51 protein-coding genes and 4 pseudogenes (2 of these 55 only partly in view) are annotated in these 56,159 nt (G+C 70.9%); 22 read left to right on the top strand and 33 right to left on the bottom strand.

What is annotated here, in order from left to right; genetic code table 11:
• Together ACIRD8_RS25610 and ACIRD8_RS25605 are read left to right on the top strand one after the other, a co-directional pair.
• Window positions 1-60 (top strand): annotated as a pseudogene (locus tag ACIRD8_RS25610) (LysR family transcriptional regulator); its annotated part reaches 168 nt to the left of the window's first position; the annotation flags it as partial.
• Window positions 61-103: 43 nt separating this feature from the next.
• Window positions 104-832, top strand: a complete 729-nt coding sequence (locus ACIRD8_RS25605; protein ID WP_403995956.1) for a LysR family substrate-binding domain-containing protein — start codon at window positions 104-106, stop codon at window positions 830-832.
• A 55-nt stretch (window positions 833-887) separates the two neighbouring features.
• On the opposite strand, the gene ACIRD8_RS25600 is transcribed toward ACIRD8_RS25605, so the two are convergent.
• From ACIRD8_RS25600 to ACIRD8_RS25580, 5 genes are all read right to left on the bottom strand, one after another.
• Window positions 888-1,007 carry an RICIN domain-containing protein gene (locus ACIRD8_RS25600; protein ID WP_403995952.1) on the bottom strand — a complete coding sequence of 40 codons (120 nt, stop codon included), beginning with the start codon at window positions 1,005-1,007 and terminating at the stop codon, window positions 888-890.
• 89 nt (window positions 1,008-1,096) lie between these two features.
• On the bottom strand, window positions 1,097-1,564 hold the full coding sequence (locus ACIRD8_RS25595; protein ID WP_403995898.1) for a hypothetical protein: 468 nt from the start codon (window positions 1,562-1,564) through the stop codon (window positions 1,097-1,099).
• A 135-nt stretch (window positions 1,565-1,699) separates the two neighbouring features.
• Window positions 1,700-2,272: a VOC family protein gene (locus tag ACIRD8_RS25590; protein ID WP_403995896.1), complete on the bottom strand. Its 573-nt coding sequence runs from the start codon at window positions 2,270-2,272 to the stop codon at window positions 1,700-1,702.
• A 189-nt stretch (window positions 2,273-2,461) separates the two neighbouring features.
• Window positions 2,462-3,310, bottom strand: a complete 849-nt coding sequence (locus ACIRD8_RS25585) for a fumarylacetoacetate hydrolase family protein (RefSeq protein ID WP_403995893.1) — start codon at window positions 3,308-3,310, stop codon at window positions 2,462-2,464.
• A gap of 245 nt (window positions 3,311-3,555) precedes the next feature.
• Window positions 3,556-4,035 carry an Lrp/AsnC family transcriptional regulator gene (locus ACIRD8_RS25580; RefSeq protein ID WP_403995890.1) on the bottom strand — a complete coding sequence of 160 codons (480 nt, stop codon included), beginning with the start codon at window positions 4,033-4,035 and terminating at the stop codon, window positions 3,556-3,558.
• A gap of 272 nt (window positions 4,036-4,307) precedes the next feature.
• Between ACIRD8_RS25580 and ACIRD8_RS25575 the strand changes: the two genes are divergently transcribed.
• Entirely contained in the window at window positions 4,308-6,635 is a 2,328-nt protein-coding gene (locus ACIRD8_RS25575) for a transketolase-like TK C-terminal-containing protein (protein WP_403995888.1), read from the top strand.
• Between the two features lie 101 nt (window positions 6,636-6,736).
• Here the strand turns inward: ACIRD8_RS25575 and ACIRD8_RS25570 are convergent, their stop codons facing one another.
• Window positions 6,737-7,927: an amidohydrolase family protein gene (locus ACIRD8_RS25570; protein ID WP_403995885.1), complete on the bottom strand. Its 1,191-nt coding sequence runs from the start codon at window positions 7,925-7,927 to the stop codon at window positions 6,737-6,739.
• A gap of 682 nt (window positions 7,928-8,609) precedes the next feature.
• Between ACIRD8_RS25570 and ACIRD8_RS25565 the strand changes: the two genes are divergently transcribed.
• The gene (locus ACIRD8_RS25565; protein ID WP_403995882.1) at window positions 8,610-9,923 is read left to right on the top strand and encodes an MFS transporter; all 1,314 of its coding nucleotides are present in this window, start codon (window positions 8,610-8,612) and stop codon (window positions 9,921-9,923) included.
• 19 nt (window positions 9,924-9,942) lie between these two features.
• Here ACIRD8_RS25565 and ACIRD8_RS25560 read toward each other — a convergent pair whose 3' ends face one another.
• From ACIRD8_RS25560 to ACIRD8_RS25535, 6 genes are all read right to left on the bottom strand, one after another.
• Complete coding sequence (locus tag ACIRD8_RS25560; RefSeq protein ID WP_403995879.1) at window positions 9,943-10,617, bottom strand: GntR family transcriptional regulator; 675 nt, start codon at window positions 10,615-10,617, stop codon at window positions 9,943-9,945.
• 176 nt (window positions 10,618-10,793) lie between these two features.
• Window positions 10,794-11,891 carry an amidohydrolase family protein gene (locus ACIRD8_RS25555; protein WP_403995876.1) on the bottom strand — a complete coding sequence of 366 codons (1,098 nt, stop codon included), beginning with the start codon at window positions 11,889-11,891 and terminating at the stop codon, window positions 10,794-10,796.
• A 90-nt stretch (window positions 11,892-11,981) separates the two neighbouring features.
• Window positions 11,982-13,622 carry an FAD-dependent monooxygenase gene (locus tag ACIRD8_RS25550; RefSeq protein ID WP_403995873.1) on the bottom strand — a complete coding sequence of 547 codons (1,641 nt, stop codon included), beginning with the start codon at window positions 13,620-13,622 and terminating at the stop codon, window positions 11,982-11,984.
• Window positions 13,622-14,530 carry an alpha/beta hydrolase gene (locus tag ACIRD8_RS25545; protein ID WP_403995871.1) on the bottom strand — a complete coding sequence of 303 codons (909 nt, stop codon included), beginning with the start codon at window positions 14,528-14,530 and terminating at the stop codon, window positions 13,622-13,624. Before ACIRD8_RS25545 ends, ACIRD8_RS25550 begins: the two co-directional genes overlap by 1 nt.
• A 314-nt stretch (window positions 14,531-14,844) precedes the next feature.
• The gene (locus tag ACIRD8_RS25540; protein WP_403995868.1) at window positions 14,845-16,305 is read right to left on the bottom strand and encodes an aldehyde dehydrogenase family protein; all 1,461 of its coding nucleotides are present in this window, start codon (window positions 16,303-16,305) and stop codon (window positions 14,845-14,847) included.
• A 73-nt stretch (window positions 16,306-16,378) separates the two neighbouring features.
• Complete coding sequence (locus ACIRD8_RS25535) at window positions 16,379-17,338, bottom strand: amidohydrolase family protein (protein ID WP_403995866.1); 960 nt, start codon at window positions 17,336-17,338, stop codon at window positions 16,379-16,381.
• A gap of 106 nt (window positions 17,339-17,444) precedes the next feature.
• Here ACIRD8_RS25535 and ACIRD8_RS25530 point away from each other — a divergent pair, with 106 nt between their 5' ends.
• Together ACIRD8_RS25530 and ACIRD8_RS25525 are read left to right on the top strand one after the other, a co-directional pair.
• Complete coding sequence (locus ACIRD8_RS25530) at window positions 17,445-19,064, top strand: bifunctional 3-(3-hydroxy-phenyl)propionate/3-hydroxycinnamic acid hydroxylase (RefSeq protein ID WP_403995863.1); 1,620 nt, start codon at window positions 17,445-17,447, stop codon at window positions 19,062-19,064.
• Between the two features lie 58 nt (window positions 19,065-19,122).
• Complete coding sequence (locus ACIRD8_RS25525) at window positions 19,123-19,941, top strand: IclR family transcriptional regulator (RefSeq protein ID WP_403995860.1); 819 nt, start codon at window positions 19,123-19,125, stop codon at window positions 19,939-19,941.
• Window positions 19,942-20,293: 352 nt separating this feature from the next.
• On the opposite strand, the gene ACIRD8_RS25520 is transcribed toward ACIRD8_RS25525, so the two are convergent.
• Together ACIRD8_RS25520 and ACIRD8_RS25515 are read right to left on the bottom strand one after the other, a co-directional pair.
• Window positions 20,294-20,779: a DedA family protein gene (locus tag ACIRD8_RS25520; protein ID WP_403995857.1), complete on the bottom strand. Its 486-nt coding sequence runs from the start codon at window positions 20,777-20,779 to the stop codon at window positions 20,294-20,296.
• A gap of 348 nt (window positions 20,780-21,127) precedes the next feature.
• Window positions 21,128-21,511: a hypothetical protein gene (locus tag ACIRD8_RS25515; RefSeq protein ID WP_403995854.1), complete on the bottom strand. Its 384-nt coding sequence runs from the start codon at window positions 21,509-21,511 to the stop codon at window positions 21,128-21,130.
• A 63-nt stretch (window positions 21,512-21,574) separates the two neighbouring features.
• Here ACIRD8_RS25515 and ACIRD8_RS25510 point away from each other — a divergent pair, with 63 nt between their 5' ends.
• Window positions 21,575-22,132: a TetR/AcrR family transcriptional regulator gene (locus tag ACIRD8_RS25510; RefSeq protein ID WP_403995851.1), complete on the top strand. Its 558-nt coding sequence runs from the start codon at window positions 21,575-21,577 to the stop codon at window positions 22,130-22,132.
• 177 nt (window positions 22,133-22,309) lie between these two features.
• Here the strand turns inward: ACIRD8_RS25510 and ACIRD8_RS25505 are convergent, their stop codons facing one another.
• Both ACIRD8_RS25505 and ACIRD8_RS25500 read right to left on the bottom strand, forming a co-directional pair.
• Window positions 22,310-24,340, bottom strand: coding sequence for a glycoside hydrolase family 3 N-terminal domain-containing protein (locus tag ACIRD8_RS25505; RefSeq protein ID WP_403995848.1), 2,031 nt, complete (start codon window positions 24,338-24,340; stop codon window positions 22,310-22,312).
• Window positions 24,341-24,495: 155 nt separating this feature from the next.
• The gene (locus ACIRD8_RS25500; protein ID WP_403995845.1) at window positions 24,496-25,476 is read right to left on the bottom strand and encodes a LacI family DNA-binding transcriptional regulator; all 981 of its coding nucleotides are present in this window, start codon (window positions 25,474-25,476) and stop codon (window positions 24,496-24,498) included.
• Window positions 25,477-25,842: 366 nt separating this feature from the next.
• On the opposite strand from ACIRD8_RS25500, the gene ACIRD8_RS25495 reads away from it, so the two are divergent.
• The 3 genes from ACIRD8_RS25495 (at window position 25,843) to ACIRD8_RS25485 (ending at window position 29,747) form a co-directional block, all read left to right on the top strand.
• Entirely contained in the window at window positions 25,843-26,301 is a 459-nt protein-coding gene (locus tag ACIRD8_RS25495; RefSeq protein ID WP_403995842.1) for a hypothetical protein, read from the top strand.
• A complete protein-coding gene (locus tag ACIRD8_RS25490; RefSeq protein WP_403995839.1) occupies window positions 26,288-28,180 on the top strand; it encodes a PQQ-binding-like beta-propeller repeat protein in 1,893 nt (630 codons plus the stop codon). The genes ACIRD8_RS25495 and ACIRD8_RS25490 overlap by 14 nt, the downstream gene beginning before the upstream one ends.
• 163 nt (window positions 28,181-28,343) lie before the next feature.
• Entirely contained in the window at window positions 28,344-29,747 is a 1,404-nt protein-coding gene (locus ACIRD8_RS25485; RefSeq protein ID WP_403995836.1) for a purine-cytosine permease family protein, read from the top strand.
• A gap of 66 nt (window positions 29,748-29,813) precedes the next feature.
• On the opposite strand, the gene ACIRD8_RS25480 is transcribed toward ACIRD8_RS25485, so the two are convergent.
• Window positions 29,814-31,079: a PucR family transcriptional regulator gene (locus ACIRD8_RS25480; RefSeq protein ID WP_403995833.1), complete on the bottom strand. Its 1,266-nt coding sequence runs from the start codon at window positions 31,077-31,079 to the stop codon at window positions 29,814-29,816.
• 95 nt (window positions 31,080-31,174) lie between these two features.
• On the opposite strand from ACIRD8_RS25480, the gene ACIRD8_RS25475 reads away from it, so the two are divergent.
• From ACIRD8_RS25475 to ACIRD8_RS25465, 3 genes are all read left to right on the top strand, one after another.
• Window positions 31,175-31,660, top strand: a complete 486-nt coding sequence (locus tag ACIRD8_RS25475) for a nucleoside deaminase (protein ID WP_403995830.1) — start codon at window positions 31,175-31,177, stop codon at window positions 31,658-31,660.
• The gene (locus tag ACIRD8_RS25470) at window positions 31,653-32,666 is read left to right on the top strand and encodes an isopenicillin N synthase family dioxygenase (RefSeq protein ID WP_403995827.1); all 1,014 of its coding nucleotides are present in this window, start codon (window positions 31,653-31,655) and stop codon (window positions 32,664-32,666) included. The genes ACIRD8_RS25475 and ACIRD8_RS25470 overlap by 8 nt, the downstream gene beginning before the upstream one ends.
• Before the next feature lie 181 nt (window positions 32,667-32,847).
• On the top strand, window positions 32,848-33,600 hold the full coding sequence (locus tag ACIRD8_RS25465) for an esterase/lipase family protein (RefSeq protein WP_403995824.1): 753 nt from the start codon (window positions 32,848-32,850) through the stop codon (window positions 33,598-33,600).
• A 46-nt stretch (window positions 33,601-33,646) separates the two neighbouring features.
• On the opposite strand, the gene sigJ is transcribed toward ACIRD8_RS25465, so the two are convergent.
• A complete protein-coding gene (gene sigJ / locus ACIRD8_RS25460; RefSeq protein WP_403995821.1) occupies window positions 33,647-34,546 on the bottom strand; it encodes an RNA polymerase sigma factor SigJ in 900 nt (299 codons plus the stop codon).
• A gap of 103 nt (window positions 34,547-34,649) precedes the next feature.
• Here sigJ and ACIRD8_RS25455 point away from each other — a divergent pair, with 103 nt between their 5' ends.
• The 3 genes from ACIRD8_RS25455 to ACIRD8_RS25445 all read left to right on the top strand — a co-directional run bounded on the left by ACIRD8_RS25455 (window position 34,650) and on the right by ACIRD8_RS25445 (window position 36,312).
• Window positions 34,650-35,015 (top strand): hypothetical protein, encoded by a 366-nt coding sequence (locus ACIRD8_RS25455; RefSeq protein WP_403995819.1) that lies wholly within the window; start codon window positions 34,650-34,652, stop codon window positions 35,013-35,015.
• A gap of 109 nt (window positions 35,016-35,124) precedes the next feature.
• Window positions 35,125-35,481, top strand: a complete 357-nt coding sequence (locus tag ACIRD8_RS25450; RefSeq protein ID WP_403995816.1) for a hypothetical protein — start codon at window positions 35,125-35,127, stop codon at window positions 35,479-35,481.
• Window positions 35,482-35,514: 33 nt separating this feature from the next.
• On the top strand, window positions 35,515-36,312 hold the full coding sequence (locus ACIRD8_RS25445) for an inositol monophosphatase family protein (protein ID WP_403995814.1): 798 nt from the start codon (window positions 35,515-35,517) through the stop codon (window positions 36,310-36,312).
• Between the two features lie 82 nt (window positions 36,313-36,394).
• Here ACIRD8_RS25445 and ACIRD8_RS25440 read toward each other — a convergent pair.
• Window positions 36,395-37,135 (bottom strand): annotated as a pseudogene (locus ACIRD8_RS25440) (class I SAM-dependent methyltransferase).
• An 89-nt stretch (window positions 37,136-37,224) separates the two neighbouring features.
• Window positions 37,225-37,512, bottom strand: a pseudogene (locus tag ACIRD8_RS25435) (hydrolase); the annotation flags it as partial.
• 237 nt (window positions 37,513-37,749) lie between these two features.
• Here ACIRD8_RS25435 and ACIRD8_RS25430 point away from each other — a divergent pair.
• Window positions 37,750-38,859, top strand: a complete 1,110-nt coding sequence (locus tag ACIRD8_RS25430; protein ID WP_403995811.1) for an AI-2E family transporter — start codon at window positions 37,750-37,752, stop codon at window positions 38,857-38,859.
• 51 nt (window positions 38,860-38,910) lie between these two features.
• On the opposite strand, the gene ACIRD8_RS25425 is transcribed toward ACIRD8_RS25430, so the two are convergent.
• From ACIRD8_RS25425 to ACIRD8_RS25390, 8 genes and pseudogenes are all read right to left on the bottom strand, one after another.
• Entirely contained in the window at window positions 38,911-39,738 is an 828-nt protein-coding gene (locus ACIRD8_RS25425; RefSeq protein ID WP_403995808.1) for a DUF1684 domain-containing protein, read from the bottom strand.
• A gap of 52 nt (window positions 39,739-39,790) precedes the next feature.
• A complete protein-coding gene (locus ACIRD8_RS25420; protein WP_403995805.1) occupies window positions 39,791-40,336 on the bottom strand; it encodes a GNAT family N-acetyltransferase in 546 nt (181 codons plus the stop codon).
• A 65-nt stretch (window positions 40,337-40,401) separates the two neighbouring features.
• Window positions 40,402-41,394 (bottom strand): annotated as a pseudogene (locus tag ACIRD8_RS25415) (PLP-dependent cysteine synthase family protein); the annotation flags it as partial.
• A gap of 63 nt (window positions 41,395-41,457) precedes the next feature.
• Window positions 41,458-43,152 carry a dipeptide ABC transporter ATP-binding protein gene (locus tag ACIRD8_RS25410; protein ID WP_403995802.1) on the bottom strand — a complete coding sequence of 565 codons (1,695 nt, stop codon included), beginning with the start codon at window positions 43,150-43,152 and terminating at the stop codon, window positions 41,458-41,460.
• Window positions 43,149-44,072 (bottom strand): ABC transporter permease, encoded by a 924-nt coding sequence (locus ACIRD8_RS25405; protein WP_403995799.1) that lies wholly within the window; start codon window positions 44,070-44,072, stop codon window positions 43,149-43,151. Before ACIRD8_RS25405 ends, ACIRD8_RS25410 begins: the two co-directional genes overlap by 4 nt.
• Complete coding sequence (locus tag ACIRD8_RS25400) at window positions 44,069-45,019, bottom strand: ABC transporter permease (RefSeq protein WP_403995796.1); 951 nt, start codon at window positions 45,017-45,019, stop codon at window positions 44,069-44,071. The genes ACIRD8_RS25405 and ACIRD8_RS25400 overlap by 4 nt, the downstream gene beginning before the upstream one ends.
• Window positions 45,016-46,632: an ABC transporter substrate-binding protein gene (locus ACIRD8_RS25395; protein ID WP_403995793.1), complete on the bottom strand. Its 1,617-nt coding sequence runs from the start codon at window positions 46,630-46,632 to the stop codon at window positions 45,016-45,018. The genes ACIRD8_RS25400 and ACIRD8_RS25395 overlap by 4 nt, the downstream gene beginning before the upstream one ends.
• Before the next feature lie 115 nt (window positions 46,633-46,747).
• A complete protein-coding gene (locus ACIRD8_RS25390) occupies window positions 46,748-46,837 on the bottom strand; it encodes a putative leader peptide (RefSeq protein WP_403995949.1) in 90 nt (29 codons plus the stop codon).
• A 267-nt stretch (window positions 46,838-47,104) separates the two neighbouring features.
• On the opposite strand from ACIRD8_RS25390, the gene ACIRD8_RS25385 reads away from it, so the two are divergent.
• From ACIRD8_RS25385 to ACIRD8_RS25365, 5 genes are all read left to right on the top strand, one after another.
• Window positions 47,105-47,245, top strand: a complete 141-nt coding sequence (locus ACIRD8_RS25385) for a putative leader peptide (RefSeq protein ID WP_403995790.1) — start codon at window positions 47,105-47,107, stop codon at window positions 47,243-47,245.
• A 146-nt stretch (window positions 47,246-47,391) separates the two neighbouring features.
• Entirely contained in the window at window positions 47,392-48,765 is a 1,374-nt protein-coding gene (locus tag ACIRD8_RS25380) for an MFS transporter (RefSeq protein WP_403995787.1), read from the top strand.
• Window positions 48,762-49,874: an LLM class flavin-dependent oxidoreductase gene (locus tag ACIRD8_RS25375; protein WP_403995784.1), complete on the top strand. Its 1,113-nt coding sequence runs from the start codon at window positions 48,762-48,764 to the stop codon at window positions 49,872-49,874. Before ACIRD8_RS25380 ends, ACIRD8_RS25375 begins: the two co-directional genes overlap by 4 nt.
• Before the next feature lie 10 nt (window positions 49,875-49,884).
• Complete coding sequence (locus ACIRD8_RS25370; RefSeq protein ID WP_403995781.1) at window positions 49,885-51,240, top strand: NtaA/DmoA family FMN-dependent monooxygenase; 1,356 nt, start codon at window positions 49,885-49,887, stop codon at window positions 51,238-51,240.
• A gap of 7 nt (window positions 51,241-51,247) precedes the next feature.
• Entirely contained in the window at window positions 51,248-51,493 is a 246-nt protein-coding gene (locus ACIRD8_RS25365) for a DUF6059 family protein (RefSeq protein ID WP_403995778.1), read from the top strand.
• A 99-nt stretch (window positions 51,494-51,592) separates the two neighbouring features.
• Here ACIRD8_RS25365 and ACIRD8_RS25360 read toward each other — a convergent pair whose 3' ends face one another.
• The 5 genes from ACIRD8_RS25360 to ACIRD8_RS25340 all read right to left on the bottom strand — a co-directional run.
• Window positions 51,593-53,023, bottom strand: coding sequence for an MFS transporter (locus ACIRD8_RS25360; protein ID WP_403995775.1), 1,431 nt, complete (start codon window positions 53,021-53,023; stop codon window positions 51,593-51,595).
• 11 nt (window positions 53,024-53,034) lie between these two features.
• Window positions 53,035-54,186: an LLM class flavin-dependent oxidoreductase gene (locus ACIRD8_RS25355; protein WP_403995772.1), complete on the bottom strand. Its 1,152-nt coding sequence runs from the start codon at window positions 54,184-54,186 to the stop codon at window positions 53,035-53,037.
• 204 nt (window positions 54,187-54,390) lie between these two features.
• Window positions 54,391-54,471 carry a putative leader peptide gene (locus ACIRD8_RS25350; protein ID WP_403995946.1) on the bottom strand — a complete coding sequence of 27 codons (81 nt, stop codon included), beginning with the start codon at window positions 54,469-54,471 and terminating at the stop codon, window positions 54,391-54,393.
• A gap of 125 nt (window positions 54,472-54,596) precedes the next feature.
• Entirely contained in the window at window positions 54,597-55,382 is a 786-nt protein-coding gene (locus ACIRD8_RS25345; RefSeq protein ID WP_403995769.1) for an integrase, read from the bottom strand.
• A 30-nt stretch (window positions 55,383-55,412) separates the two neighbouring features.
• Window positions 55,413-56,159 carry the 3' end of a CocE/NonD family hydrolase gene (locus ACIRD8_RS25340; RefSeq protein WP_403995766.1) on the bottom strand. It continues 1,131 nt past the right edge of the window, so 747 of the gene's 1,878 nt are visible here — the last part of the coding sequence; its start codon lies off the right edge, out of view; it ends in the stop codon at window positions 55,413-55,415.

Below are 56,159 nucleotides of genomic sequence, written 5' to 3'. Positions count from 1 at the left end.
GCACGGCTGCACGTCACCCAGTCGACGCTCAGCACACAGGTGAAGGCACTCGAACGCGAGGTGGGGGGGCCCTGTCTTCGTCCGCACCAGCCGCCGGGTCGAACTGACAGAAGCGGGAAATCTGCTGCTGATCGAGGCGCGACGGACACTGGCGCAGGCCGGCCGAGCCCTGGACGTCGCCCGGCAGTCGGTCAGAGGCGAGACCGGGGCAGTGCGGATCGGCTTCTCCGGAATCGCCGTACTGGAAGGCATCCTCTCCGGCGACCTGCGGCGCTTTCACCGAGCTCACCCCGCGGTCGAGCTCCACCTGACCGAGCTCCCGCCCTCCGCACAGGTTCAAGGCATCCAGGACGGCACACTCGACATCGGGTACAGCCCCGACAACGGTCTCCATGACACCGACGGCCTCGCGGTGACGCGTGGAGCCCGGACGAACCTCTCGGTCGCTGTCCGCCACGACCACGCACTCGCCTCCGAGGCCTCGGTCACCCCTGCAGACCTGGAGGGCGAGAACCTCATCGTGTACGCAACCGACATGGGTGACCAGAGCGTGCTCGACCGATTGGGGGCCGCCCGGGCGGAGCACAGGACCCACGTCCATCTCGTGACCAGCACCCTCGGCGCCCTTGCACTCGCCTCTGCCGGCGTCGGTGTGGCTCTGGTTCCGGCCGCTGCGGAGCGCATCGCACTGCCGGAACTCATCTACCGACCCCTGCTGGGCATGGCGACGGACGTGGAGGTGATGAGGCTCAGTCGCCCCGACGAACTCTCCGGATCGGTACGCGCATTCGTCAGATCGTGTGCGGAGCCGCTCCCCGATCCGGATCGATGACCCGGAGTCAGGGAGCGTCCGACCCGTCAGCTTCCCCCGCCCCTGTCCGTCCAGGTCAGCCGAGGTTCCAGATCTGGTTGGTGCCGCCTGTGGCAGCCCACTGCTGGAGCGCCGTGCCGGGCGTTGCGGACTCCTTGGGTACGTCGATCACCCATCCACTGCTGAGGCTGACCAGGGTGTAGGAGGCGTTGAGGACCAGGACCAGGACCCGGAGAGCGAGGTGGCGGTCGCGTGGACGTTGTCGTCCGACCCGCTGCTCGGTGGTCAGGCCGAGAGCGGATACGTGCCGTGGCCGGCGAGGCGCTCGTAGGCACGACGCACCGCCGGCACCAAGCGGGCGGCGGACTCCGGGTCGGCGCTTTCGGCGCGGAGCCGCAGTATGTTCCCGTTGCGCCGGTCCGCGGGGATGTCTTCGCCGCGAGCCGTGATGAGCGCGTGGAAGTGCGGATGGTTCTCGCCGAAGACCAGCAGATACGTGGCGGGCGCGCCGGTCGCCTCGGTGACCGCAGCGACCAGGTCGCGTGCACGGCGGGCGAACGTGGCCAGCTCGGCCTCGTCGAGCCCGGTGATGCGCTCGGCGTGCCGACGTACCCGCAGGACGAACCAGCCGGGTACGTCGTAACCGGGGACCACTTCCCCCGACCAGAGTGGGTCACGGAAAACGACGGTGCTGTCTTCGCTCTGTTCCAGGCTGCACATGAAGCAGTCGGCGTGGTGGCTGGAGGTGCTCAAGGATTCCCCTAGACGGTGGGTACGGGCGGACGGCCGGCGGGGCGAGCGGCCTCGGGCCGCCTGGTGGCGGCGCGCCGACGGGGTGCCGGTCTCGTCCCGGCACCCCTGATCCGACGACTTGGCCCCGCTCCTCGTTCAGACCGCCCCGGTGAGGACCAGCATCGGGTCCGGCAGGTCGCTCTTCAGCGCCCATGACCGCGGGACCAGGTCCTCGACGGCCGCCCCGCCGCGACGGGCGGCGAGCATGGCCTCGGGGTCGAAGGCGGGGCCGACGGCGTCGGCGCTGTACTCCGGTCCCTTCATGTAGCCGGTGGCCTCGTCCGGGTCGGCGAAGTTGTCGATCTGCATCTCCACGAAGCTGCCGTCCGGGTCCTGGTAGTACATGGACGTGGTGACGCCGTGGGCGATGCACACCGCCGGAGTGACGCCCTTGTCGCGCAGGAGCTCATAGCGGGCGAGGAGGTCGTCGAGGTGGTCGAAGGTGTAGGCGACGTGGTGGGCCGCGGCCGTCGTGGGCGACTTGCGCTCCAGTGGTACCGGCGGTGTGAGCAGGGCGACCCGGTGGTGCTCCTCGTCGTAGGTGATGAAGCACAGGCTCTCGTTCTGGAACACCACGTGTCCGTCGAGAACGGCGCAGTACCAGTCCCGCATGGCGGTAGGGCTGCTGGTCTGGAACACGACGTGGGCGAACTTCGGTGTGGCAGTCATCCGATCCTCCTCGATCGAATCTGCGGGCGTCCACCCGTGGTGGCCTTTCACCGGCCGGCCCGCCGACAGGCCGTTGGCTCGGGGCCGAGTTGGGGGTGCGCCCACACTTTCGGTATCCGACGGTTCATGCGGGTAGGTGCGTGCGACCTCGTGTTACGCGATCGCCGGAGGTGTCAGGTCTGTGCGGTGTCAGGTCTGTGCGACGAAGCGCTGGCGCAGTTCGCCGATGCCCTCGATGGTGCTGACCAGCTCGTCTCCTGGAGCGAGCCAGCGCTGCGGGTCACGGCCCAGGCCGACACCGGCCGGGGTTCCGGTGAACACGAGGTCACCGGGCAGCAGCGGGATCACCGAGGACAGACGGGCGAGCAGCTCGGGTACGGAGAAGATCAGGTCACTGGTGCGGCTCTTCTGGACCTCCTCGCCGTTCACGGTGCAGCGCAGTCCCAGGTCGTCGGGATCGTCGAACGCGTCGGGTGAGACCACCCACGGTCCGATGGGGGCGAAGCCCGGGAAGGACTTACCGAGGCTGAACTGCGGTGATGGTCCTTCGAGTTGTGTGATGCGCTCGGAGATGTCCTGGCCTACGGTCAGCCCGGCGACGTGGTCCCAGGCGGTCTCCGCGGAGACATGGTGGGCGCGGGTGCCGATGACGGCGACGAGTTCGATCTCCCAGTCGGTGTGACCGCCGGGCGGGAGGGTCACCTGGGTGACGGGGCCGGTGATGCTGGTGGCGAACTTGGTGAAGACCGGAGGCATGGTGTCGGGCACGGCGAACCCGGACTCGGCGGCGTGGTCACGGTAGTTCAGGCCGGCGGCGACGATCTGCCGTGGGGCAGGCACGGGGGCGCCCAGACGGGCGGGGTCCAAGGCGCTGCCTTCGGGTAGGCGCGCCTGCGCCGCCCACTGACGGAACTCCTCCCAACGCTCGTAGACGGCCTGTGGGTCCGCGGTGAAGCGGCCACCGCTGGCCTCCTCGACGTCGACGGCGCGACCGTCGACGACGAGGACCAAGCGGCCGGACAGGTTGGCGATGCGCACGGAACTGCTCCTGTATTCCTCGATGGTGGCCCGCGGCCGGGCCGGTGGCTCCTGCCCGCTGGAGCGGGTCGGCGTCGGCGAGGCAGCCGGCACAGATCGTTCGGTGGATGCTCGATGACTGAGATCCGGAACACACAGTAGGACGCTATATGTGATAACAGCAAGGGGTCGGCTGCTGTCTTTCCAGTTGAACGGTCGGTGGGGGTTCGATGCCCCGTCAGGGCCCGGCGCTGTATGGCCGGCGATCAGCGTGCGGCGGCCCGGCGCAGCAGTGGGTTCAGCCGGTAGCCGACCAGCTGACGCATGACCAGTGCCGTACTGGTGCGTTCCACCCCGGGGATGTCGAGGATCTGGCCGGCCACGCGGTACAGGTCCTCGGCGTCGGTCGCGACCACATGGACCAGAAGATCGGTGTCACCGGTCAGTCCGTGTACCTGGAGAACCTCGGGGATCGCTGCGAGCGCGTGCGCGACCTGGTCCAGCCTGCGCTGTGCCACCTGGGTGGTCACGAACGCGGTGAGTGGGTAGCCGAGGGCCGCGGGGTCGACGCACCGCTCGAAGGCGTCCACGGCACCCGTGCGGTCCAGTGAGGCCAGACGTGCCTGGACGGTGTTGCGGCTCAACCCGCTCGCCTCGGCGAGTGCCACCGTGGTGGCTCGGGGGCGGTCCGCGAGTGCCAGGAGCAGGCGCGCGTCGGTGGGGTCGATCCGCTCGGAGCTGGGCACGATGCGCACCTTCCGGGGCTGAGAGGACGGGTGATTGGGCATTCTGCGTAATTTCCTCGCGGGTTCTTGTGCACCATCCTGACCTGATGGTCTCCTCGTCTGCAACGATCCCGCCCCTGGCAGCACGCCGCCGACCGTGATCCGGTCGTGAGCCGGCCCGACGTGCGCCGGGGCACACCCGGTGCGCTCTTCACGCCGCCGTGGTACGTCCCAAGTCACAGCCGGTCGCACGTCTGCGAACCGGATGTGCCGAGCGAGGAGACCGTTTCGCCATGACCACCGCACCAGCCGCCCCCCGGCGGACCACGGCCGTCGCCCCCGACGTGCTGCACGAGATCGAGGACCGCGTGCTGTGGCTTTCCAGCGCGATCGTCCACCACGCCAACCGGGTGCGCCCCAACCCGTCGGGGCTCAAGGTCGGCGGTCATCAGGCATCGTGCGCCTCGATGGTGTCGATCATGACTGCCCTGTGGTTCCGTCATCTGCGTCCCGAGGACAGGGTCTCGGTCAAGCCGCACGCCTCCCCGGTCCTGCACGCCATCAACCACCTGCTCGGCGAACTGGACGCCTCCTACCTGTCCACGCTGCGCGCCTTCGGCGGTCTCCAGAGTTACCCGAGCCGGTCCAAGGACCCCGACCCGGTCGACTACTCCACCGGGTCGGTGGGCATCGGGGCCACGGCGACGATCTGGGGTGCCATGGCCCGCCGCTACGTGGACGAGAGCGCGGCCGGTGGCTTCGCCGGGCGGCAGTACGCACTGGTGGGAGACGCGGAGCTGGACGAGGGCGCGGTGTGGGAGGCGGTGCTGGACCCGCAGGTCGCCGAACTCGGCGAACTGGTCTGGATCGTCGACCTCAACCGGCAGTCCCTCGACCGCGTCGTGCCGAACATCGCTGCCGGCCGCCTGCACGACATGTTCGCCGCGGCCGGGTGGCAGGTGCTCACCCTCAAGTACGGCATGCTCCTGGAGGACCTGTGCGCGCGCCCCGGCGGCCAGGCACTGCGGGCCCGCATCGATGACATGTCCAACCCGGAGTACCAGCGTCTGCTGCGCTGTTCCGCCGGTGAACTGCGTGACCGGCTGCCCGGTACCGGCCCCGAAGCCCCGGCGATCACCGCACTGCTCGCGGAGACCGACGACGCCACCCTGATGGCGGCGGTTCGCAATCTGGGCGGTCACGACCTGTCCGCCCTCGACACCGCGCTGTCGGAGGTGGACGACCGCCGGCCCACGGTGATCTTCGCGTACACCGTCAAGGGCCACGGACTGCCCACCCAGGGGCACCCGCAGAACCACTCCTCTCTGCTGACGGAAGAGCAGATGCGGCAGTTGGCGGACGAGTTGGGCGCTGATCCCGATCACCCCTGGGAGGGCTTCGCCGCGGATTCGGCGGCGGCCCGTCTCTGCGAGGAGACGGCGGCGAGGCTGCGCCGGGACGCCGTTCCCGAGGCACGGCCACCGGCGATTCCCACGGACATCGGCCGTACCCCGACGGGCGTGGCGACGACCCAGGCCGCCCTGGGCCGGGTGCTGCTCGACCTGACGCGCAGCGCGCCCGAAGCGGCCCGCCGGGTGGTGACGGTCAGCCCAGACGTCAGCTCGTCGACCAACCTGGGCGGTTGGGTCAACAAGGTCGGAGTCTGGTCGCCCACCGAGCGCGTGGACTGGTTCGCCGACGACGCGGAGACCATCCTGCACTGGCGGGAGCGGCCGACCGGCCAGCACATCGAACTGGGTATCGCCGAGACCAACCTGGTCGGCCTCCTCGGAGAGCTCGGAGCGACCTGGAGCCGCTGGGGCGAGCCACTGCTGCCCATCGGCGTGATGTACGACCCCTTCGTGCAACGCGCCCTGGAGCCTTGGTCCTTCGGCATCTACGCGGGCGGCCGGTCGATCCTCGTCGGAACCCCCTCCGGCGTCACCCTCGCGCCCGAAGGCGGTGCCCACCAGTCCATCACCACGCCGTCCCTCGGCATCGAGCAGCCCGGCTGCACGACCTGGGAGCCCGCGTTCGCCCTCGACACCGAATGGGCGCTGCTGGCCGCCCTCTCCCGCCTCGGCAGGCCCGACGGCGGCTCCGCCTACCTGCGGCTGTCCACCCGCCCCGTCGACCAGAGCCTCGCCCGGGTGCCCACCGATCCGGCGGCCCGGGAACGCCGCCGCCGTCAGGTCGTCGCCGGCGCCTACACCCTGCGCCGGCAGGACGGTGCCCAGGTCACCATCGCCGCCATGGGTGGCGTGGTGACCGAGGCCCTGGCCGCGGCGGACCGTCTTCAGAACCTCGGCATCCCGGCCGACGTCATCTGCGTGACGAGCCCGGGACTGCTCTACCGGGCACTCGACGCCCGCGCCGGGCACGGCGAGGCGGCCGACTGGATCCTGGACCAGGTCTTCCCCGCGCAGCGGGCCACGCCTCTGGTCACCGTTCTGGACGGTCACCCGCACACCCTCGCCTTCCTGTCCACCATCCACCGAGTGCCGATCCGAAGGCTGGGCGTCACGCGCTTCGGCCAGTCGGGCTCACTGGACGAGGTCTACCGCTACCACGGGATCGACACCGACAGCATTGTCGGCGCCGTGCTCGACCTCACCCAGTGACGCGAAGTGCCGTACGGGGCCGGTGCCGAGGTTCGACGCCGGCCCCGTACGGCACGCGGTCGGTCCCTAGGGCGTGCCGTACGCGGTGGTCCGGGAGCTGGTCAGGTTGCGGGGGAGTACTCCACGCCACCGACCCAGACGCGCCGGATGGCCCGGGTCGCGGTGATGTCGGCGAGCGGGTCGCCGTCGACGAGGAGGAGGTCGGCGCGGTATCCGGGGCGGATGGCGCCGCGGTCCCGCAGTCCGAAGGACTCGGCGGGCAGGCTGGTGGCCGCCCGCAGCGCCTCACGGGTGGTGAGACCCGCCCGGACCAGCAGCTCCAGTTCATGGTGGAGGCTGGTGCCGAACGGTGGCTGCACCGGTATCCCCGGTGCGGTGTTGGCGTCCGTGCCCACCAGGATCCGTGCGCCGGCGCGGCGCAGTGCGGCGACGCTGCCCTCGGCGGCCGCATAGTCCATGCCGGGTATCCCGAGCCCGGCGAATCCCTCCATCATGGTCAGGGTGGGTACGGCGACGGTGCCCGTGGCGACGTACCGTGCCGCCACTTCGGCGGGCAGGGCGCTGTCGAGGGGTACGTGGTGGATCATGTCGACGTCCGCGTCCAGTGCGCGTTCCGCCATGGCCGTGGTGGTCGCGTGGGCCATGACGAGTCTGCCGGAGGAGTGCGCCGCCGTTGTCACGGCCTTGACGGTCTCCGGACTCAGCCCTGGTTCGTCAACGATGATCTTGATGTAGTCGGACCCTTCGGCGATCCGGGCGCGTACGAACCGGGAGGCCTGGTCCGGGCCGGTCAGGACCGCGTCCGCCGGGAAGGTGGGCAGCTGGCTCTGTGGGCTCCCGGGCGCGACCGCCGGAGTGCCCGCACTGCGGATGTCGGGCAGGCCGGACAGTCTGCGCAGCGAGTTGACGACCGAGGGCGGGAAGCAGGCCATGTCCAGACCGGTGGTCACGCCGGAACCGGCCAGTTGGTGCAGGGTGTTGACGTCCCGCAGGTGGATGTGGGAGTCGATCAGTCCCGGTAGCAGCACCGCGCCCGCACAGTCGATGCGGCGTGCGCCGAGGGCGCTGATCCCGATCCGTCCGTTGTCGACGACCACGGTGCGCGGCGCGGTCACCTGGTCCCCGTCGAAGACCCGGACATCGGTCAACGCGACCTTGTCGCCGAGGCGGGCGGTGTGTTCCCGCGCATGCGCGGCGGCAGGCGTCGCCAGCGCCTGCACCCCTGCGACGGCGATTCCGGCCGCTGCGGCCGTCTTGAGGAAGTCACGCCGGTTCGTGTCGTTGAGGCACATCGTTGTAGGCCTTTCTGCCGGGCGGGTGCGGAAAGTGCGGCGTTCGTGTCTCCGGCTCAGGAGCGGCGACGGTGATCGGCCGTCTGCGCGGCGTTCCGAGGAAGCGGGACTGCCGGCCGTGCCGGCCCGGGTGTTCCGGGTGCGGACGGGCAGTCCGATGGCGGGGCCGGTGCCAGGAGGACGGACCGACCGTAGCCGCTATATGTGATAACAGCAACCCTAGGCGCAGCCCTGCGGCCCCAGCCCTTTTGACCACAGCCGGATATGCCTGGTGCGAGGACAACGTTCGCAGTAGGTCCGGCACAGGCATTGACACGCGCACATGATGGGCTCCAGCATCACTGCCAGTTCCCTGCGGCGTGACAACGACGGGACCAGGCGACCCGCCCCACCCGTGCCCGCGCAGCAGTACGTCCGTGACGCCCGGCGACGCGTCCCGGCGACGTAACGCCCCGGGTGGCGCCCGTCTGTTGGCCACCGGGTGCGCCCTCCCGAGCCGAATTCCCCGCCGCGGCACCCCGTGCCCACGGTGGGGCGGCATCATCCACGGACGAACGCGCCGACCCCGGCCCCGCCGAGCGCGGCGGCGGGCAGCCCCGCGATCGCCCCGATCCTCTGTCACGCCTTATCCGGCATCGCCGTGGCCTTCCCACTCGTGCAGTCCCTCATGAGGAGTACGGACATGAACTCCACTCCCGGCACACCCGCGACCGCGGCCCGCACCGGTCCAGCGGTCGCCCTCGGGCTCGTCATCCTGTGCATCGAGGGGTACGACCTCTTCATCCTGGGTGCGGTCGGCCCTTCCCTGCTGTCCCACCCCGACTGGGACGTCACCAAGTCGACGCTGGGACTGCTGGGCAGTCTCACCGCGCTCGGCATGCCCCTGGGCTCCATCGCCGCCGGCTGGGCCGGTGACCTCTACGGCCGCCGCCTCCCCATGGTCATCAGCCTGGCCTGGCTCTCCGTGAGCATGCTGCTGAGCGCCGTGGCCCCCGACCTCACCCTCTTCGCAGCGACCCGGTTCCTCACCGGCATGGGTATCGGTGCCCTGATCCCCCTCGTCACCGCGTACGTCAGCGAAGCGGCCACACCCGCTCGCCACTCCCTCCAGGTGGGCACCGCCACGACGGGACTGGCCATCGGAGGAATCCTCACCGGAGTCGTGGGTCGGACCCTGCTACCGGAGTGGGACTTCCGTACGCTTTTCCTCTTCGGGGCGATTCCCCTGGCGCTGATCCCCGTGGTGTGGCGTCTGGTCCCCGCCGTCGTGCGGGACCGGACAGCGCGGGCTCCACTCGACGAGGCCGAGGCCGACACTGCGGCCGAGGCCATCCCGTCCGCAGGCGAGCCGCACGACTCCGCCAACCGGCTCCGTCAACTGCTCGCCCCGCAGTACCGCCGCTCCACCCTGCTGTTCTGGGCGGCCACGTTCGCCGGGCTCGTCATCGTCTACGGTGCCAGCACCTGGCTGCCCACGCTGATGGTCGACTCCGGGTACGACCTCGGCTCCTCGCTCGAGTTCTCCATCGCCTTCAACGTCGGCGCCGTCATCGGTACCATCGGCGCAGCCCTGGTCGCCGACCGCGGACTGCTGAAGGCCGCCACGATCGTCAGCTTCCTCCTCGCCGCCGTCGCCATGATCACCCTGAGCACGCCACAGCCGCGCCCGTTGCTCCTCGTCGCCTCCGCCGTCGCCGGTTTCGGGGCCCTCGGTACCCAGGCACTCGTCAACATCTACGTGGCGCACGCCCACCCTGCGCGTCTGCGTGGCACCGCGCTGGGATTCAGTCTCGGTGTGGGGCGTGTGGGCGCCATTGCCGGCCCCAGCTATCTGGCCGCCGTCACCGTACTGATCAGTTCGTCCAAGGCCGGCTTCTACGCCTTCGTCGTCCCGGCACTCCTCGGCGCGGTGCTGATCGGGCTACTGAGGCCGGGCAGGCGTCCGTCCGCCGCCGCACCGTCCGCCGCGCCCTCCGAGGCGCCCCTCGTCCAGTGACCGAGAGGTCTGTACGCGTTCAGGACAGGGCCGAGAAGGCGATCTTCTCGTTGCGTGCGAGGTGCTGCTCGACGGCCGCAGCCACCGTCGCGGGGTCGCGGGTGCGGAAGGCCGCCAGGAGGTCCGTGTGAGCCCTGCCCCGGCGCTCGTGCTCGGCGGGATCCGGGTCGAGCTGACCGAAGCCGATGCGGATGTAGCGTTCCCCCGCGCGCCAGAGAGTGGTGAGAACGCGGATGTCCCAGACGGTCGCGGCCGGGGCCAGGAGCGCGAGGTGGAAGGCGTGGTGGTCGTCGTAGATGTCTGCCATGCCGTGCTCGCGGGCTCCGAACTCCGCGGCCCGGGACTCCAGCAGGTCCAGCTCATCGTCCGTCAGCAGGCCGCACGAACGCCGGGCGATCTCCGGCTCCAGGGCGCGCCGCAGTCGGTAGATCCCGTGCAGGTCGTCGAGGTCGAGCGGGGCGATGACGGCACTGCGGCCGGGCCGCATGATGACCAGGCCCTCGCTCTCCAGACTGCGCAGCGCCTCGCGGATGGGGATGAAGCTGATGTCGAGCATTCCGGCCAGCTCGCGCAGCGAGTACTCCGCACCCGGGGCCAGATCACCGGTCAGGATGGCGCGCCGCAGTTCCTCGGTGGCCTGCTCCACCACGGACCGTGACGTGATGGGCTGCAGGGCCCCTCGGGGTGTCGCCACGGTGTATCCCTTGCCTCGGCCGTCCGGTAGTGGATATCAACTATAGCGACGACCTGGGGAAGAGCTGCGCGCATGACAAGAGCGGCGCAGCCACCGCGGCCGATGCGCCGACGGCGCCCCGCACTGTGGTCGGCGGCACAGTGCGGGGCGCCGGGGCGGTCTCGGCAGCAGGGTGGTCACAGCTTCAGGATGCGTTCGGCGTTGCGGTGGGCGATCTTCTTGCGGTGGCCGGCCGACAGGTTCGCGTCGCGCAGGAACCCGACGGCCTGTTCGCTCTTCTCGAAGGGGTAGTCGATGGCGAAGAGCACGTTGTCGATGCCCACCGCCTTGATGGCCGCCTGGAGCATCGTGTCGTCCATGACGCCCGAGGTGGTGATCGCGATGTTGTCGACGAGGTACTGGGAAGGCTTCTTCTTCAGCGGCACACGGGTGTTGATGTTCCGGATCTGCACATCCAGGCGGGGCATCTGGAAGGGCAGGAACTCGCCCATGTGGCCCACGATGAGCCTGGCTCCCGGGAAGTCGTCGAAGACGCCGCCGAGGATGACCCGCAGGGCGTGGCCACCGGTCTCGGCAGCCCAGCTGTAGAGGGGGCCGACCAGCTCCGGTCGGTCCTTCAGGAGGCCCCAGTCACCGGCGGGGGCCGGAGTGGGGTGGAGGTAGAGGGCGGCGCCCAGTTCCTCCAGCGCGGCCCACACCGGGCGGAACTGCGGCTCGTCCAGGTAGTGGCCGTTGGTGTGGCCGTTGACGAGGAACCCGGCCATCTTGAGGTCCCGTACGGCGCGTCGGGCCTCCCGCACGGCCGCCTGGGGGTCCTGGAGGGGCAGCGAGGCGAGGCCGCCGAAGCGGGTGGGGTGCGCGTCGATGATCCCGGCCAGCGCGTCATTGGCGACCTGCGCGTCCCGTACGGCGATGGACGCGTCGGGCTGCATCTGAACACCGGGCGGGGTGAGCGAGAGCACCTGCATGGTGACGCCGTTCGCGTCCATGTCGGCGAGCCGGTAGTCGGTGATGTCCGGAAGCCGCTTGAACCACTCGGCGGTGACCTCGGGCTTGAAGGGAATCGCCCCGTTCAGTGCCGTGCCCTGGGTGATGAGACCCGGCAGCATGACGGCTTCCTCGATGGCGACGATCTTCAGCCGGCCGCGCGGGCCGGGCCTGCCGCCGTGCGCCTGGGCCGGGCCGGGGGTCATCAGGGTGGAGGCGCCGGCGAGTGCGGCAGTACCCGCCGCGGTGTTCAGGACCTGACGTCTCGTCCATCGGTGAGCGCTCATGTGTGCTGTTTCCTCTCGGTACAGGGTGTTCTTCGGCGGGGAAGCCTGAGGCATCGGGGGTGCCTGCACGGCACGTTCGTCCGCAGAGGTTCAGGAACTGCGAGGTGCCGCCGTTGCGCCCGGCCGCGCGCGGCCGCTCAGGGTGTCGACGAGGGCGAGGACGTCCTCGGGAGCTTCGTCGCCCAGCCAGCCGACCACCTGGTCCGGGCGGACCAGGGCGAGGCGGGCGCCCAGCAGCTTGGCGTAGCCGGCGGGAACCGACTCCGGCAGATGCACCACGGTGAGCGGCACACCCCGCAGGCGTGCGGCCTCCTCGATGGCCGCCTCCGAGGTGCCGTGTCCGAGGGTGAGCAGCGTCAGGTGGTCACCGAGCAGGTCGTAGAGGGAACGGCCGTCATCGACGAACACATGGGGCAGCCGGGCGCCCGCCCATGTCGTGCTCTCCCGTCCCTCCGGCTCCGCGGGGACGATCGGTGAGGTGGCGATACGGAGTCCGAGGACCAGGTCGAGCGAGTGGAACTCCGCCGTCTTCGTCTCCTGGATCCGCGCGCCCGCGGCCCACCGGGCCCGGGCGCCCGCCTCGCCGTCCTCGTCGAGGTTGTCGGCGAGCAACTCGGTGGAGAGCACCCGCATGTTGGCGGTCGCCTCGCGGATGATGCGCTCCTGGACCGGACGGCGCTCGCTCTCGTAGCTGTCGAGGACGTCCGCCCCACCCCAGCCGGCGAGCACGGCCGCCAGTTTCCAGCCCAGGTCGACCGCGTCCCCGATGCCGGTGTTGAGCCCGTGGCCCCCGAACGGCGGGTTGAGGTGCGCGGCGTCACCGGCGAGGAACACCCTGCCGTGGCGCATGCGGTCGACGATCTGCATCCGGGCGGTCCACGGGTCGGTGGACCGCACCTCGGCCCGCACCGGCCTGCCCGCCACGGCGTCGATGATGTGCTGGGCCTCGCGCTCTCCGGCCGCCCGGTCCACGCCGAACGCGATCGCCCACCAGGCGTTCGTCCGGTCCAACGGCCCGACCAGAGCCGGGGCGGCCGGGTTGACGATCCAGTACTGCACGGCCGGCCCGTGCCGCACGTGGTCCCACAGGCCGGGACTCTCGAAGACCATGCCGAAGTTCGGGCGCAGGGCCTCCCCGCCCACGTAGCGGGAGCCGATCCGGTCCCGCACGACACTGCGCGGGCCGTCGCACCCGATCACGTAATCGGCAGTGACGACGCTCCGGTCCCCGGCGCCGTCCTCGACGGTCACGGTCACCAGGTCGTCGTCCTGGCTCACGCCGACGACCTTCGAGCCGAGCACGAGCCGGCCCGGGGCGAGTTCCTCGACCGCCTCGCGGAGCACCTCCTCCAGGATGTACTGCGGCGCCTGCTGGCCGACTTCGGGGAAGCGGTCGCCCTCCGGAGCGAGCCCCAGGACGCCGGTGAAACGGGACAGTTCCCTCCCGGTCAGCGAGGTGCAGAAGACCACGTCCTGGGACCAGGAGGTGGGCAGCGGGGCGCGCGCCCGCAGCCGCTCGGCCAGGCCCCAGCGGCGCAGATGCTCCATCGTGCGTACGTTGAGCGTCTTGCAGCGGGGGCGAGCCCTGGAGACGGTGGCGCGCGGCTCGACGACCAGGCAGTCGACACCGCGCCGGCCGAGTTCCACGGCGGCCGCCAGACCGACCGGCCCGCCACCGGCGATGAGGACCTGGACGTGCTGCGGGAGGTGCGTGTGGTCGACGGAGGGCATCAGTGCTCGTTCTCGGCTCGCTGCTGCGCCGTGGCCCAGTGCGCACACTCCTCGGCGAACGCGAGCTGCCGCAGGTGCAGCGCGTGGCCGAGCGTGTGGTGGTCGATGCAGTGACCCGCGCCACGGGCGACGCTCGCGTCGACGAAGGGAGCGGCCGTGAACATCGCGGCGAACCGGGCCACGTTCTCCTGGCCGCTGCTCCACAGGGCGTCGAACTCGGCGAGCGCATTGTGCACGGGAACGCGGACCCGGGGTGCGACGGTGGGCAGATACTCCTTGGGCCATGCCGGAGCCTGGACCAACTCCCGTACCGGCACCGGCGCGTAGGAGCTGTGAGCCTGTCGTACTCCCTCGGCCCGGTAGGTGTGCGGCGGCCCGAACATCACCTTGTCCCGCTCCTCGTACGGCAGATCCACGGTCTCGTCCGGGGGCAGGGAACCGAGAGCCTCGGCCGCTCCGCCGTCCGGGATGACGGCCCCCATGCCGGTCGCCGAGACACCGACGAGGGGGAGGCCGTGAGCCGAGGCGGCGATCATCAGCGCGATCATGCCCCCGATCGAATGGCCGACGAGGAACACGCTGTCGGCCGCGAGGCGCGTGGCCGCCTGCTCCAGAGCGGCACCGAGCAACTCCGCGTGCCGCGTGAACGTGTTGGCGTCCGGTTCGAGAGGAGTGCTGCCGCCGTAACCAGGGCGGTCGAAGGCCACGACCGGGTAACCGTGTGCGGTGGCGACGTCGAGGAAGGACCCCTCCGTGGCGCCGGCGACGTCGAAGTAGTGAGACGTGTACGTGCCGCCGTGGAGGGCGGCGATCAGGGGTTTTCCGGTGGGTTCGGCGGGACCGGCGGTGAGCGCCGTGATCTTGTGTCCGTCGACCTCGAAGGTCAGAAGGTCGCGCTGCTTGGCCATATGTGGCCTCCTGCCAGGAGTGGATTCCAGCGTGCCGCGCGGAGCGGGACTGCGGCGCGGCGAACGACAACGCACAACTCGCCGGGGAGCCGGTTGCCCCCGGACCCGTGGCGCCGCGATTCGGGCGCCACGGGGTCCTGCGAGCCTAGGAGTTATATGTGATAACAGCAAGGGGTGAGGTGCCTCGCGAGACGGTGAGCGGAACCGCTCGGGATGTCGCTTACCGAGGGGGCGGTGCTGGACGGGTCCGCCGTCGGCCACGATCGTCCGGCCGGTGACGGATGCGTAGTTGTCGCTACCTGCCGCGTCGTCCGTCAGCCGTGGTGAGGCGTGTAGTCCTGGGTGATCTGCTTGTACTCCAGGAAGTCCTCCACGGATGCCAGGCCCCCCAGCCGGCCCACGCCGCTGGACTTGAAGCCGCCCTCCTCGAACTCGACGGTCAGGTTCGCCCAGCTGTTGACGGAGATGAGACCCGCATCGAGCTGCCGCGCCACGCGCAGGGGCCGGTCGGCGTCCCGGCTCCAGACGCAAGCGCTGAGGCCGTACTCGGTGTCGTTGGCGAGGGCGACGGCCTCCGCCTCGGTGTCGAAGACCTGGACCGTCTGCACCGGACCGAACGTCTCCTCCTGAACGATCGGGAGGGAGGAGTCGGGGACCGCGAGCAGGGTGGGGTGGTAGAACGCGCCGCCCGCCAGTTCGGGGCGGGTGCTCGGACCGCCGCGGACGATCGGCTTGGCGCCGGCCGCGATCGCCGCCTCCACGGCGGCGTCGACCCGGGCGACCGACGCCTTGTCGATCAGGGGGCCGATCTGGCTGGCCGGGTCGGCGGCCGGACCGGGGCGCACGCTCTCCAGGCGCCGGGCCAGAGCCGAGGTGAACTCGTCGGCGATCTCCCGCTGGACGAGGACCCTGCTGCCGGTCATGCAGAACTGTCCGGCGAACACGGTGCACGACTGGACGGCGGTGTCGAGCGCCGCATCCAGGTCGGCGTCGGCGAAGACGAGGTGCGGCGTCTTGCCGCCCAGCTCGAGCCCCACCCGCTTGAAGTGGGCCGCCGCCCCCTGGGCCACGAGTCGCCCGGTGGCGGTGCTGCCGGTGAAGCTGATCACGGGGACCAGGGGAGACTCGACCAGCAGGCGCGCGACGTCCGAGCCGGACTCGACGACGACGTTCACCACGCCCTTCGGCAGCTCGGGAACGGAGGCGAGGATCTCACTCATGAGCGCTGCGGTCCGGGCCGCCTGCCCAGGCATCTTCACCACCGCCGTGCAGCCCGCCGCGAGGGCCGGGGCGAGCGCGCGGATACAGAGGTATGCGGGGGAGTTCCACGGCACCACGATCCCGGCGACACCCACGGGCTGCCGGATGGACATGGCCTGACGGCCCGGGTGGGTGTCGGTGACCCGGCCGTGCGGCTGCAGGGCCAGCCCCGCCGCGAAACGCAGCGCGCGCAGGATGAAGTGCGCCTCGAAGCCCGCCTCGTGCCGGAGCTTGCCGTTCTCCAGGCACAGGGTGCCGATCACCTCGTCCATGCGCGCGTCGTACGCGTCGGCGAGATGGCTCAGAGCCGTGGCCCGCAGCATCGGGTCCTGGCGCCAGGTGCCCTCCGTGAAGGCGCGTGTCGCCGCGGCGACGGCATTCTGCCCCTCCTCGGCGCCGGCCTCCGCGTACGTACCGATCACTTCACCCGTGGCCGGATCCACACTGTCGGAGGTTCGGGCGGAACCGACCCATTCGCCGTCGATCCAGTGCCGTGCGATGTTGTCTCGGGTCATGTCGGCAACTCCTTGCTCGAGAGGGAGATGGGTGCGTGCGTGGTGACACGCGCCCCGGGATGCATGCCGGTCCCTAGAGACCGAGCAGCCGTTCCGCGTTGAGGTGGGCGATCTTCGCCCGGTCGGCCTCGCTGATGGGGGCCGTCTCCAGGAAGGCGGTGGCCGCCGCCATCTCCTCGAACGGGTAGTCGGTGCCGAAGAGGATGTGGTCCGAGCCCAGGGCGAGCAGCGCGCACAGCAGTGGAGGGGCCGAGCAGACGCCACTGGTCGTGATGTAGAGGTTGTGCCGTACGTACTCCGACGGGTTTCCCCGGGCGAGTTCGATCCCGTGGTGGTTGTGGTAGTCCCAGCGTGAGTCCAGCCGCCACAGCACGTAGGGCAGGCCCTCGCCCATGTGGCCCAGCAGCACCTTGGCCTCGGGGAAGTCGTCGAAGACGCCGCCGAACACCAGACGCAGGAAGTGGGTGGCGGTCTCCGATCCCCAGCTCCACATCGGTCCGACGAGTTCGGGATGACCCTCGATGACATGGGGGGTGCCGACGCCGTTGGCGGGGTGCAGGTAGAGCGGTACGCCGAGTCCCTCGGCCCGTTCCCACACCACGCGCAGCTGCGGGTCGTCGAGATAGCGGCCCTGGGTGTGCGCGTTCACCAGGGCTCCATGCATGCCCAGTTCGGACACGGCGCGCTCCAGCTCCTTCGCCGCCGCCTGCGGGTCCTGCAACGGCAGCGCGGCGAATCCGGCGAAGCGGTCGGGATGGTCCGCCACCACGCCTGCGAGCAGGTCGTTCACCGCCGTCGCCTGGGCTATCGCGGTCGCGGAGTCCTTCTCGGCCTGGATACCGGGGGAGTTGAGGGACAGCACCTGCATGTCCAGCCCCACCGCGTCCATCTCGGCCAGACGCTCACCGGTGATGTCGAGCAGTCGCCGGGACGCCTCCCGCCACTTCTCCGGCTGGAGGATCGAGGCCGATGAGGCGCCGTGGCCCACCAGCTCCGGTGTGACGAAGTGTTCCTCAAGGCCGATGGTGCGCATCGCGATCCCTCTCGATTTCACTTATATGCATTGACTTCATCGATGGTGAAACGTACGTTCCGTCGGTGTCAACCCTTTGGAAGGTCCGAGAAAGTGGAGGTGCCCGATGACGGGTACGGATGACGCCGCCGGTGGTCCGGTCGCGAACGGGACCACGGTGGACGTGGCCGTGGTGGGTTACGGGCCCGTGGGGATGGTCACCGCCGCCCTGCTGGCACAGGCGGGCCACCGGGTCCTGGTCCTCGAGCGGTACGCGGGCCTGTACAACCTGCCTCGGGCGGCCAGCTTCGACGACGAGACCATGCGCACGCTCGCCCGCCTCGGTGTGGCGGAGGATCTGCTGCCCAAGCTGCGCGTGCAGCCCACCTACGAGTGGCGCAACGGCCGCGGGGACCTGCTGATAGAGCAGCACTTCGCCGAAGCCGGACGCAGCGGCTGGGCGGAGTGGAACATGATGTACCAGCCGGACCTCGAAGAGGCGCTCGACGCGGTGTGCCGGTCGATGCCGCAGGTGGAAGTGCGGCACTCCAGCGACGTCGTCGGGCTGGATCAGAGCGCGGAGGCCGTGACTCTCACTGTCGACGGCCCCGAGGGACGCCGGACGCTCACGGCGCGCTACGTCCTGGGCTGCGACGGGGGCAACAGCTTCGTGCGGTCGGCGCTCGGTGTGGGGCTGTTCGACTACGGCTTCTCCGAGCCGTGGATGGTGTGCGACTTCCGCTTCCGTCGCCCGACGCAGGTCCCGCCGGCCTTGCAGCTCGGCGACCCGCAGAGTCCGACCTCGATCATCTCGCTCGGTCCCGCGCACCACCGGTTCAGCTTCATGCTCGACTCGGTGGACGCCTTCGAGACCGAGCGCGATCCGCAGCGAGTCTGGAAACGGGTCGCGTCCCACCTCACTCCCGAGGACGCCGACCTCATCCGCGTCGCCACGTACACCTTCCGGTCACTCATCGCGGATCACTGGCGTCGAGGCCGCGTCCTGCTCGCGGGCGACGCGGCACACCAGATGCCCCCGTTCCTCGGGCAGGGCATGTGCTCGGGCTTCCGCGACGCGCAGAACCTCGCCTTCAAGCTGGACCTCGTCCTGCGCGGAACGGCACCGGACGCCATCCTCGACACCTACCAGACCGAGCGCGAGCCACATGTGCGCGCGGTGACCGAGAAGGGCATCGAACTCGGCCATCTCCAGACCCTGCGGGACCCGGAGCGTGCCGCGGAGCGCGACCGAACGCTGCTGGCCCGCCGCGCGAAATCAGGGGCGCCCGAGGCCGTGCGCCTGCCGAACCTCGTCGACGGACTGTTCGCACGGGAACCGGACGCCGGACGCGGGCAGCTGTCGGTCCAGGGCGTGGTGGACGACGGCACGCGCCGCAACCGACTGGACCAGGTCGTGGGCGGCGGCTTCCACCTGCTCCTCGAAGAGGGGCTGCTCAACTCCCTGGAACGCTCCGGCTTGCTCGACGACCTGGCCCGGGCGGGCGTGCGCGTCATCGTCCCAGGGGAACGGGCCGCCGCCCACCCGAAGGCGGCCGTCGTCCACGACGTACACGGCACCTATCACGACTGGTTCGCCGAACTGGGCTGCTCGGCCGTCGTCATCCGCCCCGACTTCTACGTCTTCGGTTCAGCGAGCGGCCCCGAGGCGCTGACCCGCCTCGCCGGTGAACTGCTGAGCGCGGTGTACGACGGAACGGCCGCACGCGCGGTGCGGGCGGACGCCTGATGTCCCGTTCCCGCCGCCCCGGGACGACGGTGCCGAGCCGGTCACTATGATCGGTGCCGTGAGAAACCAGCCTTCCTCCGAGTCCGGTACCAGCGAGGAATCGCCGGCACGGCAGGGCATCCAGTCCGTCGAACTGGCGATGACGGTCCTGCAGGCCCTCGAAGAGGGGCGGGGCCCCATGAGCCTGACGCAGACAGCCGCGGCCACCGGCATGCAGCCGAGCAAGGTCCACCGCTATCTCGTGAGTCTCGCCCGCGTCGGTCTGGTCGCCCAGTCACCCAGCTCCGGGCGCTACGACATGGGGCCGGCCATGCGGCGGCTCGGCGTCGAGTCGCTGCGCAGGATGGACGAGGTGGCGCTGGTGAGCGAGCACCTGCCGGGGCTGCGGGACAGCACTTCGCACGCGGTCAACCTGGCCGTGTGGGGGGACCACGGTCCCGTCGTCGTGCGCTGGGAGTACGGCGCGCATGCGCTGCCGATCACGGTCCGGGTCGGCGCCACCATGCCGCTGTTGACCTCCGCGATGGGCGGAGCGTTCCTCGCCCACCTGCCCGAGCAGCTCACCGAACCGGTGCTGCGGGGGCAGTTGGAGACGGAGACGCTGGACGCGGCCACCCGTGACCGGGTCGACCGGATCAAGGCCGAGGTGCTGCGCGACGGTGTGGCCACCACCGTCGGCGGCGTCATTCCCGGCGTCACCTCGCTGGCGGCCCCCGTGTTCACCGCGGGTGAGTCCTTCCCGCTCGTCGTCACCCTGGTGATGCCGGCGCGCGGCGTCACCGAGCAGGACGTGGCCCGGTTCTCGGCGGAACTGCTGCGCTCGACCCGGGCCATGTCCGAGGTGCTGGGTCACTCCACGGACCAGAACCGGTCGTAGGCGCCCGAGTTCCGGACGTCAGAAGCGTCGACCCCCGCTAACACGGACTTCTTGTCCACTCCGAAATGAGTAGCAGGCGGCGGCCATCGCTTACGAAGGGACGAACGTTGACCATGAGCAGGTGGTGACCACCCTGAAGATGACCCCCGTGTTCGAGGCCGTGTCCATCCCCCTCGTGCAGCAGTTCGTCGACGACGATCAGCGCCTGGTGCCCAACGACGTCATGACCACATCCGCCAAGGCGATGCTCGACGAACTGGTGCGCGTCACCGAGGCCCTGCGTCCGCTGCGCGCCCCGCCACATCGTGACGACCGGCCCGACGCCTGGCGGTCGACACCCGCAGCCGCGGGTTCACCCTTCGCCGGCCCCGGTGTCACCGGAGGACGGGACCGCCCTTCTTCTGCGGTACACCACCACCCCGCACACCGCGAGGAGGAGGAGGACGGCCGCGGCGGATCCACCGAGGGCCGTTCGCTCGGCGAAGAGTCTCACCAGCACTTCGAGCACGCCGATCCCCGCTGTCGCGTAGATCAGCGCCCAGGCCGCTCCGCCCACGAACAGGGCAGGGAGGTAGCGCGGCAACGGCATGCGCATGCTCCCCGCGAGAAAGTTGGCGGCGGTCTGGAAACCGACAGTCAGGAAGGAGACGGCCACCACCGGCGCGCCCCACCGCTGGATCGCCTGCTCGGCACGCCGGAACCTCGCCGAGGTGATCCTCCCGGCGAACCTGCTGCGTCGGGCACCGGCGCCGGCGAGCCACCCGATGGCGAAGGTCCCTCCGGCGCGAAGCAGGACGATGACGTACAGGACTCCGGCCGCGAGCGCGATCTTATCCACGATGCCTCGTCCCGGACGCCAGGCCGAAACCTGCACCCTCCGTCACCCGCGTGAGCGTTCCCGGCCCGCCGGACGCACGACGCGCACGATCCTGGTCACCGTCTCCCACCTGCGCCCTGCCTCTGCCTGTTCGCCCACTGGGTTCCCACCCGCGGCACCGGAACCCGCACGCCCGGCAACCTTGCCAGGCAAGGTCAGCCTAACCGAACGCGCATACGGCGGATGTAGGGCACCTGGTTACCAGGGGACGACAGACGCGGTCGGTCAGTCCGGTCGGCTCGCCGGCAGGCGTGGGCGTCTCGCTCCGGCCGACCGTCGGTCTCGTCGCCCCAACACGTCGGGCCCGGGTCACCGGCTCCGCGCCCAGGCGCGTGCCGCCTCCGCGTCCTGGGTGGCCGTTGTCGGACAGCCCCAGAGTGTGTCGCTGCTGTGGATGGCCTTGGCCCGTTCCTCCAGGATGTCGGCCGGTGCCACGAACGCGAGGCCGCGGCAGTGGGCCGCCAGGCCGGGGCGGAGTTCCTTGAGGGTGCGGATGCGGTCGGTGGCGGGGGCGCCGGTGGGGCGTTCTTCCGGTGCGGGCATCACGAGGACGGCGACGAAGGGGGCGGCACGTTCGGTGAGGGTGCGCAGTTCGCGCAGGATCAGTTCCTGGGCCTCGGGTGTGGGCAGTCCGGCCGCGTCGATCTCGTGAACCGCTGTCTCGTGCGTCTCCGGCGTCTCTCGTGTGTCCATGGGGCGAGTGTAGGGGTATTAGTGACCAATGGTCACTAATATGGCTGACATAGCCTGGCCGCGATGACCACGAAGGTGAAGAACACGACCGGAAACCGGCCCGGGCGGCCCGCGCGTCTCAGTCGCGAGCTGATCGTCGAGGCCGCGCTGAGGGGTGACGTGGAGACGCTCACCATGCGGAAGCTGGCGTCCCGTCTCGGGGTGTCGCACTCGTCGCTGTACCGGTGGGTGCCCGATCGGGACGGCGTGCTCGATCTGGTGAGCGAGGTCATGGTCGAGCGGCTGCTGCCGGAGGGGGAGCCGGGGCCCGGCGACTGGCGGGAGTGGCTGGCGCGGCTCGCGTGTTCGATGCGGGACGAGTTCCTGGCCGTACCCGGGTACGCCGCGCATGTCGCCCGCCCACACCGGCACCACCCGGAGTCGTTCGGGCGACTGCGGGAGCGGGTCGTCGCGGCGTTCCGGGCGGCCGGTGCGGGGGAGGCGGACGCCGAGCTGAGCTGGCAGGTGTTCGGGTTCGGGGTGGTGCGGTGGCTGGGGGCGGCCGGGAGCGAGCCCGAGGAGCCGCCGTTCGAGGTGTTTCTCGATACCTTGCTGCGTGGGCTTCCGGTCAGGTCCGGTTAGTGCCTGTCGGGCGGGTCGGGGCGCATCCGGGTGGCCCGCGCTGTTCTGTGCCGGTGTGCGTGCCGGACCCGCGGCCGCGACACCGGTAGCGGGGAGGGCCGTTGCCATACGCGCCGAGGGTTTTGCCGGCGGCTGGACGGGCTGCCGGAGCGGGCACTCCGGCAGCCCGTCGGGCGATCACTTGTAGCGCAGACCGAAGCCGTAAGCGTAGGTGTCGCCCGTCGCGTTCTCGTAGGAGTAGTCGTAGCCCTCGTCGTAACTGGGCACGTCCGACGCGTTCCGCTCCACGGCCTCCTTGTCCGCCGGGAGTGCGAACGGCAGTTTGCCGGTCGGGTTGTACCGTCCCCGGATCACGTCCAGGGCAGCCTCGGGCGAGGTGTTGAAGGTGGAAATGACAGCGTCGGCACCCGGCTCGATCTCGTCGAGCAGCCACGGGTTGGTCGTGTTTACGTTGAGGACGACGGTCTCGACCTTCTTCTGCACGGCCAGGATGCGCTCGGAGTCGATGCCGGTGTCGGAGTCCTTCTTCAGCTCGATGGACGGACCGTCGTCCACCGTGTCGTCCTCGCTCCAGGACAGGCTCGGTGCCACGTAGAGGTAGGCGTGGGTGGCCTCCTCCGGGGTCTCGGCCAGGGTGACCGACGGATCGGTCCTGCTGATCAGTTCACGCAATGCCGTCGTCTGCGTCGCGGAGTCCTCGTCCCCCTCCTGGAAGACCTCCACGTAGAGCTTGACGCCTCCGACGCGCTCGTCGGTGAGCGGGAGCACCTTTCGGCCGTCCCCGGCCCCGTCGTTGCGCAGCAGCACCACCGACTTGCGGTGCGCCACATCCGCCCTGGCCTGCGACTTCGGGTCGTCCGCGATCCGCTGCGCGCGATCCGGGGCGGTGTAGGGGTCCTCGAACAGGCCGAGGTCGAACATCTCGGTGAGCAGATAGGTCACCGACCGGTCGATCTTCCTCTCCTTCACGAGGCCGGTCCTGATGGACTCCAGCAGCGGGGCCACATCGGTGCCGCCGGAGAAGATGTTCGTACCGGCGTCGATAGCCTTGGCGTACTGCTCGGCCTCGGTGAGGGTATCGACGCCCCAGGCCCGATCGCCGATGATGCCGGTGTCGGAGTTGATGTAGCCGTCGAAATCCATCTTCTCGCGTACCAGGTCCTGCAGGATCGGCTTGTTGAAGGCGAAGCCGACCTCCTCGAACTGCTGATCCTCGGTGTACCAGAGCCGCTTCGGCAGTTGGACGGCGCTCCCGTCGTTCTCCGGCCGGGCGTAGTACGGCATGACCGAGCTGGTGCCGGCGTCGATCGCGGCCTGCATGGGCGGCAGATGGTATTTCTCCAGGCTGCCCTTGGTGGGGTACTCGTTGGTCTGGCCCCACGCGTGGTGCGGGTCCTTGCCCTCGACCCGGGGACCGCCGCCGGGGGCGTGCTTGGTGGTCTGCGCGACGCTGTCGGGGCCGAGTTTCTCGCCCTGGAAGCCCTTCACCACCGCGCTGATCATGTCCGCAGCGAGCTTTGGACTCTCGCCGAACGTGCCGTCGGTCCGCGTCCAGCGCGGCTCGGTGGCGATGTCGGCCATGTACATATAGCCCTTCTGGATGCCGACGGCACGCCACTCCTTGGCGGCGATCTCCGCGAACTCCTCGACGAGTCGGGGGTCACGGGTGGCAGCGAGCCCCAGCTCTCCCGGCCAGGTGGACAGTTGCCCACCGGCCTCGGCGTGGCCGAGGGTGCGGTTGGGGTTCACATGGTTTCGGGGGTTGGAGGTCATCACGACCGGGATGCCGAGCCGCGACGCCTCTCCGAGCTCCTGGATCTCGTTGTTGCGCTCCGCGAGGTCCTTCGGTTCGGGGTCGTCGCGGACGATGAAGTAGCGCAGGTGGTCCTCGGTGAGCGCGGGGCGGCTCGAGGTGTTGTCGAAGGAGGAGATGAGCATCATCCCCGCCTTCTCCTCCGTGGTCATCCGCTCGACCAGATCCCGGGCCCGGATTTTCGTCGGTAGACGCCAGTTCTCGTAGGGGTCCACGCGGCCGTTGTCGTTGAGGTCGCGGAATTCGGCGCCGCCCCGGACGATCACGTCCTTGAGCCGGCTCTCGACGGAGGGCGACTTCCCGCCCTGTGGGGCGGACCCGGCGGCGGCCGTGGCGTGGGGCACCATCGTCAGCGGGGCGACGGCGGCGAGGGTCAGGGCCAATCGTCGGGCCACTCGGGCATTTCGGGCATGCGAAGGCAAACGCATTGCTGAACTCCCTCTGCTGGAACGGGTTCCTGTCACGACCGCGGCCCTTCCGCTCGCGCGCTATCGCGTGGTGCCGTGCCGCCGTGCGGGCCGACTGCGGTCCGGTGGCGGTCCGGTGGGGCTTACGCGGCCGTCCTGCCGCCCGTGACGACGCCGGTGCTGTCACGCACCACGAGATGAACGGGCAGTTCGCCGCGGTGGGCCGACGACTGCTCGGGGGTCCGCAGGCGTTCGAGCATCAGGTCGACCGCGGCGCGCCCTACCGCCTGCGCCGGGACCTGGACAGTCGTCAGGGCGGGGTGGGCCATGCCGGCCATGGGGATGCCGTCGATACCCACGACGCTCAGATCCTCGGGAATGCGGATCCCGCGGCTGTGGAGCCGTGCCAACAGGCCAAGGGCCATCGTGTCGTTGTACGCGATCGCGGCAGTGGCCCCGGAGGCGACCACCAGGTCGGCCGCGGCCACACCGCCTTCGCAGTACGGCGGGAACTGCCCCACCTCCATGAGCTCCAGCCCGCGCTGCTCGGTCGCCGCGCGCAGGCCCGCAGCGCGCAGGCGGTTCGACAGGGAGGCGGCCGGGCCACCGACCCAAGCCAGTCGGCGGTGCCCGAGCGCCGCCAGGTGCTCGACGATCTGCCGCATCCCGTCGGCATTGTCCACGGTGATCGCCGGCATCCCCTCCACCCTGCGGAACACCGTGACCAGTTCGGTCTCGCCGGCCAGCTGCAACTGCTGCTCGTCGTCGGTCCGGGGGGCGCACAGGATGACCCCGTCGACCTGCTTGGCCAGGGCGCGGACCAGGTCCCCCTCGGCGGCCGCGTTCTCATCGGTGTCGGCGATGAAGACGGCGTAATCCGTCTCGCGGCAGCGAGCCTGGATCGCCTTGATCACGCTGGGAAAGATCGGGTTGAGCAGGTCGGGTACGACCAGCCCTATGTTGCCCGTACGGCCGGTGATCAGGCCGCGTGCGGCCCGGTTGGGCGCGTAGCCGAGGCGGGCGGCGACGGTACGCACATGCTCCCGAGTCGCCGGGGTGACGAGCTCCGACATGCTCAGAGCGCGTGACACGGTGGCCGGCGAGACTCCTGCGGCCTTCGCCACATCTCGGATCGTTGTTGGCACTTCACCCTCCGATCTTCGTGGTAGGGAGTGTGAAATCCTTTGTAGAGCCGCGTCAACAGAAATGTCACGGAAACTTTCAGCGGGCTCAATGGGGCAAGTGACATCGCAGGTCAGGGGAGTGCAGGGAAATTTTCGGAACAAATCCGAAGCTTTGAAATGCTTTTCATCGCGTTTCATTTGCTTCATTTTGTTTCATCGTCAGGAAGCCGTCAGGAAGCCGTCAGGGTCCGGCCCGTCCGGGGCAGAGCACCGTCCCCGAAGTCAGCGCGAGTGCCGACGGGCGGAGCCGATCTGGCGTCTGCTCGGGCGCTGGTCCTACCCTGGGCCCCCACACTGGTTCTGTAGTTGTCGGGGGTCGACTTGCGCATCCGGATCGCGAGCACGAGTAGCAGCCGGGACGGGAACGAAACGGCGGAGTTGACCGAGGCGTTCGCGGATTGGCTCGCTCAGGACCGCAGCGTGGGCCCGTACATGGAGATCCGGAAGCTCCGAACCGCCTCCGGCGAGGGCGCCATGTCCGGGGATCTGGCGGACTGGCTCAGCCTCGTCGTGTCCTCCGGGTTCTCCACGGCAGCACTGCTGTACTCACACCAGGCCTACCGTGCTTCGCTGTTGCCCAGACTTCGCCGCGAGGCGCGACTTGTCGTCGAGCACGAGGGCACGCGCGTCATCATCGAATCGGGCACCCCTGAGGACGCAGCCCTGATCGCCCGCATGCTCGCGACATCGGAGGCCGGCAGCGAGGAGCCCCCTCCCTCCGCGGACGGTCCGGCGGCCCACGACCGGCCTGATGACGATTCCTGATCCGGCGGCAAGCAGGGCGGTCCTGATCGGGGTCGACACCTACACGCATCCCGACTTGGCAGCGCTGCCCGCGGCGGGCGCCGCCGCGAGGCGGCTGGCCGCGCTGTTCCTCGACACCGAGGTCTGGGGTCTGCCGGCGCATCACGTCACAGTGCTCGGTGCGGACGCTTCCAGCTCCGCGATCCTCGGAGCGGTCCGCGACGCTGCCAGGAACGTGACCGACACCCTGGTGGTGTACTTCTCCGGGCACGGGCTACGCGATCGCGACGAACGCCTCTACCTGGCCCTCGCGGACGCCGACGCGGACCATCCGCAGATCGGTACGCTGCCCTACCGGAACCTCCGCGACGTGGTGCGGCGGGCCGGGCACCGTGCCCGATACCGGCTGACCCTCTTGGACTGCTGCTACAGCGGCCTCGCCGGCTCCATGGCCGGTGCTGATGCTCCGACGCGCGCCGACCTCGCCCAGGCCCTGGACGAACAGCGCACCACGGGGAACGACGAAGCAGACGACTACGGGGACGTGGTCCTTACCTCCGCACCGCCCACGCGGCGCTCCTTCGTCCTGCCGGGCGCCACCTACCCGGAGTTCACAGGCGAACTCATCGATGTCATCCATCACGGAATCCCAGGAGCTGGGCCGTCGATCAGCGTGGACAACGCCTGGCGTAAGGTCCGCGCACGGCTTCGCGAACGAGGAAGCCCTGAACCCCAGCAGTTCGCCCAGAACGCCGTCGCCCGACGTCTTCGGCTGCGCAACCGCGCCGCCGGACCGAGAGACGGCATGCGCTCCTGGCGTGTCGCCCTCACGAGCCCGGTCACATCCATGACGGCAGCTGACGGGTTGATGTACCTCAGCACCCAACAGCGTGTGTACGCGCTGGACGCCGCCACCGGAGCGCCACGCTGGGCCCACGAAGCCGCCAGCGGTGACAGTCTGACGGTGGTCGACGAAGTGCTCTACTTAGCCACCCGAAGCGGCGTACGGGCGCTGGACGCCGCCACCGGAGCGCCACGCTGGGCGTACGAGAGCGGCCGAGCCTCCTACAGGGTGCGGGTGGCCGACGGAACGGTGTACGGCAGTGAGGGTGAAAGGGCGTACGCGCTGGATGCCGCCACGGGTACACCACGCTGGGAGCAGGACGCCGGCCGAGGGGAGGTGGCAGGCGTCGCGGAGGGGTTGGTGCACCTCGTCAGACCTGGGAGCCTGTGCGCCCTGGATGCCGCTACCGGGGCGCAACGCTGGAAGCACGAGACCGGCCCGTACTTCGGGCTGGTCACGGTGGCCGAGGGAATGGTGTACGACAGAAGCACCGATGGGGATGTGCTTGCGCTGGAGGCCGCGACCGGAACACCGCGCTGGACCCACAGGACCGGCTGGGGCTGGGGACGGGTGCGGGCCGCCGACGGAATGGTGTATCTCAGCACCGTGCGCGACACACGGGCATTGGACGCCGCCACCGGAGCACTGGTCTGGGCGTACGAGAACGACGGGAAGCCCAGTCCGCTGACGGTGAGCGACGGGATGGTGCTCACCGGCAGAGACGGTGTGCAGGCGTTGGACGCCGGCACCGGAACACGTCTTTGGACATACGGCAGCGACTGGGATTTCGAGGGTGCGACCGTCACCGGGGGAGTGGTCTACGGCCTCAGCCGGGAGCAGGCGTGGGCACTGGATGCCGAGTCCGGAACAATGCTCTGGACGTACGGAAGGCAACGCTGGTCGATGGACACTCCCGACACCTACTCGGAGTACGTGGTGAGGGTGGCAGGCGGGATGCTGTACCTCAGGAGCGAAGAACACGTGTACGCGCTGGACGCCGCCACCGGCGCAGGTCCGAAGCACACCCGGTACGACGTCCAGTTGCCGGAGGTGTGACAACTTCTCCCGTTGGTCCGCGATGGCCAGGACGACGGTCCTGCTCCTCGGGCCACTCGCCCGCCGGAAGTCCCGTTCCCAGTACAAGCTGTACGTCTTCCCGCCTCGCGGAGCGGACAGTGCGCCCCTGTGCCGGGTGCTCCCGGCCGCCGACACTTCGGGGATGACGACCCTCACCGCCGATTCCACCGGCGTACCCGAACCCGCTTACGGGGACCGAGTCATCGCCGTCGAGACGGCCGGTGCCGACCCCATCCCGGCCGCCGAACGGCACGGCAGGGCACGGGGCCTGCTGTGGACCTGGGCCTCTCCCAACATCGAGTTCGCCACCGTGTACATCGGCGTGATCTCGGTCCTCTTCTTCGGCCTGAACTTCTGGCAGGCCGCCGCGGCGCTGGTGCTCGGCACCGCGTTCGGAGCGGTCTCCCACGGCATCCTCAGCATGGACGGGCCGCGGTTCGGCGTCCCGCAGATGGTGGTCGGACGGCGAGCCTTCGGCCACCGGGGCAACGCGCTGCCCTCCGCGATGACGGCGCTCATCACCGGCGTCGGCTGGTTCGCCGTGAACAGCGTGAGCGCCGCGTTCGCCCTGAACACGCTGACCGGTCTACGGCCGCTGCCGTCGCTGCTGCTGGTGGTGGCCTGCGAGATACTCGTGGGCTTCATCGGCCACGACTTCGTGCACGCCTTCGAGCGGTACGCGCTGCCCGTGCTGGCCGTGGTCTTCCTGCTCGCGGGCGTCTGGACGTTCCGCGAGGCCGACCTCGGGGCGCCCGCCGCCGGTGGCATCGGCGGTTTCCTGCTGGCGTTCAGCGCCGCCTGGGGGTACGCGGCCGGCTGGAACCCGAACGCTTCGGACTACTCGCGCTACCTGCCGGCCGGGACCTCCCGCTGGAAGACCGCGCTCTACCCGGCGCTCGGGCTCTTCCTGTCGGTGTCGGCCGTCGCACTCATCGGCGCCGCCTCGGCCACCGTCGTCACCGACGGCGCCGACACCCCGACCGCCGCCTTCACCGGCCACCTCCCGGGGTGGCTGGGCAACCTGGTCCTGGTAGCCGTCATCCTGGGCGCGGTCTCGGCCAACGCGATCAACATCTACTCGTCGTCGATGTCCGTCACCGCGCTGGGCCTGAAGCTTCCCCGGTGGCTGAACCGTGCCACGCTGGTCGTCGTCACCGGGGCCGCGGGCACTCTCGCCGCATGGGCGTCACTCTCCGACGCGGGTGCCGCGTACGAGGCGTTCCTGCTGGTCATCGCCTACTGGGTGGCGCCCTGGCTCGGCGTCATGATGGCCGAGCGGTGGCTCACCCGGAAGCTTTCCGACGCCCGGGTGTTCCGCTCGCTGACCGACGCCTCCGACCCCGAAGTCGACGACTGGAGGGGGCTCGTCGCCCTGCTGGCCGGGTTCGTGGTGTCCGTCGCGCTCTTCTCCAACCAGGAGAAGTACGTGGGCTGGGCCGCCGAGCAGTGGCCCTCCCTCGGGGACATCACCTGCGTGGCCGGATTCCTGCTGAGCGCCGGCATCCACCTCGTCCTGCGGCGGCGACGGGCGGCGGCGTCCGACTGAAGCGGGTCCGCACGGCACTGCGGGAGGGGCGCACCTTTCGTGCCCCGGGCCGGGGTCGGAATCGCCTCAGGCGACCGTCCGCAGCGCGCGGACGGCGGGGCGCCGGCCACGGACCACCCGGTGCGCGCAGGTGGCGGCGAGGAGTTCGCCCAGCAGTTCCGGGTCGCCCGTCTCGAGGCCGAGCAGCGACTCGATGCGTTCCAGGCGCTGGTAGAGCGACTGGCGGCCGATGTGCAGCAGGGCCGCGGTGCGGGTCGGGGAACAGCCGTGCCGCAGATGCACCTCCAGTGTGCGGACCAGGTCGCTGGGGTGCGCGGCCTCCCATTCCAGCAGCGGTCCCAGGGCCTGCTGTACGAGTCGGGCGAGCCGGTCCCGGTTGGCGTCCACACCGCCTCGGGTCAACTCCCGCTCCAGGGCCAGCGCGCGGGACGAGGTGACCCGGGGGCGGTCGCCGGGCACGGGTTCGGGCGGTGGCACGGTGAGGGCCAGTTCGAGCGTCGTGCGGGCGGCCCGGACCGTGTCGCTCCAGCGCAGCCAGCCTCCGTCGGCGGGCACCGGGTGCCCCACGGCCACTGTCGTCCCGGGCTCCGCCGTGCCGGCGAACGCCTCCTGCACCGCTCCGACCGCGTCGCGCGGGACGCCGGGCCGGGCGGCGGGGAGGGCCAGCAGGGCGAGGACGTCCCCGGGGAACTCCGCCTGGAGCGCGGCACAGCGGCCCTCCGCGCCCAGGAGCGCCAGGGCGCGGCCCACCGCGCCGGGGCCGCCGGTGATCGACACCCCGACCAGGCGGGACCCGGGTGCCGGGTGGAAGTCGGAGAGCGCGGCCCTGGCATCCACCTCGGGCTGGTTGAGTGCCCGGGATTCGGCCAGATCGGCGAGGAGGGCCGCCGCGTGGTCGGCGCTGTCGACGTGCACGGCGCGTTCGGTCAGACCGCGCGTGATGATGGCGCGGTTGGCCGCCTCGGTGACGCGTACGAAGGGCACCATCCGGCGAAGCGCGACGAGCGGCAGCCGGACGGCCGCGGCCTCCTCGACCATCTCGTCGGGCATCCGAGGCAGCGCCCTGCCCACCTCGACGGCCAGCCCGACGGCTCCCCTGTGGACGAGTTCCCGGACGTAGAGCCGCAGATCGGGGCCGCTTACGCCGACCAGCATCCGCCCATCGGTGATCATCAGCTCCCCGCCGTCCAGGAAGTGCGCGCCTTCGTATACCTCGCTGGAGTGCACCCAGCGCACGGGCACGTCGAGGCCCTGGCGGTGGGCGAGCACCTCGGGCGCGGCGTCCCGCACCACGTCGAGCTTCAGAATCTCACGCAGGGTCAGCGCGGGCACAGGGCGTCCTCCCGACAAATCGTCCGGCCATCGGCTGTTCGGAGAGTACTTTCCGCACGTTGCCCCGTTGTTTCGGCGGCAGCAGAGTGGGAGCCATGGATCGCGAGGAGAACATCGCAGGTGGCGGGCTCGCCCCCGCACAGGCACGCCGTTGGCTTGCCACCGCCGTCGAGGAGGCCAGGACCGGTCTCGGCGAGGGCGGCATCCCGATCGGGGCCGCGCTGTACGGCCCCGACGGGCGGTTGCTGGGGCGCGGTCGCAACCGGCGGGTGCAGCACGACGACCCCTCGGCGCACGGCGAGACGGACGCCTTCCGCAGCGCGGGCCGGCAGCGCTCGTACCGGGGCACCACGATGGTGACCACGCTGTCACCGTGCTGGTACTGCTCCGGGCTCGTCCGCCAGTTCGGGATCTCCCGGGTGGTGATCGGCGAGGCCACCACCTTTCACGGGGGGCACGCGTGGCTGGCCGAGCACGGCGTCGAGATCGTGCTGCTCGACGATCCGGAGTGCGTGGCGATGATGCGCGACTTCATCCAGGAACGGCCGGAACTATGGAACGAGGACATCGGCGATGAGTGACACCTCCCCTGCGGCATCCCCCGCGACCGGCACCGCCACGGCGGCGGCGCCGCGCGTGCCGACCATCGACCTGGGCCCGTGGCTGTCCGGCGATCCGGACGCGCGTGCGGAGATCGCGGCGACCGTCGACCGGGCCCTGCGGACCGCCGGCTTCCTGCTGGTCACCGGGCACGGCGTGGCACCGGAGCTGCGCGGACGCATCCGCGCCGCGGCCCGCGACTTCTTCCGCCGTCCGGTCGAGGACAAGCAGCCGTACTCGGTGAAGGTCGGCGGCCGGGGCTGGCTCGGACCGGGCGCAGAGGCGAACGGCTACTCGGAGGGCACGCAGACCCCGCCGGATCTCAAGGAGTCGCTGACGTTCGCCTCCGAGGACCCGACGGGCGACCCGGACGTGGACGCCGAGTGGTTCCGGCCCAACGTCTGGCCGGCCGAGGCGCCCGAGCTCAAGGAGCTGTCGCAGGAGTACCTGACGGCGATGCGGACGCTCTCGGACCAGCTGCTGGAGCTGCTGGCGACGGCCCTCGACGAGCCGGCGGACTTCTTCACCCGGCACACGACCCACCCGACGTGGGGCTTCAACGTCAACTGGTATCCAGGCACCGAGGTCACCGGCGAGCCGGAGGAGGGACAGTTCCGGATCGGCCCGCACACCGACTTCGGCACGGTCACGGTGCTGGACCGGCAGGCCGGCAAGGGCGGTCTCCAGGTCTTCACGGACGAGGGGGGCTGGGAGGACGCGCCGTTCGACCCCGACGCCTTCACCATCAACATCGGTGACCTGATGGCACGTTGGACCGGTGACCGCTGGTGTTCAGGACGCCACCGGGTGCTTCCCCCGCCGGCCGACGCGCCCGCCGAGGAACTGATGTCCCTGGTCTACTTCTACGAGTGCGACCCCGGCACCACGGTGGCCCCGCTGCCCGCCCCGAAGGGCGAGGTGGCGTACGAGCCGGTCGACTCGCACGTCTACCTGCGCGCCAAGCTCGACGCCATCACGGTCGACTGACCGGCCCGCCCCGGAACGTAGCGGTAAGAGCTCCGGGCTGACCGGATCGACCACCACCCGTGACGGGACCGTGGAGCGCCCCGCGTCATCGGCGAACGCCGGTGATTTCACCGATGGCGCCGGAGCCGCGCCCCTCGACTCTTGTCGGGTCAGGCACCCGCATCCCCGTCAGGAGTGCTCCATGCGTCGTCGTTCCCCCCGCCGGCTTCTCGGCGTCCTCGCCGCCGTCACGGTCGCGTTCACCCTGTTCTCCTCGGCACCGACGGCCGGTGCGGCCCCGGCCGCGGCCACCGCAGCCACCGCGGCCGCACCGGCGGCCCGCGCCGCGGCCGCTCAGCCGCTGTCGACCAGCACACCGGTCGTCTTCGTCCACGGCTACACCGGCAACGCCTCCAACTGGGTCACCGCCATGAGCGTCTTCCAGCTCAACGGCTGGTCCAGCTCCAAGCTCTTCGCGTACGAGTACAACTCCTACGGGAACAACGTCACCAACGCCCAGGGGCTCGCCTCGTTCGTCAACGACGTCAAGTCCCGGACCGGCGCGAGCAAGGTCGCGATCGTCAATCACTCGATGGGCGGCCTCGTCAGCCAGTACTACCTGAAGGTGCTGGGCGGCAACACCAGCGTCAGCCACCTCGCATCGATCGCGGGCGCGAACCACGGGACCACGTACGCCGGCGCCTGTCTGATCTACACGACCTGCCAGCAGATGTACCCGGGCTCCTCGTTCATCTCGCAGATCACCGCGGGTGACGAAACGCCGGGCGACACCAAGTACGCCACCTGGTACTCGGCCTGTGACGGCATCATCCTGCCGTACACCAGCACCCGGCTCAGCGGCGCGACGAACAACAACGTGGTCTGCCAGACCCACATCGGGTATCTGGCGGACACGATCGTGCTGGGTCAGATCGCGCGCTTCGTCGCATCCTGACCTCCCGCACGGCGGACTGCACACACGCCCGTTCCCGACTCGGCCATCAGCCGTCCCTCGCCCACGGCCTCAGCTTCTCCGGATTGCGGACCACCCAGATCCGGGTGACCCGGCCGTCGGCGACATCGAACGAGGCCACGGTCATGACGACACCGGCACGCCGGGCCACCAGGCCCGGCGTGCCGTTGACCGTGCGCTCCAGGAGTCCGAGCCCCGGGGCCCTGTCGACGACGGCGACCATGTACCGGGCAATGCGTGCACCGCCTTCGATCGGGTGCAGGGCGGCACCGGCCACTCCACCACCGTCGGCGGTCATCACCGCGGCCGGGTCGAGCAGTTCGACGAGGGCCGCGATGTTCTTCGACTCCCATGCCTCCTTCACATGCCGCACCGCGTCGGCCCGCCCCGCCGTCGCCACCGGAGCGCGCGTGGCGCCCACCCGCCGCCGGGCGGAGGCCGCCAGCTGCTTGCAGGCCGCCGGAGTCCGGCCGAGGACGCCGGCGATCTCCGCGAAGGGGTAACGGAAGACGTCGTGCAGGACGAACGCCACCCGCTCGGCCGGCGTCATCGACTCCAGGACGACGAGGAAGGCCATCGTCACCGATTCGTCCAGGATCATCTGGTCGGCCGGGTCGGCCCCCTGGCCGTGGGCCCACTCGGCGCGGTCGGGGAGGGGGTCGGGCAGCCACGCGCCGACATAGCGTTCACGCCGGGCCCGCGCCGAGCCGAGCACATCCAGGCAGATGCGGCCGGTCACCGTCGTCAGCCACGCGCCGGGGGACACGATCTCGGCCTGCCTGCTTCGCGGCAGCGCGTACCAGCGTGCGTAGGCCTCCTGCACGGCGTCCTCGGACTCGGCGACCGAACCGAGCAACCGGTAGGCGACATTGATCAGTTGACGCCGCTCTCCGGCCATCTCCTCGGTATGCGCCCCAGCCGTCCCCATGCTTCCGACCGCCCCCCTCGCCTTACCTTTCGCCCGCCCGCGTCGTCGGACCGGTGAGACCTTATCGGCCTACTGCCCTCGGGCGGGAAAAGGGGAACGTGGCATGGCGACCCAGGTGACGGCACAGCACCGCTTCTCGTTTCTGCAGATCGCGATCGCCCTGCAGACCCTGACCATCTTCCTTCAAGCGGTCTCCGCCGGACTGCTGTTGACCTCGTCCTACGGAGAGACGCTGCACAGCGCCGGAGCCCGCGTGATGTACGGGGCGGCGATGCTGTACGTGCTCGCCGCGGTGCTGGCCTGGAAGCCGGGCGGCGGCTCGCCCCGGCCCATCCTGTACGCCGTCGGCTTCCTCGTCCTCGCCTCGGTCCAGGTCGTGCTCGGCATCGCGCACGTACCGTCGGTCCATCTGCCGCTCGGCGTCCTGATGTTCGGGCTGAGCCTGCTGGCGCTGGCACGGCGGCGGTGAACGGGAGGGCGCCAGGAGGACAGGCACATTCCCTGCGAGCCGTCGGGCCGGAAACGGGTGGTCCGCCCGAGGGCTCGTCCCGTACGGTCGACCGGTGTGCTTCTACGCCATGACCTCCTACAAGCTGCACCACGCGTGCGTCTCGTGCCGCCTCAGCTTCAAGCGGCACGTGGATCCGGGGCGGCAGCACGTGTGCCCGAACTGCGCGCGGCCTCTCGTGTGCGCCGGCCACGACTTCGCGCCGCCGCCCAGGCGTGACCGCCGCGCGTGGTCGGTGGTGGCGGTGGTGCTGGGTGCGGGGCTGCGCTACGAGGGGCTGTCGGCGTGCGGCTGCGCCAAGGAGCCCCGGTACCGGCCGCGCACGCGAGCCGGTCTCCGGGCGCGCCGGTCCGTCGCCGCGCGGGACGGGGTCCCGCTGTCCGAGGCGCTGTCCCGGCCGGACCCCTGGATCCCCACCGCCGACTGACCTCGCCGCCGGCGCTCCGCTAATCTGCACGCCGTGATCAACTCATATGCGGGCCTGGACGATGCAGAGATCGCGGTGGCCGCGGCGCGCGCGGGTGCGGAGGTGGTGCGCGACGGATACGGGCGGCGGCACTCCCGCATCGAGAAGGGTGCCGGGGACTTCGCCACCGACGTCGATGTGGCCGCCGAGGAGGCGATCCTGGGCGTCATCCGTGCCGCACGGCCCGAGGACGCGGTACGCGGCGAGGAGGGCGGGCAACGGGGCGCGGCCGACGCGGTGCGCCGGTGGCTGGTGGACCCCCTGTGCGGCACGCTCAACTATTCCGTCGGCAGCATGCTGGTGGCCGTGAACGTGGCCCTGACCGAGGGTCCGGTGGCGGTCGCCGATCCCTTCGGCGGCGAGGTCTTCTTCACCCGCGGCGGAGCCGCCTGGGTCCGGGGCGAGGGCGGCGATACGCCGCTGGCGCCGACCGCTGCCACCGGGCTGGTGGACGTGAACCTGGATCCGCCCTTTCCCGGCGCGCCCGCCTTCAGAGCGGTGGACCTGCTCGCCCACCCCCGGTTCGTCGAGCGGTTCCGGCCACGCGTGGTCTCCTCGACGCTGGCGCTGGCCTGGGTCGCGGCCGGCAAGCGCGCCGCGTACGTCACCGACGGCAGCGGCCTTGCCGGGAGTGTGCACTTCGCGGCCGGAATCGCTCTGTGCCGGGCCGCCGGCTGCGTCGTCACCGGAGTCGACGGCGCTCCGGTCGGGGAGTCGGGGCGAGGGCTCGTGGCGGCCGCGGACGCCGAGACCCATGGCGCCCTGCTGTCGATGATCCGCCGGCGGGGCTAGGGTCTTTCGTCTGGGTTTTGAAGGTAGCGCCTGCCCGGCGAGGGGATGCCAGGGGCGCCTTCGCGTCTCGGCACGGCGGAACTCACGGTTTGTGGGTCACCCAGAGGAGTTCCGCCGGCCAGCGGTGTGCCCAGTCCGGCGGGTCGGTTTCGTTGTAGCCGTTGGGTGTTCCGGGTCCGGGCCGCGGCTCGATGAGGTCGTCGATGATGAGCCCCGCGCCGCGCAGGACCTTGACCCAGTCGCCGTAGGTGAGCTGATAGCTGGTCGCGCCGTCGCCTTCGGCGATGGTGTTCAGCCCGAAGTAGTCCCGCTGCATCGTCGTGGTCACGCGGCCGGCGGCTTCGTCGTAGCAAGCTTCGAACCATGGGCTGGCGACGTTGAACACCAGGCGTCCGCCTCAGCGCAGGACGCGTGCTGCCTGCGGGACGGCCAGGTGCGGAGGCGCCCAGCTGAGCCCACCGAAGTCGCAGAACACCAGGTCGAAGCTGTCGGAGGCGAAGGGGAGTTGTTCCGCCGCGCCCTGCACCAGCGGATAGCGGGCCGCACCCATCGCGTCGGCCGCTGCGGCGAGTTGGGCCTCGGACAGGTCGAGCCCGACCACGGCGGCGCCCTCGGCGGCGAGCGCCCTGGACCACTGGCCGGCACCGCAGCCGAGCTCGAGGACGCGCTTGCCGGTGACGTCGCCGAGGGCGTGCAGGTGCGCGTCGGGGATGGAGTACATGCCCCACAGCCGGGGTGCGGCGCCGATCTGCGGGTCGTGCTCGTGCTGGTAGGCGCTGCTGATCCGGTTCCATAGCCGCCGGTTGGCGGGGATGCTGTCCACGTGCCGACTCCAGCACGCCTGCCGGGGGTGGTCAACACGATCAGGACACCGGCCGCCGGCGCCCCCGCCGACGGCCGGCGTGTGCGGACTCAGTCGACGTAGACCTCGGCGCGGTCGACGCTCACGAAGGATCCCTGGGACTGGGCGTTGTGCTGACCGGTCACCCGCACACGGAGGGTGTGTTCGCCGTATCCCAGCCGCGGGCTCCTGTACTGCACGGCCTCTCCGATGCGGATGGGGCCGTGGAAGTCCACGGTCTGCTCGGCTCCGCCGTCGATGCTCACGGCCGCGTAACCGTTGCCGGTGTCCTTGACGGACAGCAGAGCGATGCGCGTACCGGTGAACGTGGCCGTGGCTCCGGTGCCGTCGCTCCAGTGAGGCTTCCTTCCGGGCCTGAGCCCGTTGGGGGATGGGGACCACACGCGTATTTACATCGATGTAATGACGGGGCGCCACGTTAAGTACGGGCAGTCGCCGTGTCAATGCCTGTCACAGCAGGCCGCACGACGGGCGGCGCATCAGGGCCGGGGCCGTCCGCCGCCACCGTTGTCCTCGGAGGACTTGAGAGGGACCTGACACCACAGGCGGATCCTGCGGCCCATAGGCTGAGGCACATGTCTGTCACGTTGAACTCCGGCAAGACCCGCGCCGCCCTCCGCGTCTCGGCCCGTGTCTCGGGCGAGTTGCTCCTGGTCCTTGCCATGGCCGTCGTGGCGGTGTGGGCGCTGGGGCGGATGTGGTCGGTCATCTGGCCGCTCGTGGTCGGCCTGCTGCTCACCACCCTGACGTGGCCCATAGCCCGCCACCTCCGCCGGCGCGGGTGGCCTCCGGCACTCGCGGCCTCACTCGTGACGGTACTGTTCCTCGTCGTCGCCGTGGGGGTCGTGGCGCTGATCGCGGTGCCGGTGGCCTCCCAGTCCGGGGAGTTGGCCGACGGCGTGGTCGGAGGCATCCAGAAGGTGCGCGAGTGGGCCTCCGGGCCACCGCTCAACATCAGCGACGACCAGATCACCGGTGCGTTCGACTCCGCGACCGCCCGCATCCAGGACAGCCTGGGCAGCATGGTCACCACGGTCGTCACCGGCGTGAGCACCGTGGTCAACGGGGTCGTCACCGCCGTGCTGGCGGTCTTCCTGATGTTCTTCATGCTCAAGGACGGCCCCAAATTCCTGCCCTGGCTCGCGGGTCAGCTGCCCGGCAGGTTCGCCACCGATGTGCCGGCCGTGGCGGAGCGCGGCTGGGAGACACTCGGCGGATTCGTGCGTTCCCAGGCCTATGTCGGCCTGCTCGACGCGGTCCTCATCGGCCTCGGCCTGTGGATCGTGGGAGTGCCGCTGGTGCTCCCGCTGGCGGTGCTGACCTTCGTGTCCGCGTTCGTACCCATCGTCGGGGCCCTGTTCGCCGGCTTCGTCGCCGTACTCATCGCCCTGGTGTCCAACGGACCGACCGACGCGCTCATCGTGCTGGCGATCATCGTCGTCGTGCAGCAGCTCGAGGGCAACGTGTTCCAGCCGATGATCCAGAGCCGCGGACTCGGTCTGCACGCCGCTGTGGTCCTGCTCGCGGTGACGCTCGGCGGCAGCCTGGCCGGCATCGTGGGCAGCCTGCTCGCCGTACCGGCCGCCGCGCTGATCGCGGTGGTCTGGAACTATCTGCGCGAACAGCTCAGCGAGCCGGATCCGCTGCCCGAGCCGGAGACGAGTGACGCCGGATCCCTGGCGTAAAGGTCCCCGGCTCGTCCCTGTGGTGGGGACGAGCCGGGGAGCCGTGCGACGTCAGGGCTTTCCGCCGCGCTCCAGAGGGATCTTCTCGCCCGTCTCGATCGCGACCGGCAGCCGGTTCTCCGCCGGTGGCAGCGGGCAGGTCGCCAGGTCGGTGTAGGCGCAGGGAAGATTCGCGGCACGGTTGAAGTCGAGCGTCACCCTGCCCTCGGCGTCGGGAGCCGCGACCGGCAGGGAGCGGTTCGCCGCGTAGGTGGTCACCCCTGAGGTCGCGTCCGTGAACAGCACCGTCAGACTTCCGGCGGCTCTGCCGTTGAACGCCGTGAGCCGGTGAACCGTGCCGTCCAGCTCGAACTCGACCTGGCCGGGGGAGTCGTAGACGTGTTCCAGGCCCTCGACCGCCGCGCCGACGGTCACGGCGCGCGGCGCGTCGAAGGGAACGAAGCGGCCGGTGCGCACCCAGCGGGGATCGGGGGCGTAGGCGGGGGTCCGGGTGAACGCGGTACGCAGAGCGTTCCCGGGGTGGCGGGGACGCAGGATGTCGTGTCCGCCGCGCTTGGCGACCTCGATCACCGCGTCGCCGAATCCCGGGTACAGGCTCTCCCTCTCGCCGATGACGCCGAAGTCGTACCGGCCGCTCACCGCCACGCCGTCGACGGTGAGTTCCTCGCCCTCCGCCAGCTCGACCACCACTCCGTCGGGCGTGGTCGACCAGGCTCCGGGGGCGTCCTCGAAGCGGGTGGGATCGGCGCTCAGCCAGTGCAGGCTGGTGATGGCGAGGAACCCGTGCGGTCCCGCGAGCACCTCCTCGTGCTCACGGTGCCACTGCTCCCAGTCCTTGACGAAATCAGACTGGTCGACGCCGACGTCCTGGACAGTCATGTTCGCTCCTTCGTGTGGTGTACGTGAGATACGTGAGCCGGGCCCGGACGTGTCAGACGTGCTTGCCGAAGCAGATGCTGAACGGGTCGGCGTCGTAGGGCGGATAGCAGGGGATCCGGTGCCAGCCCTGCCGTTCGTAGAGCCCCATGGCCTCCGGCTGCAGCTTTCCGGTCTGCAGGGAGAGCCGGGTCACGCCGAGCGCCCGGGCACTGCTCTCCACCGCGTCGAGCGCCGCCCTGGCCAGGCCGCGACCGCGGTGCTCGTCATGCACGTAGACGCGCTTGACCTCGTAGAGGCTCTCGATGTCCCGCTGGGTGAGCAGTCTCAGGGAGGCCGTCGCCAGCGGCCGACCGTCCTCGTACGCGAGCCAGGTGACGGCGATCTCCCCGGCGGTCGGCGGCCCGGGCCGCCGACCCGCGCGCTGAGCGTCGAAGGGCGCGTAACGAGGCCGTAGTTCGGCGTCCATCCGGTTGCGCAGGGCCAGTGCGTCGGGGTGGTCCCAGGTGGCGGCGACCCACCGTACCGCGCCGTCACCGGGGGCCGTCGGGCCGCCGTGCGCCGGCAGGACATCCGCGTCGAGGAGCCGCTCCGTGCTCACAGGGCACCGCCTGCGATCCGGCCGTCCGTGATCCGGCCGAGGCCGTCCGTCGTGGGGTCGGGCTCGGCGGGCACGTCGTCGTCCAGCAGACCGAGGCCGCGGAGCCAGTCGTCGTCGAAGACCTTGGAGAGATAGTTACGGCCGGAGTCCGGCAGCAGGACCACCACGAGGTCGTCCGGGCCCAGTCCGGCGGCCACCCGCAGAGCGGCGGCGACCGCGGTGCCCGCGGAGCCGCCGACCAGCAGCCCCTCCTCCCGGGCCAGGCGCCGGGCGGTCAGCAGGGAGTCGTGGTCGCTGACCCGCTCGAACCGGTCCACGACCGCAGGGTGGTAGGACTGCGGCCAGGTGTCGTCCACCGTCTCGGGGTGGCGGTACCGGCCGATGCTCTCCACGTAGTACGGGCTGCCGTCACCGCCGGAGTAGAGCGAGGCCTCCGGGTCGGCGCCGACTACCGTCACCCGGCCACCACTCACCTCCTTGAGATACTCGCCGGTCCCGGTGATGGTGCCGCCGGTGCCGATCCCGGACACCAGGTGGGTGATGAGCCCGTCGGTCTGCCGCCAGATCTCCGGCCCCGTGGTGCGGTAGTGGGCCCGGGGATTGGCCGGGTTGTCGTACTGGTTCGCCAGCCAGCCGCCCGGGGTCTCCGCGGCGACACGGTCGGCGACGGAGTGCACATGAGCGGGATGTTCGCGCGGCACATCGCTGGGGCAGACGATGACCTCGGCACCGTAGGCGCGCAGTACGGCGATCTTCTCGGCGCTGCTCTTCTCCGGGATCGCGAAGACGCAACGGTAGCCGCGCTGCGCGGCGACCATGGCGAGGCCGACTCCCGTATTGCCCGAGGTGCCCTCGACGATGGTGCCGCCCGGCAGCAACTGCCCGGCCTCCTCGGCCGCTTCGACCATCGACAGAGCGATGCGGTCCTTAACGCTGCCGCCCGGATTGACGTACTCCAGTTTTACGTAGACGGGTGCGGGCGCCGCGCCGGTGACACGGTTCAGCCGCACCAGCGGCGTGTTGCCGACCACGTCGGTCAGCGATGCGTGGACGTCCAATGCAGTGCTCCTTGCGTCGAAGCCGCCCCTCGGTCCCTGAACCCCGCGCACGGGGCCCGGGGTTCAGTGAGCGGCGGCCACCCGCTGCTTGCCGGGGATGGCGGCGAGCAGCTCCTTCGTGTACGGATCGGCCGGCGCCGCGAAGATGTCGTCCGTCGTGCCCGTCTCGACCAGACGTCCGTGCCGCATCACCCCCACCCGGTCGGCGATCTGGCGCACCACGGCTAGGTCGTGGGAGATGAAGAGGTAGCTCAGGCCCAGGTCACGCTGGAGATCCACGAGCAGCTCCAGTATCTGCGACTGCGCGGACACGTCCAGCGCCGACACCGGCTCGTCGCACACGACCAGGTCGGGTTCCAGGGCGAGCGCCCGGGCGATGGCCACCCGCTGCCGCTGGCCGCCGGACAGTTCGGACGGCCTGCGGCGCAGCACGGATGACGGCAGCGACACCCGTTCCAGCAGGTCGGACGCCCGTTGCGACCGCTCCCTGCGGCTGCCGACGCCGAACGCCCGCAGGGGCTCGGCGATCACCTCCGCGACGGACTGGCGCGGGTCCAGTGACGCGTACGGGCTCTGGTACACGATCTGCATCCGCCGCCGGAGCCGGCGCAGCTTGCCGCCGCGCAGCCGGGTGATGTCCCGCCCGTCGAAGGTGATGGCGCCCTCGGACGGATCCGCCAGCCGCACCACGAGGCGCGCCGTGGTGGACTTGCCGGAACCCGACTCGCCGACCAGCGCGAACGTCTCGCCGCGGCCGATGCGGAAACTGACGTCGTCGACCGCCCGCAGTGTCCGGGAGCCGCCCGGCCCGCCCGTCCCGACAGGCAGCGGGAACGTCTTCACGAGGTTACGGGCGACGACGAGATCCGTGGCCCCGTCGGCCCTGCGCGGATTGTCCGGTGCCGCGCCCGCCGGTACGCCGGACGGTCCGGGGGCATCCCGGCGCCTGGCCACCAGCCGGCCTCCCGCCAGGCTCGGCGCGGCGGCCAGCAACTGCTGCGTATAGGCATGCCGTGGGTCGTTCAGCACCTGCTCCGTGGAGCCCGTCTCGACGACCTCACCCTGGGCCATGACCACGATCCGCTGCGCGCGGTCCGCCGCGACCCCGAGGTCATGGGTGATCAGCAGCACGGCGGTGCCCGACTCCCGGGTGAGGTTTCCGATGTGGTCCAGGATCTGCCGCTGCACAGTGACGTCCAGGGCGCTGGTCGGCTCGTCGGCGATGACCAGCCGGGGCCTGGCGGCCACCGCGATGGCGATCAGCACCCGCTGCCGCATCCCGCCGGAGAGCTCGTGAGGATACTGCCGGGCCCGTACGCCGGGGTCGGGCAGACCGGCCTGGCCGAGGATCTCCACGGCCTGTGCCGCCGCGGTGTCCCGGTCGGCGAGCCCGTGGATCAGCAGCACCTCGGCGACCTGGGCCCCGATGCGCTGCACGGGGTTGAGCGACACCATCGGATCCTGCGGGATCAGCCCGATGTCGCGGCCGCGGCGTGCCCGGAGCTCCTTGTCCTCGACCAGGGCCAGATCGACACCGTCGAAGAGGACCTGCCCGCCCCGCACCTCGCCACCGGCCGGCAGCAGCCCGATCACCGAGTGCGCCGTCGTGCTCTTGCCGGAGCCGGATTCGCCGACCACGGCCACGACCTCGCCCGCCCCCACGGTCAGGTCGACTCCGCGCACGGCCGGAACGATGCCCGAGCGGGTGCGGTAGGACACCCGCAAGCCACGTACGTCGAGGAGTGGTTCGTCGCTCATCGTGTCTCCCTGCCTTCCCCGTCCAGTGCACGGGAGATCCGGTTGGCGGCCAGTACGGTGGCCGCGATGGTCAGGCCGGGCAGGGTGGTCAGCCACCAGGCCGTGGCCAGGTAGTCGCGGCCGCCCGACACCAGCGAGCCCCACTCGGGGGCCGGCGGGACGGCGCCGTAGCCCAGGAAACTGAGCGCGGACACCTGCAGGATGACGGCGCCGAAGTCGAGGGCGGCGTACACCAGTACCGGACCCGCGGAGTTCGGCAGCACATGCCGGAACAGCACCGTGAACCAGCGGGCCCCGGAGGAGCGTGCCGCCTCCACGTACACCGCACCGCGCACCCGCAGGACCTCGGAGCGCATGACCCGGGCGAAAGTCGCCACGCTCGCGATGCCCACGGCGATGGCGACCTTGACCGTCCCGAAGCCCAGCGCGGTCACCACGGCCAGCGACAGCAGCAGGCTCGGGATGGCCAGCAGGACGTCGGCGGCACGCATCAGCACATCGTCGACACGACCGCCGAGGTACCCCGCCAGCAGTCCGGCCAGTGACCCCACCAGCAGGCCCACGGCCACCGCGACCACGGTCGCCTGGAGCGACAGCGCGGAGCCGTGCACCACCCTGGCGAACAGATCACGGCCCAGCTGGTCGGTGCCGAAGAGATGGTCCGCACCGGGGCCCTGAAGCCTCTCCCGGGGAACCCCGGACAACGGATCCTGCGAGGTGAACACGCCCGGGAAGAACGCCGCCACGATCACCAGCGCCACCAGCACGACCGACAGCACCAGCCCGGGGGAGCGCAGCAGGAACCTGCCCAGGCGCCGGGCCCGTTCCCCCGCCCCCTCCCGCACCGCCTGGTCGGGGGCCGGCGGGCGCGTGCCCTTCGGCGTGCCGGTCAGCGCCTCGGCGGTCATCAGCTCGGTCATGGCGCCACCGCCCCGGCCGTCGTGATCCTCGGATCGAGCAGCGGATAGACGAGATCGACCGCCAGATTCGCCAGGACGAACACCAGCGCGCCGAACACCACCAGTCCCTGGACCACCGGAATGTCCTGGGCACTCACCGCCGTGGCGGTGATCCGCCCCACCCCGGTCCTGGAGAACACCGTCTCCACGACCACCGAGCCCGCCAGCAGATTGCCGACCAGCACGCCCAGCACCGTCAGCGGGGGGATGGACGCGTTGCGGGTGGCGTGCCGGAAGTGCACACGCGCCCGGCTCGCGCCCTTGGCCAGCGCGGTCTCGACGTAGGGCTCGGCCAGCGTGGTCCGCAGGCTCTTGGCGAAGACCTGGGCGATCACCGCACCGGCGGGCAGGGACAGGGTGATCACCGGCAGGACCAGACTGTCGAAGCCCTCGTTGCCGATGGCGGGCAGCAGGCCCCACCGGAACGAGAAGAACTGCACCAGCACCAGCCCGACCAGGAACGTCGGCGCGGACACACCGAGCGCCGGCAGCGACAGCAGCGCCTGCCGCAGCCAGCGCCACCGGGTGTACGTACCGAGGAGTGCCACGCCCCCGCCCAGGGCCAGGGCCAGCAGCAGGGCCGCGGAGGTGAGCTCCAGCGTGGCCGGCAGGCTCGTGGCGATGAGATGACCCACCTCGTCGCCGCTCTGCACCGAGGTCCCGAAGTCCCCCTGGAGCGCGTGCCAGAGCTGGGTGCCGTACTGCTCGACGACCGGCTTGTCGAGTCCGTACGACTTCTTCAGCTCGGCGAGCTGCTCCGGGCTGATGTCGTTGGTCTCGCCGCCGCCTGCCGCCATGATCGACACCGGGTCGCCGGGCAGCAGGTACAGCACCGCGAAGGACAGGGTGAACGCCGCCCAGAGGACGAACACCGCCTGCGCCAGCCGTCGCGCCAGATACTTCCTCATGACAGCCACGTGTCGTGGAACTGCAGCCTGGACGAGGCTTCGAAGTCCAGGTCGTGGACCTTCTCGGACAGGCCCAGGACGGTGGTGAGTTCGAACACCGGGATCTGGTACGCCTTGCCCAGCACGGTCTGCTGGGCCTGCGCCACGTACTCGGCGCGCCGGGCCGGGTCGCTCGCGGATGCCTGCTTGTCCAGGAGGCCGTCCAGTTCGCCGTCGGAGAGGTGGCCGAAGTTGAGCAGCTTGCTGGAGAACCCGGTCCGCAGGATGTCGGGGTCCACCCGGGTCGAGTTGCCCCAGGAGAAGTCGTAGTCACCCTTCTGCCGGAGCGCGACGAAGTCCCCGATGGTGGAGGACTGCAGGGTGATCTGGATCCCGGCCTTCTTGAGCTGCTGCTGGATCAGCTCCAGGGCGGTCTGGTTGGGGCCGAAGTTGGACGCCCACACGACCTTGAGGGAGAGCTTCTTCCCGTTCTTCGTACGGATGCCGTCCGAGCCGGTCTTCCAACCGGCCTCGTCGAGCAGTTTCGCGGCGCCCGCGGCGTCGTGGCCGAGCCGGTCGCCCAGATCGGTGTAGTCGGCCGTGGTGCTTGCCAGTGAACTCGTGGCCGGCTTGTAGCTGCCGCTCAGGACCGTGTCGACGATCTCCTGACGGTCCAGGGCCTTCTGGATCGCCTGACGGACCTTGATGTCCTTGGTGACCGGCCGCGCCACGTTCGGCGACAGCGCGAACGGAAGCCCCGGGTTGGCCCGGCTCTGCAGCACGAAACCGGCGCCCTTCAGCCCGTCCTCGTCCTGCGGCGCCACTCCGCCCACCGCGTCGACCTGGCCGGACTGCAGGCTTCCGGTGCGCACCCCCGACTCGGGGATCACCTTGAAGGACAGCTTCTCCAGATAGGCGGGGCCCTTGCGGCTCCACAGCGAGGAGCCCCAGTCGTATCCCGCGCGCCTGCGCTCCTCCACGGACTTGTTCGGTGTGTAGTCGACGAGGGTGAACGGCCCGGAGCCGACCAGGTTGTCCGTGCACCGTTCGTCGGCGGGCAGCTTGACCGTCGACTCGGCGAGCAGCCCGAGCGTGAACGTCGATGTCGCTTGCAGGAACTGCGCGTTGGGGGCGGAGAAGGTGACCTCGGCGGTGTACTCGTCGACGACCTTGGTGCTCCTGTAGCCGGCCAGATAGCTGCTGCCGAGGACAGCCTCCGCCCCCAGCCCGATGACTCCGTCGAAGTTGCTCTTCACCGAGGCGGCGTTCACGGGGGTGCCGTCGCTGAAGGTGGCCCCCTCACGGAGGTGGAAGGTGAACGTCGTCGCGTCCTCGCTCACCTCCCAGGACTTCGCCAGCCAGGGCACGATCTTCCCCGTCTTCGGGTCCTGGTCGGTCAGCGAGTCCACCAACTGGCGGGCCGGGTAGATCGCGTCGTTGTTGCCCGCCTGCTGCGGGTCGACGCAGATCGGGTCGGATGCCAGGGCGAAGGTCAGATGGCCCCCGGAGTGCGGGGTCGAGCCGCCCGCGTCGTCCGCGGAGGACGAGGAGCAGGCGGTGGCGGAGAGCGACAGGACGGTGACGGCGGCGAGTGCGGCAAGGGCGGAGCGGTGCTGGGAACGTGGTCCGGACATCGGCGTTTCTCCAGAAAAGGGGGAATCGCCCGGGCACGGAGGATGACCTGCGAAGACAGTTCTGTACGCAGGAACAGGCCAGGCCGTGACGCGGGCCGGTCAGGCGGTAATGACGTCAGGCCTGACAGATGGCGCTGGAGACGCGGTGCAGATCGATGTGCCGACGGGCCGAGAGGCGGGGCCGGAAAAATCCCGCGCGGTGCATACCAGCAGCCCGGCTCGGGGGCGTGGCCCCGGCGGCATTCGGCTGGTACGGCATGGGAGGCGCGGTCCTTTCACACATGTGGCATCGTCCACCGGGGACGGTGCCACGCAACGTATCAGCTCGAACACCGGTATGAGAAGGAAGCCTTGGCGGCTCACGGCACGGCATTGTTCAACCGTGGTCGAACGGATAACGTGAAGAGATCACACGCATCAGCGGCTCCCGTCGTGCCGCTGACCCACCCGACGGCTGTGAGGTGACCGGCGCATGCAGACGCGATCCTCCCGCGAGTGCGACAGTAGTGTGCCGTCCCACGCCGGGGCCTCCGGGCCGCTGGTCGCCCGGCGCCACGTCGACCTCCTCAGGGTGAGCAGCGCGCTGTGTCCGAGGACCGCTCCGCGCCGCTGAGCACATACAGGCCGCTCGCTCCGGTCCGCGCCGCAGTCTGACCGCGCGCCCCCAGTGACAGCCCGCGTGCCCCCGTGCGTCCGCACTCCCTTCTCCCGCGCCGACGTCTGCCGCGAGCCCCGTGCGGGGCAACCGCCGAATCCGGCATGCCCGCACACCTGACCGAGAGGATCACGGTGCCCAAGAGCACCGCACGACCAGGCGTCTTCGCCGCACTGCGGGTGCGTGACTACCGGATCTACTGGAGCACGGGCCTGATCAGCAACACCGGCACCGCGATGCAGGGGGTGGCGCTGGACTGGTTCGTGCTGAACCTGACCCACAGCGGGACCGCCGTCGGCTGGGCGGCGGGGCTGCAGTTCGCCCCGGTCCTGGCGTTCGGTCTGTGGGGAGGGGTGCTCGCCGACCGGTACGACCGACGCACCCTGCTGCTGTGGGCGCAGTCCCTGTACGCGCTCCAGGCGCTGCTCCTGACGGTCACCGTCCTGTCCGGGAACGCGCCGCTGTGGCTGATCTACGTGCTGTCGTTCTGCCTGGGCTGTGTGTTCACGGTGGAGAACCCCGCCCGGCTCTCCTTCGTGACGGAGCTGGTCGGGACATCCCTGATCACCAACGCGGCGGGGCTGAACATCCTGTCCCTGAACGCGGCCCGGCTGATCGGCCCCGCCGTCGCCGGAGTGCTGATCGCCCTGATCGGCACGGGCGGGGTGTTCGCGGTGAACTCCGTGTCCTTCGCGGTGGTTCTCGCGGGCCTGCTGACGATCCGTCCCCAGCCGAGACCGGCCGGCAGTGAGCGGCCCCCCTGGGTGGGAGCGGGCGTGGCCGGGCTGCGTTACGTCGGTGCGCGGCCCGAACTGATCGCCGTCTTCGCGGTCTTCGGCCTGGTCTCCACCTTCGCCCTGAACTTCTCCACGACCCTCACGCTGTTCGCCGGCCGGGTCTTCGACGTCGGCTCCAGCGGTCTCGGGTTCATGTCGACCGCCCTGTCGATCGGCACGATCGCCGGAACGCTCGTGGCCACACGCCGGGCCTCGCCCAAGGTACGGACGGTGGTCACCGGTGCGGTGCTGTTCGGGCTGTGCGAGGTGCTGGCCGCCTTCATGCCGACGTACGTCACCTTCCTCGCCCTGCTGCTGCCGGCCGGATTCGTGCTGATGACGCTCAACACGGCGGTCAGCGCCTTCGTCCAGTCGGAGGTCAGCGACGCGATGCGCGGGCGGGTGATGGCCGTCTACACCGTGATCTCGATGGGCGGGGCCCCGATCGGCGGTCCGGTGATCGGCTGGGTGTCCCAGCACGCCGGGGTGCGCTGGGGCATGGCGTCGGGCGCCGCGGCGGCCGTCCTCGCCGCACTCGCGGTGGCGCTGTGGCTGTCCCGGCAGCGGACGGCCGCCTCAACGCCCCTCCATGACCGGGCAGTTCCCGCACACCGCCCTCCCGCCGCCGCGCACACCCCCGCCCCGTCCCCTGCCAACTCGTACGCACCTGACTCCACTTCGACCGGAGGTACCACCCCATGACTGACCGCGATGCCGGGTTCGCCGGACTGCGCCTCGCCCTGGAAGTCGACGGCGACGGCGCACACCCCGCCGCCTGGCGCCACTCCGGGCGCCCGCCGGGTGCCGTCCTCGGCCCCCGTGCGCTGCGCGATGTGGTCGCCGCGGCCGAGGACGCGGGCTTCGTCCTCGTCACCTTCGCCGACTCACCCCTGCCGCCCGGCGCGGGCCCGGAGCCGGCCGGACGGCTGGAGGCCGGGACCCGTGCCTCGTACGCCGCGCCCCTGACCGACCGGATCGGCCTCGCGCCCACCCTGCACGTCGCCACGACGGAACCGTTCCACCTCGCCACCCAGCTGGCGAGTCTGGACCACGCCTCGCACGGCAGGGCCGGCTGGGTGGTCGGTGCGGCGGCGGGCCGGGACGACCTCGCCACCGTCGGGGGAGCGGCGCCCTCCGCCGCCGCGCTCGTCCGTGAGACCGCCGATGTCATCGACACCGCCCGCGCCCTGTGGGACTCGTGGGAGGACGACGCGGTCATCAAGGACGTGGCGAGCGGACGGTTCCTGGACTCGCGACGGGTGCACCACATCGACTTCGAAGGAGCGACCTTCACCGTCAAGGGGCCGTTGATCACTCCACGTCCGCCGCAGGGCCAGATCGTCGTCCTCACCCCGGACGTGCTGGACGCCGACGCCCGCGCCGACGTGGTCCTGGTCGGGCGGCCGGATCCCGCCGCGGTCGCGGCCCGCGCGGCCACGGCCAGGGAGGCGGGCGCGCCACTGGTCTTCGCCGAGGTGGAGGTGGTCCTCGACGCGGCTGTCCCGGCCACGGACCGGCTCGCCGAGCTGGACGGTGCCGCCGCATGGCCGGAGTCCGGACGGCTGCGCCACGTCGGCTCCCCGGAGTCACTGCTCGACCTGCTGCGCGAGCTGGCCGAGTCGGTCGACGGGGTCAGGCTGCATCCGGCCGTACTCGCCGTCGACCTGCCGGTGCTGGCCGAGCGGGTGCTGCCGCAGGTGGCCGGGGCGGGGCCGCAGCGTGTGCCCCGGGCCGGCACCACGCTGCGCGAATCGCTCGGCCTTGCCCGTCCCGCCAACCGATACGCCGCCGCGGCGGCCACGAACGCCTGAGGTGAGTGCCATGACCGAACAGAATCCCCGTCCCCAGATCCACCTCGGCGTCTTCTTCACAGGCGTCGGGCCCCAGCTGATCTGGACCGATCCGCACGCACCCTCGCACACGGAGTTCGAGACGTTCGCCGACATCGCACGGGCCCTGGAGCGAGGCCTGTTCGACGCGTTCTTCCTCGGCGAGGGCCTGAGGGTACGGGAGAACCGCGGCAAGGTCTTCGACCTCGATGTGGCGGGCCGGCCCGACGCGATCACCCAGCTGTCCGCGCTCGCCGCCGTGACCGAACGGATCGGCCTGGTGGCCACCCAGAACACCACGTACAACTATCCGGCCGACCTGGCTCGCCGGCTGGCCAGCCTGGACCTGCTGTCCGAGGGCCGGGCCGGCTGGAACATCGTCACCACCGACAACGCCTGGACCGGGGCCAACTTCCGGCACGGCGGCTGGCTGGAGCACGAACGCCGCTACGAGCGCGCCGGACAGTTCGTCGAAGCCGCCAAGGAGCTGTGGGCGTCCTGGGCGCCGGACGCCGTCGCGTCCGACGGCCACGCCGCGAGCTGGGCGCGCCCCGGCTCGATCAGCCAGGTGGAGCGGGACACCGACCTCGTGTCACTGCGCGCGACCGCCACCGTGCCCGGCAGCCCGCAGGGCCGCCCGGTGCTGTTCCAGGCCGGGGACTCCGACGGCGGCCGTGAACTCGCCGCCCGCCACGCCGACGTGGTGTTCTCCGCCAACACCGAATACGGCAAGGCCGTCGCGTACGCCGCCGACCTGCGCGACCGGCTGGCCCGCCACGGCCGGACGCCGGACTCGCTGCGGATCCTGCCGGGAGCGAGCGTCGTCCTCGGTGACACCGCGGCCGACGCGGAGGAGAAGGCACGCTGGGTGCGTGGCGAGCAGGTCAACGGAGTGCGGGCCATCGCCTTCTTCGAGCAGTACTGGGGCACCGACCTGTCCGCCTACGACCCGGACGGCCCGCTGCCCGACATCGAGCCCAGCGAGGAGGAACTCGACCCCTCACGCGGCACGATCTCCATCGAGCGCCGCAGCGGCAAGGCGGCGCAGATCCAGAAGTGGCGGGACCTCGCGGCCGAACGCGGTCTGTCCATACGCGAGCTTGCGCTCGAAGTGTCCCCGGGACACCCGTCGTTCGTCGGTACCCCTTCGTCCGTCGCCGACGAGTGGACCCGCTACGTCGACACCCGCGCGGTCGACGGCTTCAACCTCCTGCCGCACCTGCTTCCGGCCTCCGTCACGGACATCGTCGACAAGCTCGTCCCGGAACTCCAGGAACGCGGCGTCTACCGCACCGAGTACCGGGGCACCACCCTGCGCGAACACCTCGACCTCCCCGCGTTCGGGTGAGGGCCCCGTGTCCGGCAGACAGCACTGGGCCGAGCTGCTGGCCCTGATGGGGCCGGGCCTCTTCTCCATCGGCTGCGGCCTGTGGGGGATTCCGGCAGCCTGGCTGTGGCAGGAGGACGGGCCGTCCCGGCGGACGGGCGCGCACGAGGCCCCCGCCCGCCTTCCCCCGGGTCACCCGGAGCGCCTGGCTGCCCACGTTCCGCCGACGGAGGTGGAACGGGAGCTGTGGTCCCGGCTGAGGCCGGGCACCTGACGGCCCGCCCCCGGCCCGGGCACAGCGGCGAGCCGAGGCCGGGGCGCGGCTCGCCGCTGCGCCCGGGCCTCGGCTCGCCGCCCGGTCCGTGCCGAGGACTCAGGCCCGGCTGCTCCCGGCACTTCCCGCGCCCGCCTCCACCAGGACGGACGGGTCCGCCGGCGAGGAGGGGGCCGGTGCCGTCCGCCCGGTCGGAACGTGCTGGTCCCCGTCCCGCAGCCGGCCGGTCGCCCATACGCTCACCACGCCGGTCAGCGCCAGGTAGCCGCAGGCCCACCAGGGGCTGCCCGTACCGAGCGCCAGGAGCGCGGTCATGATCAGCGGAGTGATGCCGGACGCGAAGATGCCGGACATCTGGTAGACGAACGACATGCCCGTGTACCGGACCGGTGTGGCGAACAGGCCGGCGAACAGGGTGCCCTGGGCGCCGTAGAAGGAGCCGTGCACGATCCCCAGCGTCACGACGAGGGCCGCCGCGAACGCCCAGGTCCCGCCCGTGCCGAAGAGCCAGAACGCAGGGAGGACCGAGACGGTGAAGGCGGCCATGCCCACGAGGTAGACCCGGCGGGCACCGTAACGGTCGACGGCGGACCCGGACACCGGGATCATCGCGGCCATGACGAGCGCCGCGGCCGTCACCGCGAGCAGCACCGGAGTACGGTCCAGGGCGAGCGTCCCGGTCGCGTACGTGATGGCGAAGACCGCCCAGGTGTTGAAGGCCGCGCCCTCGCCCCACCGTGCGAGCATGCCCAGCACCACGTGCCGGCGCGCGGCGGGCTCACGCCACAGCTCCACCAGCGGTGCCGCGCGCGGCAGTTCCTGGAGGCGGCGTGCGGCCTTGAAGGCGGGCGTCTCGTCGATCTTCAGACGTACGGTCAGCCCGACCACGACGAGCACCAGGCTGATGAGGAAGGCGATGCGCCATCCGTAGTCGATGAACGCCGACTCGCTGAGCACATTGCTCAGCAGGGCGAACACCCCGGTGCCCAGGGCGAGTCCGAGCGCCAGCCCGATCTGCGGGTAGCTGCCGAACCGGCCCTTGCGCCCTGGCGGCCCGTACTCCACGGCCAGCAGCACCGCCCCGGCCCACTCCCCGCCCAGCGCCACGCCCTGGGCGACACGCAGGACCAGGAGCAGAGCGGGAGCGAGGACACCGACCTGCTGGTACGTGGGCAGCAGGCCGATGAGCGCGGTGGAGACGCCCATGAGGCCCATGGTGAAGGCCAGGGTGTGCTTACGGCCGATCCGGTCACCGAGGTGCCCGAAGAGCAGCCCGCCCACCGGACGGGCGACGAAGCCCACCGCGAACGTCGCGAACGACAGCATCGTGCCGACCGTGCCGTCGGCGGTGGGGAAGAACAGCTTGTTGAACACCAGGCCGGCAGCGGTGCTGTAGAGGAAGAAGTCGTACCACTCCACCGTGGTGCCCAGCAGGCTGGCGAACACCACGGTCCTCAGCCGGCCCGGGGACGTGGACTCCGCGGACTCCTGATCCGGCTGCGGATCGCTGTGCCGTGCCTCCGAGGGCACGGGGGCGGCGCTCAACGGCCCGCGAACGGGACGATGCCCGCCTCGACGGGGCGCGGACCGGCCGGGTGCTGCCACAGACCACGCTTCTCCAGCACCGGCAGAACCCCCTCGCCGAACCAGTACGCCTCCTCCAGATGCGGCACGCCGGAGAGGACGAACTCCTCGATGCCCAGCCGGTGGTACTCCTCGATGAGGTCGGCGACCTCCGTGTGGCTGCCCACCAGGGCCGTGCCCGCACCGCCCCGGACCAGGCCGACGCCCGCCCACAGATTGGGGTAGATCTCCAGATTGCCGGTGTCCCCGCTGTTGTGCAGCGCGCGCATCCGCCGCTGCCCCTCGGACTCGCTGGTCGCCAGGCCCTCCTGCACGGCCTTGACGCGCTCCGGGTCCATCGCGGCCAGGAGCCGCTCCGCCTCGGCCCACGCCTGCGCCGAGGTGTCCCGGGTGATGGTGTGCAGACGGATGCCGAACCGTACGTCGCGTCCCTGGGCGGCGGCCAGCGAGCGCACCCAGTCGATCTTCTGCTTCACCTGCTGCGGGGGTTCGCCCCAGGTCAGATACACATCGGTGTACCGCGCCGCCACCTCACCGGCCGCGGGTGACGAGCCGCCGAAGTAGATCTGCGGCACCGGGTCGGGCAGCCGGTTCAACGCGGCGCCCTCGACCCGCAGATGCTCGCCATGGTGGTCGACCGTCTCACCGGCCCAGAGCCGCCGCACGACGTCCAGGAACTCCCCGGTACGGGCGTAGCGCTGGTCCTTGTCGAGGAAGTCGCCGTACGCGCGCTGCTCGGCGGACTCACCTCCCGTCACGACGTTCAGCAGCAGCCGGCCGTGGGACTGCCGCTGGTAGGTCGCCGCCATCTGCGCCGACAGCGTCGGGCTGATCTGGCCGGGGCGGAAGGCCACGAGGAACTTCAGCCGCTCGGTGACCTGGGTGAGCATGGCCGTGGTCAGCCAGGCGTCCTCGCACCACGCGCCCGTCGGGGTGAGCGCCCCGACGAAGCCGAGCTGTTCGGCGGTGCGGGCTATCTGGCCGAGGTACTCGATGGAGGCCGGGCGGTCTCCGCCGGCGGTGCCTGGCGTCGAGCCGTGGCCGCCGCCGACGACGTGACGGCTGTCACCGGTCGTGGGCAGGAACCAATGGAAGGTGAGGGCAGACATACGGGGCTCCGGAGGGGGTGCGGAGGACGGCGTGCCGGCATGCCGCGCAGGGCATGCCGCAGCTGCCCGGCGGCGTACGTTCAGGTACGCGCCGAGGCACGCGAGGACACAGGGGGAATCGGCCGCGGTGCGGTGCCGTGGGGGGTGCGGATGCGCCGGAGGCTCAGGGCAGGTGGCGCTGAGGCCCCAAGGGCCCGGCAGGCGTCAGCCGCGACAGGTCGCGCTGGACTGGCGACACAGGTCGACGTGCAGGCGCCCCACGAGGAAGTCGGCAGCAGCGGTCATGCCAGGCATTGTGGGGGAGCCGCACCGCCCGGCTCAAGTCCTGACCGGTCACCGTGTCAGCAGGTGAGACCGGGGGAGGCAGAAGTGCGGTCGTGGTCCGGGCCCGAGGCCGGCCCCGGCGGGCGTCAGACCCCGTCGAGGCCGGTGCAGTGCGCGACCGTCGCATCGTCCGGCGCCACCGCATGGCGCGCCTCAGCCCGCCGGACACGGCGGATGATTTCGTCGGGGCCGCTCGCCCCCAGGACGGCCATGACCTCCGGCCAGTCGCAGATCCCGAACCGGTCCACGATGCTGCTCGCGCCGTTGCTGAGCAGGACGGCACCGGACAGCCCGGAGACCGGGCAGCTTCCGGTGACCGCCTCGTCCGCGGCCCGCGGATCGTCCTTGGCCACCCAGAAACCGCCCGGCCGGTTCCGGTTGGACCGCAGGTCCCGGAGAACCCGGTGGTAGGCGTCGCTGCCCCGGGAGGTGGCTTCGAGCGCGGACTCGTACGACCGGCTGATGACCACCTCCCGGGGGTCGGAGACGACGAGCGGCGTGCCGTCCGTCCGGTCGAGCACGACGGTCGCGTCACCCAGCACCGCGTACTCGACGAGGCCGCCGGACAGACGCAGGACGGCCACGGCCGCCGACGGACCGATGACGTCGGCGACCTCGCAGGTGTCCCGGTGCACGTCCGTCACCTGCTCGATCGCCTCGGCCAGCAGCGCGGGGAGGCCGCGGTCCGGTACCAGCGACAGGAGGCCCAGAAGGCTGCTTCCCAGGCGCGTGGCGTACCAGGCCACGCCGTGCCGGCAGAGGGACTCGGAGCCGGGGATGCCGGCGCCGTCGACCAGCACGGCCGCCGTCGGCACGGCGCCGGCGAAGTCCTCGTTCACCCGGCCGGCCCGTGCCGCGGCACTCGTCGTCATCGTCACCCGCATGCGGTGCCTTCCGGAGGGTCAGAGGCGGCCGCCGGGGACCACCGTGAACGTGGCGGGACCGGCAGGCAGGTCCACCGTGTACTGGCGCAGGTAGGTGTCCAGGAACGGCGAGCGGGCACCTCCGGTGGCGACGTCGTCGGACGGGTCGTCCAGGGCCAGCCGGAGCTTTGCCCCCTTGACCTGGATCTTCTCGCCGGAGGGCGTGTCGCGCCACGAGCCGGTCCGGATGGACCCGATCTCCGCCGCCAGGACGTGCCCGGCCGCCAGCGTCCAGTCGGTCGCCTTGAGGTCGACGGTGAGCCTGCCCGTGTCCAGCAGCGAGACCTGCTCGTCGAACATGACGGCGGTGCCGTCCGGGGCGACGTCGTACAGCTTGAGCATGACGTTCCCCTTCCCCTTGGCGGTCAGGGAGATCTGCGGGGTGCCCGTGACCCGTACGGCCTTCTTGAGCGCCTTGGACCACACGAAGAAGCTCGATGTGACCGCCCCGGTTCTCTGGAGCCTGGCCTGTCCCTCGGCCAGGCCCTCCGGCAGCACCGGGTCGAGCGTGGGAGCGTTCTCCATGTCCCACTCCCCGGACACCTTTGCGCGCCCCCGGAGTTCCGGCAGTCCGGACGTCGCCAGTGCGGCGAGGGAGGAGAGGCCGCCGTCATCCACGTACGAGCCGGCGCCGAGGGGCAGCTCGACGGAACGCTCCACGACCGGCCAGGTCTTCTGGGCACGCCAGGCGCCGGTGGAGTCCTCGACGGAGTAGGCCGGGTAGCG

The sequence above is a fragment of the Streptomyces sp. NPDC102451 genome (genome assembly GCF_044765485.1).
Lineage (GTDB): Bacteria > Actinomycetota > Actinomycetes > Streptomycetales > Streptomycetaceae > Streptomyces.
This window is presented reverse-complemented; position numbering and strand designations above follow the sequence as displayed.

Excerpts from the sequence above, each read along its gene's own strand:
- sigJ (WP_403995821.1), bottom strand. The coding sequence starts at position 34,546 with ATGGGGACGGCTGGGGCGCATACCGAGGAGATGGCCGGAGAGCGGCGT.
- ACIRD8_RS25380 (WP_403995787.1), top strand. The coding sequence starts at position 47,392 with ATGCCCGCACACCTGACCGAGAGGATCACGGTGCCCAAGAGCACCGCA.
- ACIRD8_RS25355 (WP_403995772.1), bottom strand. The coding sequence starts at position 54,186 with ATGTCTGCCCTCACCTTCCATTGGTTCCTGCCCACGACCGGTGACAGC.
- ACIRD8_RS25470 (WP_403995827.1), top strand. The coding sequence starts at position 31,653 with ATGAGTGACACCTCCCCTGCGGCATCCCCCGCGACCGGCACCGCCACG.
- ACIRD8_RS25400 (WP_403995796.1), bottom strand. The coding sequence starts at position 45,019 with ATGAGGAAGTATCTGGCGCGACGGCTGGCGCAGGCGGTGTTCGTCCTC.
- ACIRD8_RS25485 (WP_403995836.1), top strand. The coding sequence starts at position 28,344 with ATGACGACCCTCACCGCCGATTCCACCGGCGTACCCGAACCCGCTTAC.
- ACIRD8_RS25410 (WP_403995802.1), bottom strand. The coding sequence starts at position 43,152 with ATGAGCGACGAACCACTCCTCGACGTACGTGGCTTGCGGGTGTCCTAC.
- ACIRD8_RS25345 (WP_403995769.1), bottom strand. The coding sequence starts at position 55,382 with ATGACGACGAGTGCCGCGGCACGGGCCGGCCGGGTGAACGAGGACTTC.
- ACIRD8_RS25385 (WP_403995790.1), top strand. The coding sequence starts at position 47,105 with ATGCAGACGCGATCCTCCCGCGAGTGCGACAGTAGTGTGCCGTCCCAC.
- ACIRD8_RS25450 (WP_403995816.1), top strand. The coding sequence starts at position 35,125 with ATGACCTCCTACAAGCTGCACCACGCGTGCGTCTCGTGCCGCCTCAGC.
- ACIRD8_RS25405 (WP_403995799.1), bottom strand. The coding sequence starts at position 44,072 with ATGACCGAGCTGATGACCGCCGAGGCGCTGACCGGCACGCCGAAGGGC.
- ACIRD8_RS25350 (WP_403995946.1), bottom strand. The coding sequence starts at position 54,471 with ATGACCGCTGCTGCCGACTTCCTCGTGGGGCGCCTGCACGTCGACCTG.
- ACIRD8_RS25465 (WP_403995824.1), top strand. The coding sequence starts at position 32,848 with ATGCGTCGTCGTTCCCCCCGCCGGCTTCTCGGCGTCCTCGCCGCCGTC.
- ACIRD8_RS25515 (WP_403995854.1), bottom strand. The coding sequence starts at position 21,511 with ATGGACACACGAGAGACGCCGGAGACGCACGAGACAGCGGTTCACGAG.
- ACIRD8_RS25475 (WP_403995830.1), top strand. The coding sequence starts at position 31,175 with ATGGATCGCGAGGAGAACATCGCAGGTGGCGGGCTCGCCCCCGCACAG.
- ACIRD8_RS25575 (WP_403995888.1), top strand. The coding sequence starts at position 4,308 with ATGACCACCGCACCAGCCGCCCCCCGGCGGACCACGGCCGTCGCCCCC.
- ACIRD8_RS25545 (WP_403995871.1), bottom strand. The coding sequence starts at position 14,530 with ATGGCCAAGCAGCGCGACCTTCTGACCTTCGAGGTCGACGGACACAAG.
- ACIRD8_RS25565 (WP_403995882.1), top strand. The coding sequence starts at position 8,610 with ATGAACTCCACTCCCGGCACACCCGCGACCGCGGCCCGCACCGGTCCA.
- ACIRD8_RS25570 (WP_403995885.1), bottom strand. The coding sequence starts at position 7,927 with ATGTGCCTCAACGACACGAACCGGCGTGACTTCCTCAAGACGGCCGCA.
- ACIRD8_RS25540 (WP_403995868.1), bottom strand. The coding sequence starts at position 16,305 with ATGACCCGAGACAACATCGCACGGCACTGGATCGACGGCGAATGGGTC.
- ACIRD8_RS25510 (WP_403995851.1), top strand. The coding sequence starts at position 21,575 with ATGACCACGAAGGTGAAGAACACGACCGGAAACCGGCCCGGGCGGCCC.
- ACIRD8_RS25535 (WP_403995866.1), bottom strand. The coding sequence starts at position 17,338 with ATGCGCACCATCGGCCTTGAGGAACACTTCGTCACACCGGAGCTGGTG.
- ACIRD8_RS25390 (WP_403995949.1), bottom strand. The coding sequence starts at position 46,837 with ATGCACCGCGCGGGATTTTTCCGGCCCCGCCTCTCGGCCCGTCGGCAC.
- ACIRD8_RS25555 (WP_403995876.1), bottom strand. The coding sequence starts at position 11,891 with ATGAGCGCTCACCGATGGACGAGACGTCAGGTCCTGAACACCGCGGCG.
- ACIRD8_RS25550 (WP_403995873.1), bottom strand. The coding sequence starts at position 13,622 with ATGCCCTCCGTCGACCACACGCACCTCCCGCAGCACGTCCAGGTCCTC.
- ACIRD8_RS25490 (WP_403995839.1), top strand. The coding sequence starts at position 26,288 with ATGACGATTCCTGATCCGGCGGCAAGCAGGGCGGTCCTGATCGGGGTC.
- ACIRD8_RS25375 (WP_403995784.1), top strand. The coding sequence starts at position 48,762 with ATGACTGACCGCGATGCCGGGTTCGCCGGACTGCGCCTCGCCCTGGAA.
- ACIRD8_RS25425 (WP_403995808.1), bottom strand. The coding sequence starts at position 39,738 with ATGACTGTCCAGGACGTCGGCGTCGACCAGTCTGATTTCGTCAAGGAC.
- ACIRD8_RS25430 (WP_403995811.1), top strand. The coding sequence starts at position 37,750 with ATGTCTGTCACGTTGAACTCCGGCAAGACCCGCGCCGCCCTCCGCGTC.
- ACIRD8_RS25590 (WP_403995896.1), bottom strand. The coding sequence starts at position 2,272 with ATGACTGCCACACCGAAGTTCGCCCACGTCGTGTTCCAGACCAGCAGC.
- ACIRD8_RS25370 (WP_403995781.1), top strand. The coding sequence starts at position 49,885 with ATGACCGAACAGAATCCCCGTCCCCAGATCCACCTCGGCGTCTTCTTC.
- ACIRD8_RS25530 (WP_403995863.1), top strand. The coding sequence starts at position 17,445 with ATGACGGGTACGGATGACGCCGCCGGTGGTCCGGTCGCGAACGGGACC.
- ACIRD8_RS25455 (WP_403995819.1), top strand. The coding sequence starts at position 34,650 with ATGGCGACCCAGGTGACGGCACAGCACCGCTTCTCGTTTCTGCAGATC.
- ACIRD8_RS25395 (WP_403995793.1), bottom strand. The coding sequence starts at position 46,632 with ATGTCCGGACCACGTTCCCAGCACCGCTCCGCCCTTGCCGCACTCGCC.